This window comes from Helicobacter bilis ATCC 51630 (assembly GCF_000686565.1).
GTDB classification, from domain to species: Bacteria; Campylobacterota; Campylobacteria; order Campylobacterales; family Helicobacteraceae; genus Helicobacter_A; species Helicobacter_A bilis.
In genome coordinates this window covers 1-42,549 of record NZ_JMKW01000021.1, presented here as the reverse complement: position 1 = coordinate 42,549, position 42,549 = coordinate 1, and the positions used below count along the sequence as shown (strand labels likewise).

At 35.4% G+C, this 42,549-nt stretch carries 46 protein-coding genes; 30 read left to right on the top strand and 16 right to left on the bottom strand.

Features of this window, described 5'->3' with window-relative positions; translation table 11 throughout:
* Positions 1–285: 285 nt before the first annotated feature.
* The 6 genes from T368_RS13355 to T368_RS0105450 form a co-directional block, all read right to left on the bottom strand.
* On the bottom strand, positions 286–930 hold the full coding sequence (locus T368_RS13355; protein WP_004085972.1) for a CDP-glycerol glycerophosphotransferase family protein: 645 nt from the start codon (positions 928–930) through the stop codon (positions 286–288).
* 262 nt (positions 931–1,192) lie between these two features.
* Positions 1,193–1,414: a hypothetical protein gene (locus T368_RS0105470; protein ID WP_004087283.1), complete on the bottom strand. Its 222-nt coding sequence runs from the start codon at positions 1,412–1,414 to the stop codon at positions 1,193–1,195.
* Between the two features lie 312 nt (positions 1,415–1,726).
* Complete coding sequence (locus T368_RS0105465; RefSeq protein ID WP_004087284.1) at positions 1,727–2,317, bottom strand: phosphatase PAP2 family protein; 591 nt, start codon at positions 2,315–2,317, stop codon at positions 1,727–1,729.
* Positions 2,318–2,348: 31 nt separating this feature from the next.
* Entirely contained in the window at positions 2,349–3,107 is a 759-nt protein-coding gene (locus tag T368_RS0105460) for a hypothetical protein (RefSeq protein ID WP_034567130.1), read from the bottom strand.
* A 76-nt stretch (positions 3,108–3,183) separates the two neighbouring features.
* Entirely contained in the window at positions 3,184–3,738 is a 555-nt protein-coding gene (locus tag T368_RS0105455; protein WP_004087288.1) for a HobA family DNA replication regulator, read from the bottom strand.
* Positions 3,739–3,786: 48 nt separating this feature from the next.
* A complete protein-coding gene (locus T368_RS0105450) occupies positions 3,787–4,389 on the bottom strand; it encodes a toxin-antitoxin system YwqK family antitoxin (RefSeq protein WP_004087289.1) in 603 nt (200 codons plus the stop codon).
* Between the two features lie 650 nt (positions 4,390–5,039).
* On the opposite strand from T368_RS0105450, the gene argH reads away from it, so the two are divergent.
* The 4 genes from argH (at position 5,040) to T368_RS17105 (ending at position 9,057) form a co-directional block, all read left to right on the top strand.
* Positions 5,040–6,482: an argininosuccinate lyase gene (gene argH / locus T368_RS0105445; protein WP_004087290.1), complete on the top strand. Its 1,443-nt coding sequence runs from the start codon at positions 5,040–5,042 to the stop codon at positions 6,480–6,482.
* A 13-nt stretch (positions 6,483–6,495) separates the two neighbouring features.
* Positions 6,496–7,302, top strand: coding sequence for a 3'-5' exonuclease (locus T368_RS0105440; protein WP_004087291.1), 807 nt, complete (start codon positions 6,496–6,498; stop codon positions 7,300–7,302).
* A gap of 262 nt (positions 7,303–7,564) precedes the next feature.
* A complete protein-coding gene (locus T368_RS17110) occupies positions 7,565–8,059 on the top strand; it encodes a DUF6056 family protein (RefSeq protein WP_027338349.1) in 495 nt (164 codons plus the stop codon).
* A 38-nt stretch (positions 8,060–8,097) separates the two neighbouring features.
* A complete protein-coding gene (locus T368_RS17105) occupies positions 8,098–9,057 on the top strand; it encodes a DUF6056 family protein (protein ID WP_027338348.1) in 960 nt (319 codons plus the stop codon).
* A gap of 96 nt (positions 9,058–9,153) precedes the next feature.
* On the opposite strand, the gene T368_RS0105425 is transcribed toward T368_RS17105, so the two are convergent.
* The 4 genes from T368_RS0105425 to T368_RS0105410 are packed head-to-tail and all read right to left on the bottom strand — an operon-like array spanning position 9,154 to position 12,344.
* Positions 9,154–9,462: an FkbM family methyltransferase gene (locus tag T368_RS0105425; RefSeq protein WP_027338347.1), complete on the bottom strand. Its 309-nt coding sequence runs from the start codon at positions 9,460–9,462 to the stop codon at positions 9,154–9,156.
* The gene (locus T368_RS0105420; protein WP_027338346.1) at positions 9,446–10,111 is read right to left on the bottom strand and encodes an FkbM family methyltransferase; all 666 of its coding nucleotides are present in this window, start codon (positions 10,109–10,111) and stop codon (positions 9,446–9,448) included. The genes T368_RS0105425 and T368_RS0105420 overlap by 17 nt, the downstream gene beginning before the upstream one ends.
* A 3-nt stretch (positions 10,112–10,114) precedes the next feature.
* On the bottom strand, positions 10,115–11,017 hold the full coding sequence (locus T368_RS0105415; RefSeq protein ID WP_004087306.1) for a glycosyltransferase family 2 protein: 903 nt from the start codon (positions 11,015–11,017) through the stop codon (positions 10,115–10,117).
* A complete protein-coding gene (locus T368_RS0105410; protein WP_004087309.1) occupies positions 10,998–12,344 on the bottom strand; it encodes a radical SAM protein in 1,347 nt (448 codons plus the stop codon). The genes T368_RS0105415 and T368_RS0105410 overlap by 20 nt, the downstream gene beginning before the upstream one ends.
* Positions 12,345–12,703: 359 nt before the next feature.
* Here T368_RS0105410 and pgsA point away from each other — a divergent pair, with 359 nt between their 5' ends.
* The 9 genes from pgsA to T368_RS0105365 all read left to right on the top strand — a co-directional run bounded on the left by pgsA (position 12,704) and on the right by T368_RS0105365 (position 20,848).
* Positions 12,704–13,246: a CDP-diacylglycerol--glycerol-3-phosphate 3-phosphatidyltransferase gene (gene pgsA / locus T368_RS0105405; RefSeq protein WP_004087311.1), complete on the top strand. Its 543-nt coding sequence runs from the start codon at positions 12,704–12,706 to the stop codon at positions 13,244–13,246.
* Positions 13,246–14,340 (top strand): RIP metalloprotease RseP, encoded by a 1,095-nt coding sequence (rseP, locus tag T368_RS0105400; RefSeq protein ID WP_004087313.1) that lies wholly within the window; start codon positions 13,246–13,248, stop codon positions 14,338–14,340. Before pgsA ends, rseP begins: the two co-directional genes overlap by 1 nt.
* 184 nt (positions 14,341–14,524) lie before the next feature.
* Positions 14,525–15,076, top strand: a complete 552-nt coding sequence (locus tag T368_RS16635) for an adenylyltransferase/cytidyltransferase family protein (protein ID WP_248646230.1) — start codon at positions 14,525–14,527, stop codon at positions 15,074–15,076.
* Positions 15,072–15,899 carry a phosphoenolpyruvate mutase gene (gene aepX / locus T368_RS16630; RefSeq protein ID WP_345917232.1) on the top strand — a complete coding sequence of 276 codons (828 nt, stop codon included), beginning with the start codon at positions 15,072–15,074 and terminating at the stop codon, positions 15,897–15,899. Before T368_RS16635 ends, aepX begins: the two co-directional genes overlap by 5 nt.
* A gap of 319 nt (positions 15,900–16,218) precedes the next feature.
* Positions 16,219–18,102 (top strand): thiamine pyrophosphate-dependent enzyme, encoded by a 1,884-nt coding sequence (locus T368_RS0105385; protein WP_027338345.1) that lies wholly within the window; start codon positions 16,219–16,221, stop codon positions 18,100–18,102.
* Between the two features lie 116 nt (positions 18,103–18,218).
* The gene (locus T368_RS0105380; protein ID WP_027338344.1) at positions 18,219–18,569 is read left to right on the top strand and encodes a hypothetical protein; all 351 of its coding nucleotides are present in this window, start codon (positions 18,219–18,221) and stop codon (positions 18,567–18,569) included.
* Positions 18,553–19,059, top strand: a complete 507-nt coding sequence (locus T368_RS13345) for a class I SAM-dependent methyltransferase (RefSeq protein WP_051591322.1) — start codon at positions 18,553–18,555, stop codon at positions 19,057–19,059. The genes T368_RS0105380 and T368_RS13345 overlap by 17 nt, the downstream gene beginning before the upstream one ends.
* A complete protein-coding gene (locus T368_RS0105370; protein ID WP_004087332.1) occupies positions 19,059–19,760 on the top strand; it encodes a phosphocholine cytidylyltransferase family protein in 702 nt (233 codons plus the stop codon). Before T368_RS13345 ends, T368_RS0105370 begins: the two co-directional genes overlap by 1 nt.
* A gap of 20 nt (positions 19,761–19,780) precedes the next feature.
* Entirely contained in the window at positions 19,781–20,848 is a 1,068-nt protein-coding gene (locus T368_RS0105365) for a pyridoxal-phosphate-dependent aminotransferase family protein (RefSeq protein ID WP_004087334.1), read from the top strand.
* A gap of 177 nt (positions 20,849–21,025) precedes the next feature.
* Here the strand turns inward: T368_RS0105365 and T368_RS0105360 are convergent, their stop codons facing one another.
* The gene (locus tag T368_RS0105360) at positions 21,026–22,621 is read right to left on the bottom strand and encodes a carboxynorspermidine decarboxylase (RefSeq protein ID WP_004087336.1); all 1,596 of its coding nucleotides are present in this window, start codon (positions 22,619–22,621) and stop codon (positions 21,026–21,028) included.
* A gap of 48 nt (positions 22,622–22,669) precedes the next feature.
* Positions 22,670–23,629 (bottom strand): chemotaxis protein, encoded by a 960-nt coding sequence (locus T368_RS0105355; RefSeq protein ID WP_004087338.1) that lies wholly within the window; start codon positions 23,627–23,629, stop codon positions 22,670–22,672.
* A 241-nt stretch (positions 23,630–23,870) separates the two neighbouring features.
* Here T368_RS0105355 and lepB point away from each other — a divergent pair, with 241 nt between their 5' ends.
* The 6 genes from lepB to T368_RS0105325 all read left to right on the top strand — a co-directional run bounded on the left by lepB (position 23,871) and on the right by T368_RS0105325 (position 27,655).
* Complete coding sequence (gene lepB, locus T368_RS0105350; RefSeq protein ID WP_004087340.1) at positions 23,871–24,785, top strand: signal peptidase I; 915 nt, start codon at positions 23,871–23,873, stop codon at positions 24,783–24,785.
* 47 nt (positions 24,786–24,832) lie between these two features.
* Positions 24,833–25,501, top strand: a complete 669-nt coding sequence (locus T368_RS0105345) for a site-2 protease family protein (RefSeq protein WP_004087341.1) — start codon at positions 24,833–24,835, stop codon at positions 25,499–25,501.
* Between the two features lie 13 nt (positions 25,502–25,514).
* Entirely contained in the window at positions 25,515–25,952 is a 438-nt protein-coding gene (gene rpiB / locus T368_RS0105340) for a ribose 5-phosphate isomerase B (RefSeq protein ID WP_004087342.1), read from the top strand.
* Between the two features lies 1 nt (position 25,953).
* Positions 25,954–26,292, top strand: coding sequence for a hypothetical protein (locus T368_RS0105335; RefSeq protein WP_004087343.1), 339 nt, complete (start codon positions 25,954–25,956; stop codon positions 26,290–26,292).
* A 156-nt stretch (positions 26,293–26,448) separates the two neighbouring features.
* The gene (apt, locus tag T368_RS0105330) at positions 26,449–27,009 is read left to right on the top strand and encodes an adenine phosphoribosyltransferase (protein ID WP_034564335.1); all 561 of its coding nucleotides are present in this window, start codon (positions 26,449–26,451) and stop codon (positions 27,007–27,009) included.
* 346 nt (positions 27,010–27,355) lie between these two features.
* Positions 27,356–27,655, top strand: a complete 300-nt coding sequence (locus T368_RS0105325) for a YciI family protein (protein WP_004087345.1) — start codon at positions 27,356–27,358, stop codon at positions 27,653–27,655.
* Positions 27,656–27,693: 38 nt separating this feature from the next.
* On the opposite strand, the gene T368_RS0105320 is transcribed toward T368_RS0105325, so the two are convergent.
* Entirely contained in the window at positions 27,694–28,674 is a 981-nt protein-coding gene (locus T368_RS0105320) for an SEL1-like repeat protein (RefSeq protein ID WP_004087346.1), read from the bottom strand.
* 132 nt (positions 28,675–28,806) lie between these two features.
* On the opposite strand from T368_RS0105320, the gene T368_RS0105315 reads away from it, so the two are divergent.
* The 7 genes from T368_RS0105315 to T368_RS13340 all read left to right on the top strand — a co-directional run bounded on the left by T368_RS0105315 (position 28,807) and on the right by T368_RS13340 (position 35,331).
* Positions 28,807–29,079, top strand: a complete 273-nt coding sequence (locus tag T368_RS0105315; protein ID WP_004087347.1) for a metal-sensing transcriptional repressor — start codon at positions 28,807–28,809, stop codon at positions 29,077–29,079.
* Positions 29,080–29,192: 113 nt separating this feature from the next.
* Entirely contained in the window at positions 29,193–29,531 is a 339-nt protein-coding gene (locus T368_RS0105310) for a hypothetical protein (RefSeq protein WP_223808369.1), read from the top strand.
* Positions 29,532–29,583: 52 nt separating this feature from the next.
* On the top strand, positions 29,584–30,765 hold the full coding sequence (locus T368_RS0105305) for a pyridoxal phosphate-dependent aminotransferase (protein WP_004087349.1): 1,182 nt from the start codon (positions 29,584–29,586) through the stop codon (positions 30,763–30,765).
* A gap of 456 nt (positions 30,766–31,221) precedes the next feature.
* Complete coding sequence (locus tag T368_RS0105295) at positions 31,222–31,908, top strand: triose-phosphate isomerase (protein WP_004087350.1); 687 nt, start codon at positions 31,222–31,224, stop codon at positions 31,906–31,908.
* A gap of 497 nt (positions 31,909–32,405) precedes the next feature.
* Complete coding sequence (locus T368_RS0105290; RefSeq protein ID WP_004087351.1) at positions 32,406–33,215, top strand: sulfite exporter TauE/SafE family protein; 810 nt, start codon at positions 32,406–32,408, stop codon at positions 33,213–33,215.
* Complete coding sequence (locus T368_RS0105285) at positions 33,212–34,636, top strand: M23 family metallopeptidase (protein ID WP_004087354.1); 1,425 nt, start codon at positions 33,212–33,214, stop codon at positions 34,634–34,636. Before T368_RS0105290 ends, T368_RS0105285 begins: the two co-directional genes overlap by 4 nt.
* 14 nt (positions 34,637–34,650) lie before the next feature.
* Positions 34,651–35,331 carry a glycosyltransferase family 25 protein gene (locus tag T368_RS13340; RefSeq protein ID WP_004087356.1) on the top strand — a complete coding sequence of 227 codons (681 nt, stop codon included), beginning with the start codon at positions 34,651–34,653 and terminating at the stop codon, positions 35,329–35,331.
* A gap of 275 nt (positions 35,332–35,606) precedes the next feature.
* Here T368_RS13340 and mqnE read toward each other — a convergent pair whose 3' ends face one another.
* A complete protein-coding gene (gene mqnE, locus T368_RS0105275; protein ID WP_004084989.1) occupies positions 35,607–36,707 on the bottom strand; it encodes an aminofutalosine synthase MqnE in 1,101 nt (366 codons plus the stop codon).
* A 165-nt stretch (positions 36,708–36,872) separates the two neighbouring features.
* On the opposite strand from mqnE, the gene T368_RS0105270 reads away from it, so the two are divergent.
* The 4 genes from T368_RS0105270 to T368_RS0105250 all read left to right on the top strand — a co-directional run bounded on the left by T368_RS0105270 (position 36,873) and on the right by T368_RS0105250 (position 41,475).
* A complete protein-coding gene (locus T368_RS0105270; protein ID WP_004084987.1) occupies positions 36,873–38,249 on the top strand; it encodes a potassium transporter TrkG in 1,377 nt (458 codons plus the stop codon).
* A gap of 21 nt (positions 38,250–38,270) precedes the next feature.
* Positions 38,271–38,921 (top strand): potassium channel family protein, encoded by a 651-nt coding sequence (locus tag T368_RS0105265; RefSeq protein WP_004084985.1) that lies wholly within the window; start codon positions 38,271–38,273, stop codon positions 38,919–38,921.
* Between the two features lie 450 nt (positions 38,922–39,371).
* Complete coding sequence (locus T368_RS0105255) at positions 39,372–40,835, top strand: LutB/LldF family L-lactate oxidation iron-sulfur protein (RefSeq protein WP_004084983.1); 1,464 nt, start codon at positions 39,372–39,374, stop codon at positions 40,833–40,835.
* Positions 40,828–41,475 (top strand): LutC/YkgG family protein, encoded by a 648-nt coding sequence (locus T368_RS0105250; protein ID WP_004084981.1) that lies wholly within the window; start codon positions 40,828–40,830, stop codon positions 41,473–41,475. The genes T368_RS0105255 and T368_RS0105250 overlap by 8 nt, the downstream gene beginning before the upstream one ends.
* Before the next feature lie 393 nt (positions 41,476–41,868).
* Here T368_RS0105250 and T368_RS16625 read toward each other — a convergent pair whose 3' ends face one another.
* Both T368_RS16625 and T368_RS16620 read right to left on the bottom strand, forming a co-directional pair.
* Positions 41,869–42,237 (bottom strand): outer membrane beta-barrel protein, encoded by a 369-nt coding sequence (locus T368_RS16625; RefSeq protein ID WP_027338308.1) that lies wholly within the window; start codon positions 42,235–42,237, stop codon positions 41,869–41,871.
* Positions 42,215–42,502, bottom strand: coding sequence for a hypothetical protein (locus tag T368_RS16620; RefSeq protein WP_004084039.1), 288 nt, complete (start codon positions 42,500–42,502; stop codon positions 42,215–42,217). The genes T368_RS16625 and T368_RS16620 overlap by 23 nt, the downstream gene beginning before the upstream one ends.
* Between the last annotated feature and the right edge of the window lie 47 nt (positions 42,503–42,549).

The following is a 42,549-nucleotide window of genomic DNA, read 5'->3' as shown; positions in this document are numbered from 1 at the left end:
AGAATCTAAAATCTCTCGCTCAATCTTTAGAAGTTCCCTTGCTGATTGCATTCCTGCATTGTGTGGGTGCTGCCATAAAAGCTCTTTTGTCTCTTGCAATTGAAGCTGTGTATTCTTGTGTGAATTGTGTGTATGTGCTGTGTTTGTGTTTAAGCTACTCTGTTGTGTGTCTTTTAAATCACAAGAGTTAAAAATCTCCTCACAAATCTCTTGTATCTGTGAAAAATGTTTTTGCGAAATCCTTTTGCCTATCCTATCAAGTGCTTTAAATGTCCAAATAGAATCTCACTCTATATCTGCCATATCATAACCGCTTAAATCCATATCATTATCAATAGTTAGCACAGGCTTACCCTGCAAACACACAAAGTCAAATATCACACTTGAAAAATCAGAAATCATCATATCCGCCCTTGCGAATGCATAAATATTAGGCGTGTCTTTATCCCATTCTACATTGCTATAATCTTTTAACGCTTCTTGTAAGTGTTGTATATTTGCTTTTTCACTTGGTGAGATATAGCTTTGTGGATGAGGGCGGATAATGATGTGATAAGAGCTTTTGGCTAAAGGCAGAAGTAAGTCTAAACCATATTTATTAAGCAGGGTTTCCTTGCCCCAAGATGGTGAAACAAGTATGGTTTTTGTGCTATTTTTTGGAAAAGATTCTAAAGCATTTGCTTGTAAAGATAACTCATCAAGGTAAGTAGAACCTGTAATAGCAATATGCTTTCTTTTGACATTATGTGCAGATTCTATATCACGGATAAAGTCTTCTTGCACCTCATTTGCTACTAATACAGAATCAAAATAATCCACTCCAAACACACGATAAGTCATAGGGGAAAGCGAATGCACGATATGGCAGTAATGCGCTACGCCGCGATTGCGTTTAATATGTAAGACATCAAGTCCGGGAGTGGTAAGCACCAAAATATCAGCACGAAGTCTATTTAAAAGATTATAAGCTTTATTGCCCTCACCAATGTAGATAAACTCGCCATTTTTTGAAAGGCTAGATTCTAAGCCCTTGCTAGAATCTAATCTATTGTTAGAATCTAATCGCTTAAGGGCTGGGTCGTTTTGTGAGGAAGTGTAATAAGTGTAGGGGTGTTTTAAAGAATCTAGTGCATCTAAAATAGGCTTAAAAGTGCCATAGTATTGAGGACATTCAGCATAAAAGACTAGATTCTTATGAGATTGCCCCCTCCGTAGTTGATGTGGCTGAAGTTAAGGGATTGTATGTGCCAAAAGAGATGATTTTATAAAATAAATTTTTAATAAAAAACAAAGCTGAAGCAAAGAGTGCTACGATTGAAGAAAGCAATAATGAACCACTGCCCGGGTCAAGATAGGCAAATGCTATGCTAGGTGATAGGCATAGCAGAATAAAAAATGAGAGAATGGGTTTCATGTAAGTTTTTCCTTAGATTAAAATATAAAAAGTAAAATGCAATACACTATGGCATAAAGACAACATTCTATTTCTTTAAAATTAGCAAAAAAGTTATGTATTATAGCAAAAAAATTAATACTTCATGCAATTTGATTATTGCAGACTGTTGTGTTAAAAATTACAGATTAGCACTTAGATAAAAATATTTATTCCCGTGCATAGAATAAGTAATTACATTATGGTTCAATAGTTTCTTATTATATCACATAGAAACCCAATGCGTAAAAACATATAAGAAACTAAACATTCTCATTGTTTCTATGATAAAACTTACCACCGATAGTGCATATTAACACCATAAAAGCTACCAAAGCGATCGGCACTAATTTCAGGCGTTACGATAAATCTTGTTTGTGGGTTATATCGCGTAGTAAAGACATACGCCCAGCCCCATGCGATTGCACTGCCGATTGCGACTTGCCAAATCGTGTGTTTTTTAGCATATACGCGAGATGCTGCGGTAACCACGCCAAGCCCTATAAGTGGCAATGCAGGTTTCCAACCATAGCGATAATACACAAAACCAGCGGCACTAAATGCACCACCAGCATGTCCGCTAGGCATACCTTTATAGTCATCACAGCAAGGTCGTTTTGCAAAATCTATGCTTGTGCCATTGAGATGAGCGTATTCAAACCCCCTTTTGATAAGCTCTATTGTGCCTTGTGTGGCAAGAGAACCAGCGGCAAGTTGAGCTGCCCCCTCATAATCACGCATACCAAGACTAACGATTAACACGCCAAATGGCGCAAGTGTCAAGATATCGCCTAACTTTTCAAACTCATCTCTGGCTTGCATATTTTGTGTAAATATGAGTAAGCATATGCATAAAATCTTTTTATATGTTTTAGATATAGACATTTATCACCTTATTCATTCCAATTTTTAGAATCTACTTTGCTTTTATGTGCGTAATCTTTTTGCATTGCAAATCGCGTTGTGCGATGATCTCATCAAGTGTTGTGCTAAAAAGTGAGCCTTGACATTTGACCTCATATTGTGCCACTAGCTTATAAAAATCATCGTAAGATTCTATAATGCCATTCATAAAAGCATAGTGTTTTAACTCGCGTAAATCATAAATTGCATTGGCATTTGAAGCTATATTTGAAATTATAGATTGCAATGTAGTTTTTAGAGCTTCTTTGCTTTTTACATGCTTAAAATCCTTTGTGTAGAAAAATAAAAATTGCTCTTGATTTTGCACATTTGCAAACTTTTCTCCATAGTATTTTTTATATGGATTCTTAGTGAAAGACTGCAATGTATAACCTGCTATCTCCCCATCACATGGATATTTTCTTGTTGTAAGTAATGAATGTAAAGTTTTTACATATTGCTTATTAAAGCCACATGTAAAAGTAATGTTAAGTTCTGGGATATTAGCTATTTTATAAGAGTCGTTTAACTCTTGTAGTTCGTTGATAGCCATGCTAAATGTTTCTTTTTTGGGAAGCATTTTTGCAATCTCTTTTACTTCTTCTAAAAATATTTTATCACTCTGCACATAAGCATATTTAATCGTATAGTTTGATGAATTTTTAAAAGTATCTTGCATGACATTCATGCAGGAACTCAAACACAAACAAGCCAACACAATAACACAAAAATGTAATATATAGAACTTTGTTTTAATAAAATGTAAAATCATAAAAAACCTTATGCAGTAAGAAGTAGGTAATAATCAAAACTAGATTTTGTTGATTCTATCGCAAAAACTTCGTTATTTATATATTCTCAAGGCTAAATTCGCCACAGATTCCTGCAAAAAGGGCTTTTTCAAAGATTCTATATGCTTGTAATAGCTTAAAATCAAGATTATAATCATTAGAATGCAAGGTAAAGGAATGCTCTAAAGACTCATCTAATATCCAAAGAAAAGATTCTCTAAACTCTAAGCTAAATTGCGCTATCGCATTTTCAGTTTGCCCGATATACCATAAAGCATAGCTTTGATAAGACATATCAAGCAAATCTTTGACACTTTCGCCCTGCTTTGCTTCAATCAACCCAATAAGGGAAGAATCAAGCGCATAAATAGGCACAAAAGGGCGTTTTGTATCAATCGTATTTAATCTATTTAGAATGTAGTGTTGTAACCACGCGCTCTTTTTATCCGTGCAAAGCAAAAATGTGCCACCATTAAGTAAGAAACTAATCGCTCTTGCTACAAGCGGCGTCCAGCCATTACGATCAATCTCAAGCCATTGCAATGGCATACGATTAAGCTTATCCGCATCTTTTCTCAATGTATGCAACATCCATTCATTAATATTTGTCAAATGCTATCCTTTCAAATGCTTTCTTTAAGTAAAGATTCTATATTTTATTTATTGTTTGCATATATCATACCAGTAGTCACCACCTATTTCAAATTCATCTATTTCATTAGTTAATCTTGTAAGGTGTGCGTTTGCTTGCCAGATAAGCTTTTTTCCTTTATCATAAAATTTTACAATGCTATTTACCTTGCCATTTGTATATGGGATTTCTGCAAGTATATCTCCACTCGGATAATAATGTTTCTGTATACCATCTTTTTGATCACTTTTGTATGATGTTTCAACCACTAAATTTCCACTAATAACATTATATACTTTTGTTATACCATGCCTTATTCCGCTTTTAAATGTTGATTCTTGAAATAGATTGCCCTCATAATATGATTTATAAATGCCATCTATTTTTCCATTTTTATATATTATTTCATACTTAAGGTTTCCGCTTTCATGATATGTTTTTTCCATACCATGTTTTACTCCATTTTGATATAGTGTTTCTTCTTTTAAATTTCCACTATCATAGTATTGTTTCTCAACACACCCTGCTTTTTTATCCTCTTCGCTTTCACACTCTTTTAGATTATCTGCATGTAAAAACGAAAAAGAAGCAACACTACACAAAATCATTGATAAAAACAGATTTTTACCCATAAGTTTCCCAAATCTCACAAACCTATCCCTTAACTTATAAATAAAACTAGAAATAAAACTAGCATTCTACAAAAAACAGATACAAATATCAAGCAAAATATATAGAGATTAAAGGTTTAGATCTAAGATTTACTAGATTCTATGGAATTAGATTCTAATTTACCAAAATCTAGATTCTATAAAAATAAGATGTTTTAACTGCGTCTCAACATGACGAGTGATAGATTCAAAAAACAAGTTTTTTGCAATCTACATATCCCCAGAGTATCACTTGAGACAGGGGATTTGTAAGCAATAAGTGCAAGATTCTAACTTAGGGGAGCCAATAAAGTTGCGTAGAATCTTTCTAAATATCTATAGAATTCTGTGTATTAAGACAACCTTATCTCTAGTGCAGAATCTTATGTGATCAACATGAGGTAAAGAGAATGTAATCCAAAAAAGCTTTTGCATACAAAAGATTGTATAAATGGATTTCATATTTTAAAAGAATCTTTCTATCTCAACCTTTCTTTATCTAGCATGACTGGGTAACAAACGATATATAAAACCATATCATACCAAGAATGACATGCAATTGCCAAACAACACTTAACAAAATTTTTGTATCATTCTAACCATGATATTTTAAGCTCACATAAAGGACATATATGGCGAAACTTTGGGCTGGCAGGTTTCAAACAGATGCAAACACTTTGCTTGATGAGTTTAATGCGAGTATTCCATTTGATAAAAATCTATGGGAAGAGGATATTCAAGGCTCTATCGAACACGCAAAAATGCTTTATTCTATTGGGCTTTTAGACATACACGAGCTAGATTCTATTACACATGGATTGCAAGAGATAAAGCAAGAGATTATGCAGGGTAATTTCACTTTTTCCTTGCAAGATGAAGACATACACATGGCAATAGAGAAGGCTTTGAGTGAAAAGATTGGCGATGCGGGGAAGAAGCTACACACAGCACGCAGTAGAAACGATCAAGTAGCCCTTGATTTTAAACTCTATTGTAGAAAGCAGAATCTTGTTATACAAAAGCTATTAATCGAGCTTATAGAATCTCTTCTTTCAATAGCACAGCACCACACAAACACCATAATGCCCGGTATGACACATTTGCAACACGCACAGCCCATAAGCTTTGGTTATCATTTAGTGGCTTGGTGTGTTGGGCTGAAACGCGATATTGAGAGATTGCAATCAAGTATGCAAAGAAGCGATGATTGCCCCTTAGGGAGTGCAGCCCTTGCTGGCACGCCCTATGGCAATGAGAGAGAGAATCTTGCCTTAAGTTTGGGCTTTAAAACAGCGAGTCTAAATGCTATGGATTCTGTTGGGCAGAGAGATTTTGCCCTAGATATATTGTATGATATTGCTATGGTTATGCTACATGTTTCACGCATGGCAGAAGAGCTTATTTTATGGAGTAGCTATGAGTTTGGGTTTGTAACTTTTGCTGATAGTTTTGCGACTGGAAGCTCTATCATGCCACAGAAAAAAAACCCCGATGTAGCCGAGCTTTTGCGGGGTAAAACAGGTAGAGTTTATGGGAATCTTATGGCATTATTAACCACTATGAAAGCACTTCCTTTTGCGTATAATAAGGATATGCAAGAGGATAAAGAAGGTGTGTTTGATTCGGTGCAAACTGCAATCATTAGCCTTAAGATTCTAACAGAAAGCATGAAAACTCTTACAATTAATACCGAGAATATGCGTAAAATGTGTGAAAAGGGGCATTTAGTCGCAACAGATTTAGCAGATCTTTTAGTAAAAGAGTGTCATGTCCCTTTTAGAGAAGCCCATCATATTACAGGTGTATGCGTGCAGTATGCTGAATCTTGCGGCAAGGATTTAAGCAATATTGAGATAGATTCACTCTGTGAGGTGCTAGAAAAAGAGCTTAAAAATCTTGTAACGCAAGAAGGCAATATGGAATCTATTGTAACGACAATATCAAGTGAGAGCTTAAAACTTGCCCTAAATCTAGAGCATTCTATGCAAAGGCGAAATAGTCTTGGAGGATGTGGGAGCGATGAGGTAAAAAGACAGATTCATATATTATTACAATGGCTAAGATCTATCGCATAGCTTAGGTTATAATATGGCACTTCAATATTTTGGACACTATTTTAATCTGCTAGATCAAATGCCCCTAAGCCTTGAGAGTTTTCATACACAATTAAGCAATGTCTTACCTGAATATGGCACGCTTGAATGCGAAACGCTGCTTGAAGTAATGATTGGCTTACATGCACCACTTTATAGAGTGGGTGATATAGAATCTAGCGATTATATTATTGACACAACAATAAAAAATATTAATCTCAATGAAGCAAAACTATGCTTTGTGGATATAGAGACGACATCGGCAAGTGTGAAAAATGGGCAAATCATCGAAATCGGGGCAATAATCGCACAAAATGGAGAGATACTAGACACTTTTGATACGCTTGTGTATAGCCCATTTGTGCCAGAGGATATTATCGATCTCACAGGCATAGATTCCTATATGCTAGAAGATGCACCACGACTTGAGCAGGTATTAAAGCAGTTTCGCGCATTTTTAGGTGATAGCGTATTTGTCGCACATAATGTTTCATTTGATTACAACTTTATCGCAGAAAGTCTGCATGAATATGATATGCCACCACTCTTTAATCCCAGATTATGCACGCTAGACCTTAGTCGTAGGACTATCGTATCAAAAAAATACGCATTAGCCTATCTCAACGATATGTTAGGTATAAACACAGCACAAGCCCATAGGGCTTATGCTGACGCACTAACCGCTTTTAGACTATATGAAATATGTATGCAATCACTCCCAAAAGAAGTAAAAACCCTGCAGGAACTCATCGCCTTTTCAAAAGGAAAGATTGCATATCCACAAAGAGTTGCGGGGAAATAAATATAGAAATATTATACCATGCAATCAAAGTGGCATATATTGCAAGAATTCCATTGCAAAACTTTCATATAATTTTGCTATAATTCACACCTTATAAGCGATAAAAGCAAGGTTGTTATAGAATATGTTTGAGTGATTTTAAGTATTGCACATATTTGTCTCACAAAGAGTTTTAAAGATAAATAGGTGTGCAATGTATTTTCTCAATATCATACAAATAGGGTGATGCGATTAGTGGCCACTTTACACACAAAGGTAAATGATGACAAATATACATAAATCCGTTTGGATTACTTTTATTTTATTTAGTGTTTTTTTATTTAGTGTTAATTATGTATTTCCTACACAAAGTGATGATTTAGGTGCTGGTTTTGGGGGATTAGATGGTGCTATAAGCATGTATATGAGTTGGAATGGGCGATTTGGTGAGTTACTTAGAACAGCTTTTATTGGCGCTCTTGCTCCAACACTATTTTTTAAGATAGCAAATACCTTAGTTGGAGTTGTGTTTTTGCTTGCATGGTTTGTAATTCTTTATGCAAGATTGCCAAGGAGTTTTAATGACAGCGTAGTGCTTGCATTAAGCGTGTTATGTATTTTGTTGTTTGGTGCGTTTGGCTCAATATTTGTATGGGCTGCTGGTGCGCTTAATTATCTTTGGGCTTACACATTAGTATTGCTTGTTTGCATACCTTACAGGCTTTTTTGGCATAACTATTTTATATATAATACTACCCCCCCCCCCCACAGATTCTAATATTGATTCCATTTTTTATAGTAAGCTTTTTTGCTGGAATGTCAAATGAGATTACAGGCATTATTGTTGTTATTATTCATATTTGCTTACTCTTTTATGCAGTCTTTATCGCAAAGGTTAGATTACCATTTTGGTATTATGCTGGAGTGATTTTATTTGTATTGGGTTTTTTAGCATTGTATCTATCACCCGGTCATGCGAAGAGAGCGGCGTTATTTGTAGAATTAGAGATTGAATATTATTCCATTGGTGACTTTTTACATATGAGTTTATATGAAAAACTTGCAAGAATCAGTCATGTTATGAAATCCACAAGCACAACCCTTGTTACATTTGCATGTTTATTATTATGTTTTTTATACACTCAAATTAAACAAAAACAATGGCAGCACATTGGTGTAATACTCTTATTTGCCGTGATTTTTATTGCAGTCTTTTCTATACCTACCTTGCATTTTATTAAACATCTTGTTGGCGCATGTTTGTTTATTGTGATATGCTATTACGCTTCGGTTGTCTATAAAAAGGATGACAATATGGAATTATCTAGGTTGTATTTTTATGCTTTTTTACTTTTTATTTTTTGTCATATATGTCTTTTATTGACACTGCAGGTGAATATCCCGCCTAGGGCCCGTCTCTTTGTGGTTCTCATAGGGATTGTTGGGTTTTTAATTATTTATAAAGTCATAGAAAATTTGTTTTACAATCACGAGAAAAAGTTTCAATATGCAATCTTATTGTTTAGCTTTCTTTATGGAGGTTTTGTCTTGAGTGCATTTGTTGATATGCGTATAAAATGGGAAAATATGGCAACTTATATAGAGACACAAAAGGCACAGGGGATAGAAGATATAGTGGTAAGCCCTAAATATTTTCACAGCTTTTATAAACGCTATGGAGATTGGCAGAATCCAACCGATAAAGCCGATGAATTTCCAAATCCAAGTTATGCAAAGCATTTTGGCGTGAAAAGCTTTGTGGTTAAAGATGATTAAGTAACTCAGTCTTTGGAGGAGGAGAGTCTTTTATAGCCCTTATTTTCTTAATATAATTGAAAATATTGAGGTGGGTTTTATAAATCCCAAACCTACTTAATCTATTTTGGGCAGGCAAAATAACATAACTTCATCTGTTGGATGGAAAACAGAAAGTTTTGCAATAAAAAAGCTATACCCAAGATCCCAAGAATCTATGAGTTCTTTTGTATCAAAAAATTGCTCCGCATTATGATATATTGCAATGATTAATATAGGTCTGTGTAAATATATGGTTTCCTTTGCCCCAAGCAAAGCCTTAATTTCTGCCCCCTCAATATCCATTTTAATTAATCCAATCTCTAAATGAGAATCATGCAAACTAGATTCGGTGGTTATTTTTGGGGTATTACCCCCCCCCCCCATTGTTTGCAATTAGCATAGAATCTAGTCTTACAGATTGTTCTGTATTGCAATTGGACACAGCAAGATTGAAGGCAGAAGCGTTTATATTGTATTTTTTAATATTTTCGTTTAGCTCATTAAAGCACAAAGTCTCCATCTCAAAACTCACGATTCTATATGGGTTATATTTAGCAAAACAGAACGCACTATCGCCATTTGCCGCTCCCACATCTATTATGGTTTTATTGTGAATACGACTTGCAATATAGTGTGTTGGAAGCAGTTTAATGCCATTATGATAATAATATACTTCACTCATAAAGTAGTTAGATAATGGATACTCTGACCACATCTTGTTATCTAGAATCTCTTTTTGCAAAGCTAAATCTCTTTGTGAAAACAGCGTATTTTTATCAAACAATGCTTTTTGTGTGGAACGCGGGATAAGACATATTAGCTTCTCTAGCACTTCATCAATAATGCTACAACTTTCCATATCTAAACCATGTTTTAGCTTTTGAATCCGCATATTAATATCTTCACAAAATATCAAATCTTTAAAGCTATCAGCCCAATTGTAGCCAATATCAATAAAACTATAAGGCGATTTTCTCTTTTTCTTTTTAAGCTTTAGAAAATATAGTATTTTATAAAGATATTGTTTTATCATCTCTCATATCCTTTTTAATTTTTTGCGAAGTATTTTGTAGGCACGCCATTTTTGAAAATATTTAAAATCAGTTGCGCGTATCATCTTTTTATATCGATACAACAAATCACTAGGTTTTGAATCAATTTCTGCACAAAACAAACTATAATGAAGTGAAATTTTATGCCTCTCTAATAATATGGAAAATAGTTTTTGCACAGATAAAGCACGATGAAATTCATATTTTGAAGAAAAAGTTTTTCCACAATGATTATTATTGCTATGCACACGATAGTAAATGCCTTTGAAATCTAAGTGAAATATTTTTGCCCCAACCAATGCGGCACCATAGATTATACAATCATCAGCCCGTATTCTCCATTCATTTTCCAATGAAAGTGGCAAGATTCTGCTAAGCATCTGTTTTGTAATTGCTATTGTAGAAGTAGAGTGTCCATAATAAGAGCCATTAAAGTAGGTATCAAATATACTAAAACCTAAATCACCATAGGGCAAAACCTCATTATCACCATCGCTTATTTTACCATCTTGCATGATAAATAAATCGCAAAATAACATATCGCACTGAGACTCTAAAAAAGTTTCCACAGCTTTTTTGATGTAGCCCTCACGCATATAGTCATCAGCATCAAGAAAAAACACAATTTCACTCTTCCCATCAAGGTGAATAAATCCGGCATTAAACGCACTTAGCTGACCGCCATTTGCTTTTGTTGTCAATCTAATATTTGCATATTGCCTACAATAATCCTGCACTATCCTTACAGAATCATCGCTGCTTCCATCATCTACGACATGAATGAGAATATGCGGATAATCCTGCTTTATAACAGAAAGGATACATTCGCTAATATATTCTGCATAGTTGTAAAGAGAAATGATAATCTCAACTTGCGGAAGTTTCATGTTGTCCCTCTTTTTTAAGATTTTCTTTAAAATCTTGCACGCATTTTTCCACTTCTTTTCGCTCAAAATCATTAAAGAACCAATCCCACTCTTGTTTTTCTATGACTTTATATTGCAGGTTTGAATAATGTTTGGGATCCAGTATTTCTTTATCCAAGCGTATCGGCTTAATTGCACCTTGTCCAAATTCCTCAATAAAATCACAATGAAATCCATCACAAATAAATTTAATCGAACATTCTTCACATCGTTTTGGCTTAATCTTTTCCTTAAGAATGTCATCAAACACAAGGTCTTGCTCTAAATAAAAATGCTCTAATTTACTAAAGGATTCTATGTTTTTTACATTTGGAGTATAGAACTTAATCTTATCTAAAATTGGCTTTTCATAGGGTTGGATTGGTGCATATTTGTCATCAAAACGAATATAGGGCAATATTGTGCGTTTTAGCCATGTAAAGCTTTTGTGTCGTTTTGCCATGCGTCTTTTGTGTTGTGTGAAAAAGCGTATGACATCTGGTTTTTCTGTCGTTAGTTTTGCTGCCCTTTGAGGTTGTCTCTCAATCCACAATCTAGAGCTTCTCTCCCATTCATGTAGATCATATATCATTTGCAAACTATTTGCAATGTTTTTTCTATGTCGCTCTTCAACAACGCAAAATGGCAGGAATCTCAAATTCACTTCAATGCCATGAGATTCTAATCTATCAATACAAGGCGTAAGTTTTTGCCCTATCACATCATAATATGGAATATTGTGCGTATCTCTTACCCTCTTTTGATCACCTGCATTATTGTAACCTAAAAAATTTACCACTCGTGCATTATATTTAATTGCAAGATCAGTAACTTGCGGCAATTCATCTATAACCTCATTTGTTAAAACGCAATTTGCCCGTATTGGAATCTTTAGTATTTGTAGATTTGTAAGGGCTTTAATTTGTCTCTCAAAGCCACCTTTTTTACCTACAATCTTATCATAGGTAGCACCAATACCATGCAAAGAGCAGAGAAAATCATAAATCCCTGCCTCTTTAAATTTTTGTGCGTGTTCAAACTTTGCTAAAGCAATAAGGTTTGTTATAAGACTTGGTTTTAATCCGATTTCATTGCAGTATTTTAAAAGCTCAAAAATATGAGGATAGATGGTCGGCTCACCGCCTTGAATATCTATGCTATTACAATTGAACTCATCAACATAGATTTTACAGATTTCTTTTGCTTTATCAAGAGAGAAAAATGGATGCTCAGGGTGTTTCTTGTCAGCGATCCGCTCAGCAAAGTAGCAAAAATAGCAATTGAGATTGCAGGTCTGCCCTAGCCACATAACGCCACGCCTCGTGGGTAGTTTCTTTTGGCATAAAATGTAATTTTCGTTATTGCAGAGGTATTGCCCCCCCCCCGCTTATACGCACATGATTCATAGAGATTTCCTTAAAAAATAAAAATAATGCGTTACTCTATCCAAATAAAGTTAATAACAAAAACCAAATCCCACTTGATTCTAAACAATTAAAATTATCACATTGCAACACGCCTAACAAATCCTTATTGCAAAATATTTTCTATAATGTTGCAAATTTTGCAGCATAAATTACAAAACTCTAACACAACAAAGCAATAAAAGATTTTGCTTTTTTTGTTATAATTTTAACTTTACTTAACATATATAAAACTGGATTTTACATGAAACATATACCAAATATTCTTACATGTTCGCGTATTTTGCTTGCTGTTTTGCTGCTTGTTGTTATGCTTCATTGGGAGCATATTGTGCCTTCATGGGTGGATATTTCTTGGCGGAATTATTGTGCTTGTCTTATTTTTTGTATCGCTTCTATCACAGATTTTTTTGATGGCTATATTGCACGGCAGTTTGATTTGGGTAGCACATTTGGCGAAGTCTTTGATCCTTTAGCGGATAAAATGCTGATACTTGGGGCATTCATCGGCTTATTGTTGCTTGATAGGGCGAATGCGTGGGCGGTTTTTATCATCTTATCGCGTGAGTTTTATATCACAGGCTTGCGTGTTGTAGCGGCAAACTCAAAGCAAAATGTCGCAGCAAGCCCACTTGGCAAATACAAGACTGGCTTTCAGATTCTAGCGATTGCGTTTTTACTTGCTGACTTTTTCCCCGGTGGCACACTTTTTTTATGGATTGCAGTGGTCGTTACGCTATATTCTGGGCTTGATTATACCTTTAAATATTATAAGGCTATGGCTTAATGGGAGTGTTATTTGCCATTTTGGGACTCTCATTTCTCATATTTTTTCATGAACTAGGGCATTTTTTATTTGCGCGTTTGTTTGGTGTTAGAGTTTTAGTTTTTAGCATTGGCTTTGGTAAAAAACTCATCACAAAGCAATGCAAAGGCACAGAATACACCCTATCTCTCATACCACTTGGCGGATATGTAAAGCTCAAAGGTGAGACTACAAAAGATTCTATATCCAAAGATTCTAATGAGATAGAATCTAGTGTTTCTAGTCAATACGATAAAGATTCTCTGCTTTCTAAGCACCCATTTCAGCGGATTTTAATCCTTCTCGCAGGTCCTTTATTTAATTTTATTTTAGCATTTTTCATATATATAATTATTTTTGCAAAAGGTGTGCCAAGCTATTCTAATACCCCTATTATTGGTGATATTGGCAAGGAATTTTTAGCTTATAATATCCTAAAAAAAGATGATGAGATAATAAGCATTAATGGAATCAAAGTGGAAAAATTTAGCGATATTAGCCATATTTTAAATGAGAATAAAACACAAAATATGGAGGCAAAGCTGCTTATATCTCGCCCTATTTCTTATGAAAAATCCAATAAAAACAAAGAGATTCTAGAGCTACTTGTGCCTTTAAGTAAGGAAAAGGATCGCATAATATTAGGCATCACACCCGCTATTACAATCATGTATTTTAGTCCCATTGAGATATTACAAAACGCCATAATGAAAGTCTATGATGATATTATGCTGATATATAAGGGATTGCGGGATATGCTGCTAGGGCTAATTGGGCTTGAGAATCTAAGCAGTGTGGTAGGCATTACTGATGTGAGTGCGAAGGCATATGATGCAGGATTTGTTAATTTTATTTTGGTGTTAGCTATCATTTCTGTGAATCTTGGCGTAATAAATCTTTTACCTATACCCATAGTTGATGGTGGGCAAATCCTTTTTACTCTCTATGAATGGCTAACCGGAAAAGCTCTGCATGAAAGAATAGCAAATATCCTTGTCGCATTAGGACTTAGCTTCATTATAACTCTCATGTTGCTTGGACTTTACAATGATATTGTAAGGATTGTTGGGGGATAAAAGTAAATAGGGCGAGAATTGAAAAATGTTATAAAATTTGCATTCAAGATTTAACTGCAAGAAATATGAAATTAAAAATATTTTTTGCTGTAACAATCTTAATAAATTTCATTACAAAAAATAATTTTACAAACATTATTTCCATGCTGACAGAATCTTGCTATAATCACATCAAGGAGTTCGTATGAAAACTTATGAAAAAAGTGTCTATGTCGTTATGGCGGCAGATTTATTACACGCTGGGCATATTAATGTCTTAAAGATTGCTAGACAAAAAGCAGATGAGCCACAAGCGAGAGTTGTAGTTGGGCTATTAACAGATAGTGCGATTGCAGAAGTTGATGAGCCGGCTTTTTTAGACTATAATCAACGAAAAGAAGTGTTAGAAAATCTCAAACTCGTTGATGAGATTATCCCGCAAGAAACTTTTAGCTATATATACAACCTTAACGCCATTAAGCCTATTCTTGTGATTCACGGCGATGATTGGCAGAGTGGCTATCTGCGACACTATCGAAATGAGGTTATAGAAGTGTTGCACACACTTTATCCACAACAGCATAAAAGTATGGATTTACACCCAAATCTTTTGGAGATTCCATATAGTCACAATATTAATGCACTTGGCATTAAAAAGGCGTTGCATTCGCTTGGCATTAGCACAAATGCAAGGCAGTCTCGCCTAAGAAAATTACTTACACTCACCCCCCCCCCCCCCGCATTGCCGTCCTATTAGAATCCTAGAAACCCACTCCGCTATATCCGCCCTTATCGCACAAAATGCTTGTGTAGAATCCAATGGAAAAAAGCTAGAGTTTGATGGCTTTTGGAGTTCTAGCCTTACAGATAGCACAAGCAGGGGTAAGCCAGACATTGAAGCCGTAGAGCTAACAAGTCGCTTAAATACCATTAATGAAATCTTTGAGGTAACCTCAAAGCCTTTGATTTATGATGCTGACACAGGCGGTAAGATAGAGCATTTTGTCTTTTCGGTGAGAAGTTTGGAACGCACAGGTGTGTCTGCTGCTATCATTGAAGATAAAACGGGCTTAAAGAAAAACTCGCTTTTAGGCAATGATGTAGAACAAATGCAAGAAGATATTGAAGTCTTTTGCGACAAGATTAGAGCGGGGAAAAATGCACAGATTACACAAGACTTTATGATTATCGCGCGTATTGAATCTTTGATACTAGACAAAGGGCAAGAAGACGCACTGAAGCGGGCTTTTGCCTACATTAACGCTGGGGCAGATGGCATAATGATACATTCACGCCAAAAAAGCCCTGATGAAGTATTAGCTTTTCTTAAAGCATTTAGAGAGAAAGATTCTAAAACGCCTGTGGTAGTCGTGCCTACAAGCTTTAATGAAATCACTGCAAAAGAGCTAGGAGAAGCAGGGGCAAACATTATTATCTATGCCAATCACTTGCTTAGAGCTTCATTTGTAGCAATGCAAAAGGTCGCACAAGGGATTTTAGAGTTTGATAGAAGTAAAGAGATGGAATCTTCTTGTATGAGTGTGAAGGAGATTTTGTCTCTCATACCGGGAACAATTTAGGGTTTTGCGTTTTAGCAATTCAGCTTGTGGCGATAAATGCGGGAGTTGCGAAAAATCTCTGCGGTAATTACCCTTTAGGTAACTCCCTTGAGATTTTCCTTGCAACCCACATTTACTAAAGAAACTGCGGCTTTGCCTTGTTTTCTCACTCACAATCTTAGAATTGCTGGGAGTTTGCATTGAAACACTTCATTCTAAGATAGCAAAATCATACTACTAGAATGTGGAGTTGAGGTTTGCGGATTTTTGAAAAACACTCAAAAATACTTCTGCAAAATGTGTTTTTAGGTATTTTAGTCATTACACTTAAAGGAAAACTATGTTAGACACGCGGGAATTTGGTGATTATTTGCAGAGTGTAGGATTAAGGGATTTTGTCGGTGTGCCTTGCTCGTATCTCGCACCGCTTATTAATTATGCGATTAATAGTGAGCGTTTCATTATGAGTAATAATGAGGGCGATGCGGTGGCGATTGCAAGTGGGATAAGCTTGTGCCGACTTAATGGGCACTCAGTATTGAGCGATAAATCGGCGAATCTGCGTTCGCCAACTGCGGCACTTACTTCTAGTAAGCTTCTTGTTGGCTCACTTGATAACGCCAATTTACTAAAGAAACCTGCTGCGGCTTCGCCTTGCACCGCTTCGCTGGTTTTCTCATCTCAATCCTTAGAATGCCAAGATTCTAACGATATGGAATCTCGAGCAAATTCTAGCAATACAGATTCTAAGGCGGAAGTATCTTTAGGCAATTTTGAGAGTTGTGAAGCTTTGTGTGCGGAGACTAGCCAAAATGGCTGTCGCACAAACAAAAAGCAAATCTCTCTCAAAAGTGTCAAAGAGACAATGCCCCATAACTACGGCGTGGTGCTAATGCAAAATAGCGGTCTCTCCAACGCCCTAAGTCCCCTAACAAGCCTTAACTACACTTTTAAGATCCCAATTCTAGGCTTTGTATCCTTGCGTGGTGAAAGGGATTCTAGCGGTAAAAATACAGATGAGCCGCAGCACGGGCTGCTAGGCGTTATCACGGATACATTGCTAGGGACTTGTGAGATGAAGTATGCCTTTTTGGATTCAAATATGGATAGGGCAAAAATGCAGGTGCAAGAGGCTTTGGAGTGGCTAGAAAAGGGGGAGAGTTTTTTCTTTATTGTAAGAGATAAAACTTTTTCTAAAATCGCTCTAAGCAATGCTGGCAATTCGTCTCTTAGCCAATCTTTGAATGAGTGCGGCAACTCGGCTCGGTCATTTGCATCTAGCAAACTCCCTTCGCCTCGTTTTGCACAACATTCAAATCTTAGCCAAGATACTAGAATTGCGGATTCTAAAAGCCTAGAATCTCAAACAAATCCTAAAATCAACACTACAACATTAGAAACTAAAGATTCCAGCAACACAGAATCTAAACCAGATTCTAAACCCACCCAACCTGCAAACAAAATGCCTACACGACTAGAAGCCTTGAATGTCCTGCATACTCTAGCAAAAGATTCTAAAGCCTTATTACTTGCTACCACAGGTAAATGCGGTAGGGAGTTATACGAGATAGAGGATAGTCCAAATCAGCTCTATATGGTCGGCTCTATGGGCTGTGTAAGTTCTCTCTCACTTGGCATTGCGTTAAAAAGCAGACAAAAAGTCATTGCCATAGATGGCGATTCTGCCCTGCTTATGCGGCTTGGTGCATTAAGCACAAATGCGTATTACACAAGGGATAGGGATAATTTTTGCCATATTTTACTAGACAATGAAAGCCACGATAGCACAGGTGGGCAGTTTAATCTCTCGCCTTTTGTGGATTTTAGTAGTATTGCTAAGTCGTGTGGGTATGTGAATGTGTATATAGCGGAGAGTTTAGAAGAGTTTGAAAGCTATGTAAAAGCGTTTTTGAGTGCAGGGTATTCAGTATTGAGCGATAAATCGACGATTTGCAAGTGTGGAAACGCCGATTTCCCATCTCAATCCTTAGAATGCCAAAGCTATAGCGATACAGAATCTCTAATGGATTCTCATAATGCGGATTCTAAAAACCTAGAATCTAAAACAAATCCTAGCAATTTAGATTCTAAAAAAGGGGCGTGGTTTATCTACCTTAAAATCCAAAAAGGCTCTAAAGAAAACCTAGGGCGACCAAAGGTTGCACCGCAAGAAATAGCACAGCGATTAAGTAGGTATATGCGGGAGTGTGGTGATGAGTTTTAATGCAAGATGGGTTTCTGCAAAACTACAAGATGAGACAATAGTTGGGAACAAAAATTAAAAATAGAGAAGTTTCATAAACTGAAGCTTAAAAAATAAATTCAAAATAAGGAACAAAAATGCAAACAAAAACTTGGCAGGATATTTGGGAAAGTAAAAGGTTAGATTCTAATATGAATCTTCAAAACGCGGATACAAACGAAGTAATACAAGAATTATTACGATGTAATGGCTTTGATTCTAAAACCGGTTCGTTTAGCATTGAGACTTATCGTAATTTTATTGCAGATATATTCCAAAAAGCTAAGTTGGGGCAATGTGATAGTATGTATGAAGTAGGTTGTGGGGCTGGTGCGTTTCTCTATACAATGAATACGCAAAAAGCAGAAAACAATCAAACAGCTATAAATAGCATAAATACAAGCACAGATTCTACGGGGGGGGGGGGGGGAAATGCTGTCTCAATGTAATGTGCTAAAAAATCCACTTCATACTTTAGGCTTTAAAAATCTTGGCGGTATTGACTATTCCAAGAATCTATCTCATATTGCAAAGTTAGCATTGCCTTATGCAAATATCACTCAAGGTGAAGCAAGGGATATAGATTCTGTGTCTTATGATAGCGTTTGCTCATTTAGTGTGTTTCACTATTTTCCATCTTTGCAGTATGCAAAAGAAGTGATTGCAAAAATGATTGATAAAGCCAGAAAAAAGGTTTTATTCCTTGATATTTTAGATTTAGAACAAAGAGAGGCAGACATTGCCTATAAAAAGCAAATATGTGGTGATGACTATGAAAAGCTATATGAAGGCACAACAAAACATTTGTATTATCCAAAGGATTTATTTGTGGAGTTTGCAAAATCCAAGCGGTGCGAGATTCATATCGAGCAACAAAATATTAAAGGCTATGCGAATTCACCTTTTAGATTCAATGTCATAATGGAGAAAAAAGATTAATGCAAGCGGTTATTTTAGCAGCTGGGCTTGGCTCTAGGCTTGGCGATATTAAGAAAAATCTACCAAAAGGCTTTCTATATATAGAATCTTTACACGAAACTTTGATTGAGCGAAGCTTAGGGCTTTTAAAGGAAGCAGGCATACAAGAAGTTATCATTGGCACAGGTTATGAAAACAAAGCTTATAATGCCCTAGCAGATAGGCTTTCAGCTAAAGATTTTAAGATAATAACACATAAAAATGAAGACTTTGCAACTACCGGGAGTGCTTATACGCTGTGGTGTTTAAGAGAGTTGATTACACAAGATTTTTTACTTTTAGAATCTGATTTGGTATATGAGCCTTTGGCGATTAAAGCTCTGCTTCAAGATGAAAGAAAAGATCTTGTTTTAGCAAGTGGCACAACACGGAGTGGCGATGAAGTGTATATGAGTATTGTGCAAGATAAATTGCAAGATTTAAGCAAGGATAAGACAAAGCTAGATTCTATTGATGGAGAGCTAGTTGGTATCTCTAAGATTTCTTTGCAAAGCTTTATGAAGCTTGATTGCCATAGTCAAAATGATTATGAATATTTACTAAAAGGTTTTGATGTGCTAAAGATTGATAATCTTATATGGTGTGAGATTGATTGCTTGGAGCATTTAGAGCGAGCAAAAAAGCTTATTATCCCAAAGATTCTTAAAAAAGATTCTCAATAAAATTATAAAAAAGGAAAAACATGAAAAACATACTTTTAAATCCGGGTCCAGCAAACACAACCCTAAGCGTAAAACTAGCACAGGTGGTAGAAGATGTTTGTCCGCGAGAAGAAGAGTTTGGCAGAGTTATGGAAGAAGTGAGCAAAGGGCTTGTTGAATTTGTGGAAGGTGGCAATAAGGCAAGGGCGGTGCTTTTTGGTGGGAGTGGGACTCTAGCGGTTGAGGCGTGTGTTAGCTCCGTTGTAGGCAGTAATGATAAATTAGCGATTGTCATAAATGGTGCGTATGGACAAAGAATTGCTGATATGGCAAAATATGCAGGTATTAACTATGTAGCGTTTGAATCTGATTTTTTAAAGCCCATTGATTTTGCAAAGTTAGATGAGTTTCTACAAAGGGAAAAACCGCAATTTCTAGCCCTTATCCATAGCGAAACAACAAGTGGTCTTATCAATGATTTAGATTCTGTAAGTCGTGTTTGCAAACCTTTAAATATTAAAATAATTGCTGATTGTATGAGTAGTTATGCGTGTTATCTCTTAAGTCTTGATGTTGTGGATTTCATTATTGCATCAAGCAATAAAAACATTCAAGGAATGGCAGGGATAAGCCTTGTAATTGCCAATGAAGCAAATATTTTAAAGGCTACTTATGCAAAAAGCCTTTATCTTGACTTAAAAGCACAATATGAATATTTCATACATAATTATCAAATGCGATTTACACCACCCGTGCAAACACTTTATGCCTTGCGACAAGCTATTAGTGAGTTAAAACGAGAGGGCTTAACAAATCGCTATAAAAGATATGAAAAAAGCAATAAGATTCTAAGAGATGGTTTAACTCGGCTTGGCTTTGATATCTATCCAAAAAACTCTTATGGTGTTATTATTACAGCTATTACTCTTCCTAATGATATGGAGTTTAATGAATTGCACTCTTATTGTAAAGAAAGGGGCTATACGATTTATCCCGGAAAAATTGCTGGTTTAAATATGTTTCGCATAGCAAATATTGGAGATATTGAATCAAGTGATTTGCAAGGGTTTTTAGATGTTTTAGAATCTTTTATAAAACTTAAGAAATAGTTTTGGCATTGCTATTTATGGCTTAATTATTACACAAACTTATCTGGGGTTATCCGTCCCGCAAGAAAACTCGGTTTTTCATGAAAAGAATATAATATTCTGCGATATTTAACTTTAAATGAGATGGAAAACGCAGAACCTAAAATATTCTGCTCTAGAGTTTTCTCTCACACAAGTCTAATTGCGTTCCTTAAAATCTGTATAGCCAAACTGCTTTAATAGTTTAAACTTACCATTCTCTACAACACCAAGACTAGGGAGTTCTACACCATTGAAGGTTGTGTTTTTTACAATAGTATAATGTATCATATCAACAAATGCTATTTTATCGCCAACTTTTAGGGGCGTATCAAAACTATAATCCCCGATTACATCACCTGCAAGGCAAGTGGGTCCGCCAAAGCGATAGCAATACTTCCCCTTTTCTTCACCTAAGTCAGATTCTATAACCGCATGTCCTTTAGAATCTTTTGTAATTTTATAGCATGCTGGGCGATAAGGCATCTCAAGGCAGTCTGGCATGTGGCAACTCGCACTTACATCAAGTATAGCTACTAAGCCCTCATTCTCTACAATATCTACCACTTCGCCGATTAAATCGCCTGTTTGCCAACCTACTGCTTCGCCGGGCTCTAGCATGACTTGAATGTCATTATATTTTTCTCTAAAGTCCTTGATAAGATTCACAAGCAAGGTGCAATTATAATCGCTTCGTGTGATATGATGACCGCCGCCAAAATTCACCCATTCACAATGTGAAAGATAATCGCCAAAATGCCCTATCACATGTGGCAGTGTCCGCTGCAGGGCACTAGAATCTTGCTCACAATGTGTATGAAAATGCAAACCGCTAAAATGTGCTTTAAAAAATGAGAGTGTATCTGTGTAGTTATATTTTTTAGCAAGATTCTCTAAATCTCTATAAAAAACGCTAGGTATAATACCTAAGCGACTTTTGGGGATACATGGGTTATAAATTGGTGGGCTAACTTCGCTATACAAGGGATTAATGCGTAGTCCTATATGAATTTGTGGAATCTTTTCTGGAATATCAACTTGCAAGACTCCATTTCTTTTGCATTCTAATAGTATTTGATAAAACTCTTTAATAAGTTGATTTTGTGATTCTATAAAAGGCTTAAATCGCTCCCATTGCCCTAAGGAATTAAAGATAATATGCGTTGCATAAGGTAATATATTTTGCATTTGACTTTCTTTATAAGCTGGGGCAAAGACACATATTTCTTTATGTATAAACATATTTAATAGGGCGTAAGGGATCTCTTTGCAAAGGGCTTGATAATTATCTTGATTTTCTAGTGTTGTATCTAGATTATTAAAAAGAGATTCTATAATTTGTGCGTGTGAAGGCTTTATGGTAGGATTCTTTGAGATATTTTTTAGATAAGGTAGTAACGCTTTTATCACTTCTTTTATATTAGAATCTTGCTGCATTAAAGGCGTGGCAATGCTATCAAATGCTAAAAGCGTTTCATTTACACCACTGCAAGTAGCCCCTTGCAACTTTGTGCGGATATTTTCAAATGCCCTCCAAAAGCTATAACCCTTTAATGCAACTAAGATATTTGCTCCAGAATCTTTTGCGACATTTTGTAGTAGTGTAATATTTGCATTAAGAGAATCTCTGCATAATACATAGCTTGGTGTTTGTATCCTAAAGGCTAAATCTGTATTATTTAGCACTTGTTGTAACATAATCTTATTATCTAAAAAGTCTTTGTGCCAGTTTAGTATATTTTCTGTTTGCTGCATTGTGATAATCCTAAAAATTTAAAGCTATAGAATCTAAAAGCAATAAAACTAACGCAGCATTAACTCTCGCACAGCTTTTTCAATCTCAACAGGATTTGACTTTGATATAAACTCATCTGCATCAAGTGATAACGCCATCTCTTCATTACTCGTCCCACTCATTGATGAATTTACAACAATAGGTATATGCTTTGATGCGGCATTTGCTTTGACTTGCTTAATCACTTCAAAGCCACTTGCTTCAGGCATTTCTAAGTCAGTGATAATTAGCCCAATTTCTGAAATATCTGTATCAGGGCTAAATAAATGATCGAGTAATTTTTGCCCATTGATAAAATCAAGATGTATAACGCCTAGTCTATTAAGAATGGTTTGCATGGTTTTTAGCACACTTGGGCTATCATCTGCAAGTAATATCTTTTTAGTAGTAACGACTTGATTAATGCTCTCCATCTCTTTATTTTTCTCTTCTTCAATCCATGGGAATACATCTACAAGCATTTTTTCAATATCAACGACTTGCACTAATTTACCATCATAATATCTTGTGCGTGAGACAAGCTTGCCATTACCCCCACCGCTACTGCCAACACCCGCACTTTGCTCTATCTCTGTCCATTTTTTATTTAAGATTCTATCTGCCTCATAAATACGCACACCGATAGTCCATTTTGAAAACTCACATATCATTATAATATCATCTTCACCCTTTTGTCTTGGCACAGCATAATTACGCAGATTCTTTGTAGGCATAGCAGGATCATAGAAAAACCACTTCCGCATGTCAATAAGTGGTATAGTGAGTTCTCTTATTGTAATAAGCCCTTCTACAAGGGAGTTTGGCTCATGGCTCACAATAGTAACAGCCCCATTATATTTCACAACTTCCCGTATCTTAAATACATTCACCGCATATAAATCTTTTCCTTTTTCTAAGCGAAAGCAAAGTAGCTGCAACTCGTTATTTTTATGCAAACTTGTTACTTGATCGATATTTGACATTGCCATATTTAAGCCTTTATGAATAAAATTGCACAATTTTGTAAAATCATAGCATATTTATTCTAACACAACATATTGTTTTATAGAATCTTGGTGTGATGAAATATAAAATCATGCCATGAAAACTAGTTTTAGTTTAATCCTTAAGATATATTGAATACAAATGGAAAATCTAAATATTAAGTATTTAATAGTAGAATTGCACTTTTGTATAGTTTCTCTAAAACTTTTTTGAATAAGGGTGTATATGAAGATTCTAAGATGGATTAGCAATTTTGTTTCAAGTTGGACTGGTGCGATTGTAATTGTATTATGTTTAGTGTTTTTTGTAGCACAAGGCTTTATTATCCCTAGTCGCTCGATGGTTGGCTCGCTGTATGAGGGCGATATGATGTTTGTAAAAAAATACTCGTATGGAATCACAATACCAAAGATTCCATGGCTTGAGATACCAATACTTCCAGATTTTCACGGCAATAGGCATTTAATCGAGGGGGATAGACCAAAAAGGGGGGATATAGTCGTATTTAATCCACCCGGCGATGATAAGACATATTATGTAAAGAGAAATTTTGCGATCGGTGGTGATAAAGTGATATTTGCAAAAGATGGCATGTATTTGCGACCATTTGAGGGAGATTCCTATATTGATACGCATTTTAAAGACTATGAAACAAAAGAGTTTCTAAATGAAAGGTATGTAAAAGAGCCGTATGCTAGAGAATATGTTGGGATTCATTATGGAGAAAAAGATTATAGGACAGAGCCTTTTCAAAGTTATGAGGTGATGCGTATTCGTGCAGATAAGGGTGGAACAAATAATACTTTGCCAAATAATCATGGCGTAGCTATGGATATTAAAAATGATAATGGGGAAGAGTTCTTTTATAAAAAAATTGATGAAGATTGCTTTTTCATGGTTGGGGATAATCGCGATAATAGCGAAGATTCTAGATTCTGGGGCGTGGTAGATTATAGTCGCATTGTAGGGCAGCCTTGGTTTACTTACTTTAGCATAACTTTGACTGATAGTATAGAATCAGAAGCAAGCAATCCTATCAATCGCTATAAGGTGCGATGGAAAAGAATGTTTAAGGGTATAGAAACTTTACAAAAAGATGCACAGAAATTTGAAGGTGAAATTAGACCTTATAATCTTTAGATAGATTTTAATATGTGTAGTGTTTCAAGGTAGTTTTAAGGATTAGTATGGACGATTTAGATATAACTGAAGTTGGAATAACTATTAGTTTTTATGTCGTTGCATTATTATTTTCTGCAGTTGGCAGGGAGATTCTATCTGGTTTAATGGCATTGCGTTATGGTGATGAAACGCCTAGAGTTTCTAACCGCATAACCCTTAACCCCTTGAAACATATTGATTTATTTGGCACTTTTATCATTCCATTTACATTAATTATTGTAGGGGCAAATTTCATATTTGGGTATGCAAAGCCTATGCCGATAAATTATGAAAATATTAAAGAAAAAACGGGCTATAAAGGCTGTCTTTATGTCGCATTATCTGGGACATTTTTTAATTTTCTTGTTGCATTGTGCTGTGTGGTTATTTTGCGATTTGGCATAGATTTAGGACTTATGCAAAGTGGTGGTCTTATTATGCAATTCTTTTTCATTTTCTTGCAAGTAAATGTGATGCTTGCAGTCTTTAATCTATTGCCTATTCCACCGCTTAATGGTGCATTAATCCTAGCATATATAGGACTTTATTTCAATAATAGCTTCTTTGCAAGATTGTATAATAATGTTGAAAAATATGGTATGATTCTACTCATTATCATTTTATTGTTTCCGCCGACAAATGAAGCAATATTATGGATTATGAAAAATACGCTCTTATTCTTTCTAAAACTTTGATAAAAGGAAAATTATGTTATTCATAGCAAGTGATCATGCAGGGATAAAGATAAAGCAAGTGGCGACAAAGTATTGTAAAGAACACAATATTGCTTTTAAGGACTTAGGCGTGCATGTTAATGATAGTGTGGATTATCCCGATATGGCAGAGGCTGTGTGCCAAGAAATGCTAAAAGATATTGAAAATAGTCGCGGGATACTCATTTGTGGTAGTGGAATTGGAATGAGTATTGCTGCTAATAGGCATAGAGCTATCCGTGCTGCCCTATGTTTTGATCCCTATATGGCTGCTGTCGCAAGAAAGCATAATAACGCAAATGTGCTATGTTTGGGGGAAAGGGTGATTGGAGCAGGTGTTGCTGAAGCTGTTATAGAAGTGTTTTTAAACGAGACTTTTGAGGGCGGCAGACATGCAATAAGAGTGGAAAAACTCACAAATACAAAGGATTAATATGGGTGATGTAGTTGCTTGGTTTGGACTGACTATTTTTATTCTCTTTGTTTTATTCATGGTTGTAGCGGCTTTTTACTATAAAAGCATAGCACAAAAAGAGAGAAAAGAATCTTCACACATGAAATATACTCTTGTAGAAACAGAGGTTTTAATACAAAAGCATCAGCTTTCACTCCAAAGGGCATTAGGTAATATTGATATATTGACAAAAGAGCTTAACTCTTTGAAAAGTGAGGTTAAAACACTCAAGCAAAGAAACTCACAATATCGTATAGAAACGGATAACTATAAAAGTCGAATTAAAGATTTAGAGCAAAAGATAGAAGCACTCTTATAATCTTTACATAGGGATAGTGTGATGTTTTTTAGACTAAATTTTACAAAGGGATTAAGTATGGTAAGAAAAAAGACCAATGAGATTGAAAAGCCCATTAATGCTTTTAGCGAAGAAGACTTAATGCTAGAAGATTCTGCAAACCAAACTGAAGTGAAAATGGCAAAACACAAGCCCACATTGCGTGAAGAAATCGAGCAAGCAATCACAGATGTGCCAGACTTTCCAAAAAAGGGAATCTTATTTAAAGACATTACGACATTTTTGCATAATGGCAAACTTTTTAATGAATACATACAAATGTTAGCACACAGATACCAAGCCTATAAAGTGGAGTATGTCATCGGCATTGAAGCAAGGGGCTTTATGATAGCCTCTGCCCTAGCTTTTGCGCTGAATGCTGGATTTGTGCCGATTAGAAAAAAGGGTAAATTACCCGGCAAAGTGCTTTCACAAACCTATTCACTTGAATATGGAAAAGATTCTATGGAGATAAAAGAAGATGCCTTTTCAGGCTTAAAAGGTGTTAATGTTATTCTTGTTGATGACTTAATGGCAACGGGTGGCACAGCTTGTGCGGCATTAAAACTTATCTCAAAACTTGAAGCAAAATGTATTGAGCTATGCTGCCTTGTAAATCTACTTGAATTTGCAGAGAATAAAGAAAGAAAAGAGATAGAATCTAAAACTCATGTTTTTTCGCTTATTGATGTGGAGTAAGGGATTTTAGAATATTTGTTATATTGTTATATTTGAGGGGGTGTGAGGTTTAAGGTAAGAATATTTAGAAACTGCACTTTTAAAATTTTTCGCCTACCACAAAGCAAGAGATTCTATTTATTAGTGCCAAGCGATAGCAAGACTTTTAGCATAGATTCTAAAGGAGAGAATTATTTAATACTCATATACTCTATACAAATTTACTCACACTTGCAAATATAACAGGCAGTAAATTCTAGAAACTATACTTTTATATAACAAGGTTTTAAACATTATAAAGATGGAAATTTTAGAATCTTGATATTTTGTAATTACAATATATAAACTCGATAGAAAGGAAATGACAATGAATACATTATTTGTTTGTAAAGTAAATTATACAAAGCCTTTTAGTGAGGTAGAAAAATTTTTAGCAGAGCATAGAGCATATTTAAAGTTAGGCTATGATTCCAATATGCTTCTTGCTTCGGGTCCTCGCAATCCAAAAGATGGTGGATTGATTATAGGTAGATTTGAAAGTAAAGATTCTGCACTCGCATTTGCTAAAAATGATCCATTTTGTATCAATAATGTTGCTGAATACGAAATTATTGAATTTGAAGCGGTTTTACATGCTAAGATCTTAGATGATTTTTTTAATGTGTGATATTTACGCTGTAATATAAAAACGACTTTGAATGCAACCTACCGCATATCACACGACTTCTTATCGCCGAATTTACACGCTTTACTAAAATAGTCACCTGCTACTTGAGTATCACGCCGCACACCCATGCCATCATAATACATAGCCCCAATATTATAACACGCATTAGAATGCCCCATATTGCATGACTTAAGATAAAGCCCCAATGCTTTTGGATAGTCAATATTCACACCATCGCCCTTATTATACATAATCCCTAAGCTATAACAAGCCTTGATATGGTGCATATCACATGCTTTAGTATAAAGTCTAATTGCTTCCGGATAGCTTTGTTCCACACCATAGCCATAATCAAACAAGATTCCAAGATTATAGCACGCCCCAGCCCTATTATCCGCACACACTTTGGTAAAAAACTCCCTTGCTTTATCATAATCTTTTGCAATGCCCTCGCCCTTTGCATACATTACGCCAAGATTATCACATGCATCATCGTGCCCATATTCACATGCTTTTGCATAAAGATCTGCTGCCTTCTCATAGTCTCTATCCCCACCTTTACCATAAAAGTAGAGATTCCCTAAGCTATAACAGCCCTCTGCCTTTTTACCATCACATGACTTTATATATAAATCACGCGCTTTCTTTTCATCTTTTTCTACACCCAAGCCACCCATATACAAATAGCCAAGATTAAGACAAGCAGCAGCATGATCGACATTACAAGCCTGTGTGTATAAATCAAGAGATTGTTTATAATCCTGTGATACGCCTTGCCCCTCTTGATATAATACACCTAAGTTATAACACGCATTCATTTCTCTTGCATGACATGCTTTACGCCAAAATTTTTGTGCTTTTGCATAATCTTGTGGCACATTATCAGCTACATAATACATATCGCCAAGTATAGAACAAGCTGTCATATTGCCTTTATTGCAATGCTTAGTAATATTAGATATATCTATGCCAAGTGCTATTTGAAACAATAAAAACAAGATAATGCTAGTCTTTTTCATGCCATTCCCCAAATCTATTAAAGAAGATTCTAATATTTAATAGAAAAATTGCGATTATGCAAATAAAATATTATAATAGCATAAAATAAAGTGCATTAAGTCAAAGATTTAAGATTGATTATAAGGATTTTAATGGAGCAAGAAAATGCAAAAAACATACATAGAAGATTGAAAAAAATCATAGGGCAATTGAATGCGATTGATAAAATGGTAGATGATGAGGTAGCATGTGTGGATATTTTAATACAAATCAATGCCGCTAAAAGTGCATTACATAAAGTTGGGCAAATCGTCTTAGAGGGGCATGTAACACATTGTATGAAAGATGCTATAAAGCATGGAGATTCTGATACAAGTCTTGATGAGCTAGCAAAGGCAATAGAGCATTTTTCGCGTATGTCTTAGCGGCGTTTAAATTTAATGATATAAGTTTAGAATCTTTTTTGCGATTAATTCAGATTCTGGCTATAACATTATGAAAAAACAAATATTAAACTTAAGGAAATGTTGCTATGAATATGGGATTTACACTCGAGGGTGAATTAGAGGGGAGAAAGCTTAGTCTTACTTGTACTGGTGTTATTAGAGACTATGAATCTTTTAAAGCATTTAAGGCAGATTTATTTGATATTGTAGGTGTGAGCGAAATAGAGCATTTGAAAGAAAAGGCTTTTGATGAGCTAGAGGTAAAGTTTGCTGACTCTCATCCTTTGCCTGATTGTCTTGTAGGTTTTTTCTTAAAGCTTTCAGAGAGAGATAAAATAGCCGTTAGTTTAATGACAAATGAAAACAAAATGTTAAGTTTTTTCATCTCATTATTTTTAGATGAGAAATTAAATGTGCGTTTATATTTATAATTGAAAATATTTTGCTACCATTTTGTATCTTTTAATGTGATAAGGAGTTGTAATGCAACAATATTCTAAGAGGATCTTAAGCCTTAGTGAATCTGCCACAATCGCAGTAGCAAGTCTAGCAAGAAAACTGCAAGCAGAAGGTAAAGATGTATTGAGTTTTAGTGCTGGAGAGCCTGACTTTGACACACCTAAAGTGATTAAGGAAGAAGCGATAAGGGCGTTAAACTGCGGTTTTACAAAATATACTGCGGTTGCTGGTATCCCTGAGCTTTTAAAGGCTATTTCACAAAAGCTAAAAAGAGATAATAATCTAGAATATGATCCAAAAGAAATCATTGTAAGCAATGGTGCAAAGCAATCGCTATTTAACGCATTTCAAGCAATCATTGATGAGGGTGATGAAGTGCTTATACCTACTCCGTATTGGGTAACTTACCCTGAATTAGTTACATATAGTGGCGGAAAGCCTGTATTTGTAGAAACAAAAGAAGAATATGGTTTTAAGGCAAGAGGTATTGATTTTGAAAGGGCTATTACGCCAAAGACTAAGGCTATTGTGCTTACAAGCCCATCGAATCCCACTGGCATGATCTACACGAAAGAAGAGTTAGAGTCAGTTATTGAAGTTGCTTTGAAACATAATCTGTGGATTATCAGTGATGAAATGTATGAAAAATTAGTCTATGATGGCGCTTTTGTAAGCATTGCTTCGCTTAATGATTCCATTATGCAAAAGACGATTACAATTAATGGCTTAAGTAAATCTGTGGCAATGACTGGTTGGCGTATGGGCTATGCAGCATGTAAAGATCAAAAGTTAATCAAGCTTATGGATAACCTACAAAGTCAATGCACTTCAAATATTAACTCCATCACGCAAAAAGCCGCAATTGTAGCCCTTGATGGCAGTGCGGACGCTGATATTGAATCTATGCGAGAGGCGTTTAAAGAACGCAGGGATATTGCATGTGGGCTAATTGATGAGATACCCGGCATTAGCGTTGTAAAGCCTGATGGTGCATTCTATCTTTTTATTAATATAAACAATGTAAAGGGACACAATGGTAATAGTATGGAGTTTTGCAAAGCATTGCTTGAAAAAGTCGGCGTTGCATTAGTCCCGGGAAGTGCATTTGGCATGGATGGCTTTGTGCGTATGAGCTTTGCTTGTGATTTAGCACAGATTAAAGAGGGCTTTGTGCGTATTAATAAGTTTGTAAGAGGTGAGTGTTAGTAATATCATTTGTTGCCTAACATATAAACAAAACGCAAGGAGAGAGATTATGATGCAGAAAATATTTTTTTGTTTCTTGACTGTAGGTTTGACGCTGTGTTTTGCACAATCTGCTTCCAATAGTCCAGAAGAGAAGTAAGAGAAGTGCTACAAAGAAAAAACATTGGCGTCTTGTATGTTCGCAATTGAGATATATGAGAATGGGTTTGGTATGATACGAAAAAATCCAAGAAAAGCTATTAATATTGCAGAATTTGTGTGTAAATACAATAGATATGGTTGTTTTAAGACTGATAAGTTGCGAGAGAAATTTAATATTTGGTAGTTTTTTGACAATGAGTTTGCGAGAGATAGGTGTTAGTGTCAAATAGTTTAGTTTTTAAATCCTAAGAATACATTAAGTGTAATGTATTGTAAAATATATAATTCTACACAAGATTAATGAAAGGCATATAAATGAAAACAATTGCTGCAAATCTCAAGGCAAATCACACTCCACAAAGCACATTAGCATATCTATCTCTTTTGCAAACAGAACTCCAATCTTTGCAAAATGCCAAAAAACACAATATTATCGTGTTTCCAAATCAAGCAAGTCTAACAGATAATATATATACGCATTTTGAGATTGGCGCACAGAATGCTTATCCTATTCAAAATGGTGCTTTTACGGGCGAGATAGGACAAGAGGTGCTTAATGCCTTAAAGATTAAGCATATTATGTTGGGGCATAGTGAGAGACGGCAAATTTTAGGCGAGAATAATGCTAAGATAAAAGAAAAGTTTGAGTTTTTCATGCAGGAAAATATGCGTATTATGCTATGTATTGGGGAGGATTCTGGTGTGCCTTGTGTTAGGGATTTTTTAGAATCTCAACTACAACATATTGACCTATCCTATCCGCTATTAACGATAGCCTATGAACCTATTTGGGCAATAGGCAGCGGAAAAACGCCAAGTCTTGAAGAGATTGCAAATATTATGCAAATATTAAAGGATTTAGGTGTTAAAAAAGCATTATATGGGGGCAGTGTGAATAAGGATAATATCACTAGTATTTGCTCTATTTCTGATGGTGTATTAATAGGCGGTGCAAGTCTTTGTGCTAAAAACTTTTCGCAAATGATTGCTTTGGTGGAGTAGCTTTTAATAATGGGGTAATGATTTTGTGCCAGCTAAAATAAACTGAGATTGAAATATAGATTAAAACCTTATTTTTTTACACTTGGATTCTCTTGTATTTGAGATATATAAGCTTCCGCGGGATATTACTTAACTGCGATTCCCAAAGCCACCCTTACTACAATCTGCTATTTTTGCAGTAAGGGTGGATAGGAAAATATCATATTTTTTCAAGAGTATCAAAAACTTTGTCATAATACCGCCAAAACATTCTCTTGCAATTGTTTAATCTATATTGTAGCCAATGTTAATCTAATGAATAAGCGCATAAATTCAGTGAGATTCAAAAAACCTGTTCTTTTATAGCCCAAATCAAACGATCTATACAACTTGTTTACTCATAGTAAATATCACCTCAACAGATCTTTATGAAATAAGTCTTGCGATACCACAAAATCACTGCTTTTTTTATGTTTTTTGTTATAATTTTGCCTTGATTTTAAATAAAGTTTGGCATTATGGAAATTGTGTGTTTAGCGATACTTGGGATTATCACCGGTAGCATTTCTGCTTTATTTGGTATTGGTGGAGGTATGATTATCGTCCCTTGTATGCTGTATTTGCATTATCTTTTACCTGAATTTAGCTTTTCTACACATGATGCGGTTGGCATTTCTGTTATGCAAATGATTTTTTCATCAGTGTTTGGGAGTGCTATAAATATTTTCAAAAAGAAAAATTTGTGTTTAGATTCTGCGATATTTTTGGGGATAGGTGGCTTTATTGGTGCGGCATTTAGTGGTGTTGTGCTTATGTATATCGCAGAAAAACATTTAGCTTTAATCTTTCTTTGCGTTAGCCTTTTTACATTCTATAAATTCCTTTTTAGTGTGAAAAAAACGCCACAAAAAGTAAGTCTCACAAAAGCAAAGCAAAGGGGCATACTTGTTATAATCGGGAGTTTGACTGGTGTATTTGCGATTTCTTTAGGCATTGGCGGTGGTGTTATGCTTGTGCCTTTACTCATGTATTTTCTGGGATTTGATACAAAAAAGATTGTCCCACTTTCACTTTTTTTTATTATGTGTGCAGCATTGAGTGGGACATTTTCATTTGTAAGGCATGGTGTTATAACAGATAGTGTGCTATATGCTGGACTTTTGCTTGGGGCTTTTTCTCTTGTTGGGGTGGTAATAGGCACAAGACTAATTGATAGTATGAACGCACAAATACATCATAGAATCTTGGTTATTATTTATCTAGCTTCTATTATCGCAACTTTAAATAAGGTGCTTGGATATTATGGTATTATTGGGGGTGGTGTATGAGACGATTGGTTTTGGCGGGAATGAGTTGTGTTATCTTTATCTCCATTTTTCTTTTACTGCATACTTCAAGCTTTGAGAGAATCCCGCCAAATCTAGAACTCTATGTATTAAAAGAGAATAATAAAGTATTGCATCACATTCACACTTCATTTTTTAACCCTGAAAACACCATTCATTTAAATGCCTATGATTCAAGCGGTCTTGCTTCATATCATGTAAGTATTACGGATAAAGATGGCAAGGTGTTGGTTGAAGAGAGTGAAGTGCTGCTTAAAAAGACAGAAGAGCTAAATATCGCATTGCCAAAGATTCCAAATCTAGCCGATGGCGATGAAGTCTTTTATCATGTGAGTGTGAGAGACTGGAGCAATTCAAACTTTTTTCGTGGGAATGAAACAAAGCTTACAAAACATTTCATAATCAATAAAAGCACACCACAAGTGCAAGTTATCGCTGCTTCAAAGCAAATCATGTATGGTGGAAGTGCGCTCATTGCCTTTAGCATTCAGCAACTATGGCTTTATGATAAGACAAAAGATTCTCTCATAGATAAGGTGATAGTAAGCAATGGGCATGATGAGTTTGAAGCCTATCCTTTTAAGAATAAGCAGGGAAAAATAGTCTATCTCTCACTTATTGCATGGCCTATTAAAAATACATTTTTTGATGGCACAATACAAGTTATTGATAGTGCGATGAATGAAACAAAGATTCAGATTCCAATTGCTACAAATGTAAATTATCCACGCAGAAAGTTTAATATGTTTCTAAGCGATTCTCGTCTGCAAACGCTTATTAAAAGACTAGAAGACAATGTAGTTATACCCCAAGATTTAACAACAAACATTGAAAAATTTCAGTTTTTTAACGAAACGATCAGGTATCAAGATAATCAAAGGATAGCGAACTTTTTTCAAATATCAAAGCAAACAAATATAGAATCCAATATACCAAGATTAAATGTCTTTGCCCCCATAAAAGAGGCACAAACATCTGGTCGTTTTGGCGATGAGTATATATATAAGTATCATAAAGAGCATGTGGGCTCTTCTGTGCGATATGGTATAGAGTTTATCGCTGAAAATGATATGCGCGTAATTAATAGTAATAATGGTATAGTAGCATTCAAGGGCAATATCGGCTCGTATGGGAATCTCGTGGTATTAAATCATGTGTTAGGACTAAGCTCAATTTATGGCTATTTAAACGCAATCCCAACATTACCAAGAGATATGCAATCTCTCATGCAAATAGGGCAAATGGGTGCTAGTGGCTTTGCTACTACCACTAGTCTCTTTTTTGCGATACTTGTGCAAGGGCATTTTGTAAATCCAAATGAATGGCTACAAGCAGAATGGATTGATACAAATATTAATCAAGTGCTTGATCGTGCGGATAACTTTGGCGTAAAACAGAAATGATGAAAGGCTAGAATATGAAAATATTTATTATTAATTTAGAGAGATCGAAGGATAGAAAAGCACACATGCAAGAAAAGCTTAGCTTGCTAGAAAAAGATCCGCTTTTTAAAGAGCTAGATTTAAGCTACAGCTTTTTTAATGCAATAGATTCTAAAAGTGAGAGTTTTAAAGAATATAAAGCAATGTTTAATCCCATGTTATGCTATTTGTGGCATGGTAGAATCTTAATTGATAATGAAATCGCATGTTATGCTTCTCATTATAGCCTTTGGGAAGAGTGTGTGCGACTTGATGAGCCAATTATTGTGCTTGAAGATAATATATTTTTTGAAGAGCATTTTTTGTCTGCTTTGCAAGATATGAAACGCACGAGATTCTCATTTGTGCGATTTTTTACTTCTGCAAGATCTAGAGATAAATACATTTACAAAATTGATAACTCAAACTATCATTATTCACTAAAAAATACCAATGGCACATTAGGCTATTATCTCACGCCATTTGCAGCTAAAGCATTTCTCACACAAAAGATATGGGATAGTCCTGTTGATATTTATATGGAGCATGTTGCCCTGCATCATGTTGATAATATTATTTATAAGCCGTTTATAGTGGGAGAAGATAGCATTGCCTCGCATTCTACAATCATAAATGCTGATGGCACGCATAGAGCAAACGATGGGGGGGGGGGGTAATACCCTTGCATTATAGAATCTTAAAGCCATTCTATCGCACATATATACAAATAAAACGCGCCTTATTTAAACTTAGCTATAAACCACCACGCGTAGTGTATAAGTTAAAGTCGTATATAAAGACTTTTTAATAAGCTAAGAATTGTGTAGGTGAGATTTAAAGTGTATATTCTATATTAAAAATAAGTATCTATCTCTTAAATATAATGCAAACTAGCTTTATTACTACACAAACACAACTCATAAACGAAGTTATAGAATTTAAAATTATAACATTATGATACTTCCTTATAGTTTTGTAACTCATTATACAAGCTATCACGCTCCACAGGTATAAAACCTGCATCTTTTATTTGATAAATCATTTCTTCTTTGCTTACGCCATTGTGACTTTTCGCCCCAGCGGCTGATTGTATGCTCTCATACTCGATTGTCCCATCCATATCATCTGCACCAAATTCTTGAGATACAATAGCAAGGTTAAACGAGAGAGACGCCCAGTAAGCCTTTAAATGCGGGATATTTTGCAATAAGATTCTAGCAATCGCCATAGTCTTTAGAATTTCTTGTGCGCTTGGGGCTTCCTTTGCCTTTAAAAAGTTATTATCCCTTTGATAAAGCAGGGGGATAAAAGCATTAAAGCCACCTTGTTTATTATTAGCTTGCTCTAATGAAGTCTGAATCTCTCTTAAACGAAGCATGTGATCAATCCTGTGATGTCTCTCTTCAATATGTCCAAAAAGCATAGTCGCATTACTCATTTTGCCAAGCTTATGCCATAGTTTATGTATCTCTAGCCACCTATCTGCGTTTGCCTTGCCATGACAAAGTGTCTTTCTCACCTTTTCATCAAAGATTTCTGCACCACCGCCGGGCAGTGAATCAACACCAGATTCTATTAAATCATTTATGACTTGCTCTAAAGGGAGATTAAACTTTCTTGTGAGATAGTCAATCTCTGCTGCACCCATAGCTTTTACATGAATATGTGGGACAGAATCTTTTACCGCACGAAACATATCTAAATAATGCTGATATTCATGCGTTGGGTGATGTGCTGCTACAATATGCACCTCTTTTGCACCATTATTATAGGCATTTACACAGAGATTTACCACCTCATCAATACTCATGCTATATGGATTTGGATTCTTGCGACTTGCTGAAAACGCACAAAATTTACACACATCAGCACAAATATTTGTAGGATTTATATGGCGATTGATATTAAAAAACACCTTTCTATCAAAATAAGATTCTCGTATTGAATATGCTGCATTCCCAAGTTCATAAATATCATAATCATAAAGTTTAGCAAGAGTTATTGAATCAAGGTCTGCTATATCACCACGCATTGCTTTATCAAGTAAATCCATAGTATTCCTTTTTATTTTGTAAAGCGTAATTATACGATAAAATCGCAAGGAAACATAAGTCATGCATGTATTTCTTTACATAAAAATGCTAATATGTGCGTTTTAGATTCTACAAACTAAAGATGATTACACATATTCACATAGCAAAGATGAAAAAGGAATAGAGTGCAGATTCAGAGTATCAAAGTTTTACTTGCAGGGTATTTGGGTGTCATTTTGCTTGGGACATTAATCCTAAGTATGCCGCCTATGTATCATACGAATGTGAGCTTTTTAGAAGCCCTTTTTACAAGTGTTTCGGCGATGACTTGCACAGGACTTGCTATAAAGAATACAGGACTTGACTTTACCACTTATGGACAGATTGTTATTTGCGTGTTAATCCAGCTTGGTGGCTTTGGACACATGAGTATGGCTGGAATCCTTTTCTTACTTATTGGCAAAAGGCTTAGTGCTGCTGAAAAAGATTTAATAAATGTCGTTGATAACCTTAATAATAACTCTGTGCAAGGCATTGATAAAGCGATTTTAAAAGCAATTGTGTTTGTATTAATCGTGGAGTTAATCGGGGCGTCCCTGCTTTGCCCTTATTTTGTATGGCAGCTTGGCGATACTAAAGAGGGCATGTGGGTTGGAATCTTTCATGCTATTTCTGCGTTTAATAACTCTGGATTTACTATATTAAAAGATGGCTTATTGCCCTACCAAGCAGATATTGTCGTGAATCTTGTTATCCCTATGCTTATTATTATCGGTGGTTTTGGCTATCTTTCATCGCTGGAATTTTCACATTTTTGTTATGCAAAGGTGCGTTATAGTCGTTTATTTACTCATAAAGCCCTCCGAATGCGATTAAGCCTTAATACGCGTATTGTGTTTGTTATGAGTGTGTTATTGCTTATTTGCGGTATGATTAATGTGCTTATTTTTGAGTGGTCAAATCCCAGAACACTAGAAAATGTGCCATTTTGGGATAAGATTATGAATGCCTTTTTTGTATCTACAAATTATAGGACTTCTGGTTTTAATATCTTTGATATTAGCGGTTTTGAAGAGCGGACAATGTTTTTTTCTATCTTTTTTATGATGATAGGTGGTGGACCGGGGGGAACTGCTGCTGGGATTAAGGTTACAACCTTTGCGGTGCTTGTAGCCCTATCTATTGCTATTGTTAAGAATAGAAAAAATACTACGATTTTTGGACGCACAATACCGCAAGATATTGTGTCAAAGGCATTTTGTGTATTTATTATCGCCCTTGTTTATCTTTCAGTAGCAACCTTTTTTCTGGCTATATTTGAGCCAAACATTCCTTTTTTACCACTTTTATTTGAAGTGGTATCAGCATTTAGCACCGTCGGAATGTCAATGGGCGATGGAGATTCCCTTAGTCTTTGTGCGGATTTTAATACGATTGGACTACTTATTATTATGATTTTAATGATTTCTGGTAAGATTGGAATCTTAGCTTTTACGCTTATATTTATGGGTGGGGCAAGGACAAAGCATGTGCAGTATGTGCAAGAGAAGGTATTAATTTAGAATCTTTATAAAGGATAAATCATGGCAAAAAGTTACGCGGTGCTAGGGCTTGGTAAGTTTGGCTATCATGTAGCTCTTGGACTTGTGGAAAATGGTGAAAATGTGATTCTATGTGATAATACAGAATCTAGCTTTGTTAATTTACGCGATAAAGCAGAACAGATTTATATTATCGATTGCACGGATAAAATCGCTTTAAAAGAGGCTGGAGTAAATGAACTTGATATTGTCATTGTAAGCATAGGCGAAAATATTGAGGCAAGCATACTCACTGTTATGGCATTAAAAGAGTTAAATAATAAAAAAATCATCGCAAAAGCTATATCAAGCACACATGGAGCAATCCTAGAAAAGCTTGGTGTAGATGAAGTGGTATATGCAGAAAGACAAGCGGCAAATCGATTGCTTAGTGAAATCACAGAATCTAATGTCGAAGAGATTGAGCTAAGTGCAAATATGCGTGCATGCAAGGCTATTGTAACAAGCTATTTTGTAAAGCGAAGTGTTGGCACAATACGAGAGGAAGATAATGTAAAAATCGTTGCTGTGCGTAGGGGCGAGACTTGGAATATTGATGTAGATTCTGATTTTATTTTACAAAGAGGCGATGTGGTGCTTTTCTTAGGACTTACAGAACATATAGAAGCGATTATGCAAACTTTGGAGGAGTAGTAGGATGGGTTTTATTGGTGTCAGGTCTAGCTGTAATTTGGTGGGTTGTATTTTCTGCTTTAATAAATATATGCAGTATGCAGTGTGTAATCCCATAATCTAAAATTTTATCATGTTTGCAGGTGTGGGTGAAACCCTTTATAGATTGTGAGAACTTCTGACAAATTGTCTTTTTAGAAATCATGTTAGATATTTGGCTACACTTAGCATAATAATCACTTAGGCATAAACCCCAAGCATAAATTATTGAATCGCACGAATTTTCCGAAATCCAAAAAATCTCGATTAACCCTACCATCTCATTATGCCCCAAACTTTACTAATTTTCCTTATTTTATATTTCACATTCATAAAATCATGCAAATAAAAAGAAAAATCATAGAATGTCGCTAGAATGTTTATACAAAACGATTCTAATTTTAAGATTCTAATATAAAGAGAGGTTATGTGATGAGTGCAAATACATATCATTCACCAACAGACTATCATGATTCTATCGTTACGCATTTAAGCGATTCTCAATTACGCACGAATCTCAAGTCATCAATGGACGCTTTAAAGGCAAATAGAAAAAGACTAATTGCTAGTCGCTATTATGATTGGGAGGGGCTGCGTGAGCTTGGTAGGCAGATTAAGCAAAGGGCATTAAGCAATTTGCCAGAGCTTTTAGAAAGGTTTGAATCTAATGCTACAAAACAAGGCATAAAGGTGCATTGGGCGAAAGATTCTAAAGAGGCAAATGAGATTATCTATAATCTTGCAAAAGAGAAAAATGTAGATACTATCCTTAAGGGTAAATCTATGGCAAGTGAAGAGATACATTTAAATGCGTTTTTGAAAGAAAAGGGTGTGAAAGCAGTAGAAACGGACTTAGGTGAGCTTATAATCCAGCTTATAGATGAGACACCGGTGCATATAGTAGTCCCAGCGATTCATAAAAATCGCAATCAAATAGGAAAGATTTTTGAAGAGAATCTTAAAGTAAGCTTTACAAATGTCCCAGAAGAGTTAAATGGCATAGCAAGAGTGCATTTGAGAAATCAGTTTCAAAGTTTTAAAATGGGCTTAACAGGTGTGAATTTCGCCATTGCAAATGAAGGGGCTATTTGGTTGCTTGAAAATGAAGGCAATGGGCGTATGAGTTCTAGTGCATGTGATATACATGTAGCCATTTGTGGTATTGAAAAGATTGTAGAAAGCTTTGAAGATGCGTGTGTGCTAGATACCTTGCTTGTGCCTTCTGCCACTGGTGCGCCAATTACTTGCTACAACAACATTGTCTCAAGCCCACGAAAAGAAAAAGAGCTTGATGGACCAAAAGAAGTGCATATCATCATGCTTGATAATAATCGATCAAAAATGCTAGCCGAGCCGCATTTTCACAAAGCCCTAAGCTGTATCCGCTGTGGGACATGTCTTAATCACTGCCCAGTGTATGATAAAATCGGGGGGCACTCCTATCTTGTAACCTATCCCGGACCTATTGGCGAAGTCATTTCGCCACAGATTTTTGGGCTAAATAATTGCGGATATATGACAAATCTATGCAGTCTTTGTGGGCGTTGCAGTGAGAAATGCCCCGTTAAGATTCCATTAGCTGAACTCATACGCGATTTACGCAGTGAGAGAGTGGGGCAGGGGCGTATGAAAATAGTGGGCTATCATGAGACACAAAGAGATGTTAAAGAGCAAAAAATGATGCAGCAGTTTAGCAAAGCGGCTACCAATGGCTTTAAATGGCGTATGGCTTTTAAAATGATACATATTTTCTCACCATTATTGCGATATGTAACACCTTTTTCATTCGTGCAGAAAAGCATGCTTGGCAAATGGCTACAAAACCATGAGTTACCGACACTAAATGGGAATCTCCATGCAAAAGTAAAGAAAATGAAAGGAGTAATCTATGAGTAGAGATAGCATTTTACAAGCAGTGAGAGAAGCAACTCGCACAAATCCTATACAATCAGTTAAGCCAACACACTTTGACACAATGATATATGATAGAGAGAATCTACTCTCTGTCTATACGCAGTATCAAAAGGCAAATATGGCACACCTCATAACAACCACAAAAGATTCTCTAGTAAATAGCATTAATGAGATTATTAAAGAATGCGACATTAAAGAATTGCTTTGTGCGAAAAATATCGCAAATATGCCAGATTCTATTATGCAGTCTTTAGAGACACAAACCCTGCTGTATGATACAAGCGTAGATTCTATGCGTGATAAGCTTTTTAGCATTGAAGCAAGCATTCTACATGCTCAAGTCGGCGTAGCAAATCTTGGTATAGTAGGGCTTGGGACAAATGAATGTAACCCTAGATTAGCCTCTCTTGTGGTGAAGACTTGCATTATTTTGTTGCATAAAGATTCTATTGTGCCAAATCTTTTTTCTGCATTTAAGATACTAAAGACTAGCGGACAAAATTCTGGACTACCTACAAACATTGTATTTCTAGCAGGACCTAGCAGGACAGCTGATATTGAGTTACAAACCGTCTTTGGTGTGCATGGACCACAGAATGTTTATGTTGTGTTGTATGAGTAGAAACTAAATGCTTTGTGGATTCTGTATGAAGTTTTTTTGCATGGAATCCTAAGGCTAGTTTAATTTGTGGTGCGTATAGAATCTTTGTTTGTTATGCTGATATAATAAATATAATCCAAACTTATTTCACTAAGATTCTATATGTAATAATAGGAAAGTTGCGGATATACACAAAAAACAAAAAGTTGTCTTTTTTATAGCATAAAAGCATTGTAAATATGTATTTTGTGTATTTTATGCACTATATATTGTATATTGCAATGCAGGTTTATTATGCCATTTTATTGTTTGATAAGGAAAGCTTGCGTTGATAATCTGACAAAATAGCAACGCAATCATAAATAAGGATAAATGCCATGACAACATGGCGAAAAGTGAAGTTAGATAATAAATCTAGAATCTATACATATAACGCGCAACAAATGAGAAAGTCTCTTTTGAATAATATTCGTTTTTATCGCCATCACTATAAAGATATGTGCCAGTATGTGCCTCTATAAATGGAATCTTACCAAGCACTTCTATCACATGCTCATTTTGAGTCCAACGCACACCAATATTTAATGCCATATCAAATGCTAGTGAGTTTTGATTACTAGAGCTACCCCACCAATACCATGAGTTTAGCCAATACACACCGCCTAATTGCAAACCAGCTATAACGCCTAGATTCCCATCAGCAACATTTGTAATGTTATATATCACATCAGCACCAACTCCAAATTGCATAACATAGAAATTAGCCCCCACTAAAGAGTGCATAACCACGCGCACCCAAACTATTACTAAACCAATATTCATAACCACCAAGCACACCATACGCTGCAGTTGTATAGTTGTATTTAGAAATATTTCTATTATATGGATTGTTCCAATGATACTCATTTTTCTGTTGCAAAAGCGAAGTCCCAGCCTGCAAACCAACAAAACCACCACTTTTTTCCTCTTTTAATCCATCGGCATAAGCCATACTAGAAATAAGTGCCAATGATAAAACACTTGTCTTTATACTCTTTTTAAATCCCATGATTTCTCCTTAAAATTTGTAATGAAGTTGGCATTCTACAAAAAAAA

Excerpts from the sequence above, each read along its gene's own strand:
- mqnE (WP_004084989.1), bottom strand. The coding sequence starts at position 36,707 with ATGGATTTACTTGATAAAGCAATGCGTGGTGATATAGCAGACCTTGAT.
- T368_RS0105410 (WP_004087309.1), bottom strand. The coding sequence starts at position 12,344 with ATGTGGCTAGGGCAGACCTGCAATCTCAATTGCTATTTTTGCTACTTT.
- T368_RS0105250 (WP_004084981.1), top strand. The coding sequence starts at position 40,828 with ATGAGTAGAGATAGCATTTTACAAGCAGTGAGAGAAGCAACTCGCACA.
- T368_RS0105385 (WP_027338345.1), top strand. The coding sequence starts at position 16,219 with ATGTTAGACACGCGGGAATTTGGTGATTATTTGCAGAGTGTAGGATTA.
- T368_RS0105325 (WP_004087345.1), top strand. The coding sequence starts at position 27,356 with ATGAATACATTATTTGTTTGTAAAGTAAATTATACAAAGCCTTTTAGT.
- T368_RS0105305 (WP_004087349.1), top strand. The coding sequence starts at position 29,584 with ATGCAACAATATTCTAAGAGGATCTTAAGCCTTAGTGAATCTGCCACA.
- T368_RS16625 (WP_027338308.1), bottom strand. The coding sequence starts at position 42,237 with ATGCACTCTTTAGTGGGGGCTAATTTCTATGTTATGCAATTTGGAGTT.
- T368_RS13340 (WP_004087356.1), top strand. The coding sequence starts at position 34,651 with ATGAAAATATTTATTATTAATTTAGAGAGATCGAAGGATAGAAAAGCA.
- lepB (WP_004087340.1), top strand. The coding sequence starts at position 23,871 with ATGAAGATTCTAAGATGGATTAGCAATTTTGTTTCAAGTTGGACTGGT.
- T368_RS0105370 (WP_004087332.1), top strand. The coding sequence starts at position 19,059 with ATGCAAGCGGTTATTTTAGCAGCTGGGCTTGGCTCTAGGCTTGGCGAT.
- pgsA (WP_004087311.1), top strand. The coding sequence starts at position 12,704 with ATGAAACATATACCAAATATTCTTACATGTTCGCGTATTTTGCTTGCT.
- T368_RS16635 (WP_248646230.1), top strand. The coding sequence starts at position 14,525 with ATGAAAACTTATGAAAAAAGTGTCTATGTCGTTATGGCGGCAGATTTA.
- T368_RS17105 (WP_027338348.1), top strand. The coding sequence starts at position 8,098 with ATGTCAAATGAGATTACAGGCATTATTGTTGTTATTATTCATATTTGC.
- T368_RS0105345 (WP_004087341.1), top strand. The coding sequence starts at position 24,833 with ATGGACGATTTAGATATAACTGAAGTTGGAATAACTATTAGTTTTTAT.
- T368_RS0105355 (WP_004087338.1), bottom strand. The coding sequence starts at position 23,629 with ATGGCAATGTCAAATATCGATCAAGTAACAAGTTTGCATAAAAATAAC.
- rseP (WP_004087313.1), top strand. The coding sequence starts at position 13,246 with ATGGGAGTGTTATTTGCCATTTTGGGACTCTCATTTCTCATATTTTTT.
- T368_RS0105310 (WP_223808369.1), top strand. The coding sequence starts at position 29,193 with ATGGGATTTACACTCGAGGGTGAATTAGAGGGGAGAAAGCTTAGTCTT.
- T368_RS0105265 (WP_004084985.1), top strand. The coding sequence starts at position 38,271 with ATGGCAAAAAGTTACGCGGTGCTAGGGCTTGGTAAGTTTGGCTATCAT.
- T368_RS0105285 (WP_004087354.1), top strand. The coding sequence starts at position 33,212 with ATGAGACGATTGGTTTTGGCGGGAATGAGTTGTGTTATCTTTATCTCC.
- T368_RS0105320 (WP_004087346.1), bottom strand. The coding sequence starts at position 28,674 with ATGAAAAAGACTAGCATTATCTTGTTTTTATTGTTTCAAATAGCACTT.
- T368_RS17110 (WP_027338349.1), top strand. The coding sequence starts at position 7,565 with ATGACAAATATACATAAATCCGTTTGGATTACTTTTATTTTATTTAGT.
- T368_RS0105420 (WP_027338346.1), bottom strand. The coding sequence starts at position 10,111 with ATGATAAAACAATATCTTTATAAAATACTATATTTTCTAAAGCTTAAA.
- T368_RS0105315 (WP_004087347.1), top strand. The coding sequence starts at position 28,807 with ATGGAGCAAGAAAATGCAAAAAACATACATAGAAGATTGAAAAAAATC.
- T368_RS0105360 (WP_004087336.1), bottom strand. The coding sequence starts at position 22,621 with ATGCAGCAAACAGAAAATATACTAAACTGGCACAAAGACTTTTTAGAT.
- T368_RS0105380 (WP_027338344.1), top strand. The coding sequence starts at position 18,219 with ATGCAAACAAAAACTTGGCAGGATATTTGGGAAAGTAAAAGGTTAGAT.
- T368_RS0105460 (WP_034567130.1), bottom strand. The coding sequence starts at position 3,107 with ATGATTTTACATTTTATTAAAACAAAGTTCTATATATTACATTTTTGT.
- T368_RS0105470 (WP_004087283.1), bottom strand. The coding sequence starts at position 1,414 with ATGAAACCCATTCTCTCATTTTTTATTCTGCTATGCCTATCACCTAGC.
- T368_RS0105255 (WP_004084983.1), top strand. The coding sequence starts at position 39,372 with ATGAGTGCAAATACATATCATTCACCAACAGACTATCATGATTCTATC.
- T368_RS0105465 (WP_004087284.1), bottom strand. The coding sequence starts at position 2,317 with ATGTCTATATCTAAAACATATAAAAAGATTTTATGCATATGCTTACTC.
- apt (WP_034564335.1), top strand. The coding sequence starts at position 26,449 with ATGGCAAAACACAAGCCCACATTGCGTGAAGAAATCGAGCAAGCAATC.
- T368_RS0105365 (WP_004087334.1), top strand. The coding sequence starts at position 19,781 with ATGAAAAACATACTTTTAAATCCGGGTCCAGCAAACACAACCCTAAGC.
- T368_RS0105450 (WP_004087289.1), bottom strand. The coding sequence starts at position 4,389 with ATGGGTAAAAATCTGTTTTTATCAATGATTTTGTGTAGTGTTGCTTCT.
- T368_RS0105415 (WP_004087306.1), bottom strand. The coding sequence starts at position 11,017 with ATGAAACTTCCGCAAGTTGAGATTATCATTTCTCTTTACAACTATGCA.
- T368_RS0105425 (WP_027338347.1), bottom strand. The coding sequence starts at position 9,462 with ATGGGGGGGGGGGGTAATACCCCAAAAATAACCACCGAATCTAGTTTG.
- rpiB (WP_004087342.1), top strand. The coding sequence starts at position 25,515 with ATGTTATTCATAGCAAGTGATCATGCAGGGATAAAGATAAAGCAAGTG.
- T368_RS0105335 (WP_004087343.1), top strand. The coding sequence starts at position 25,954 with ATGGGTGATGTAGTTGCTTGGTTTGGACTGACTATTTTTATTCTCTTT.
- T368_RS16620 (WP_004084039.1), bottom strand. The coding sequence starts at position 42,502 with ATGGGATTTAAAAAGAGTATAAAGACAAGTGTTTTATCATTGGCACTT.
- argH (WP_004087290.1), top strand. The coding sequence starts at position 5,040 with ATGGCGAAACTTTGGGCTGGCAGGTTTCAAACAGATGCAAACACTTTG.
- T368_RS13345 (WP_051591322.1), top strand. The coding sequence starts at position 18,553 with ATGCTGTCTCAATGTAATGTGCTAAAAAATCCACTTCATACTTTAGGC.
- T368_RS0105290 (WP_004087351.1), top strand. The coding sequence starts at position 32,406 with ATGGAAATTGTGTGTTTAGCGATACTTGGGATTATCACCGGTAGCATT.
- T368_RS0105295 (WP_004087350.1), top strand. The coding sequence starts at position 31,222 with ATGAAAACAATTGCTGCAAATCTCAAGGCAAATCACACTCCACAAAGC.
- T368_RS0105440 (WP_004087291.1), top strand. The coding sequence starts at position 6,496 with ATGGCACTTCAATATTTTGGACACTATTTTAATCTGCTAGATCAAATG.